General features: G+C 61.0%; 46 protein-coding genes and 6 pseudogenes. 23 read left to right on the top strand and 29 right to left on the bottom strand.

The window, feature by feature from the left end; all coding sequences use genetic code 11:
- Positions 1-305: 305 nt before the first annotated feature.
- The 5 genes and pseudogenes from FJ942_RS28970 to FJ942_RS27720 form a co-directional block, all read right to left on the bottom strand.
- A pseudogene (locus tag FJ942_RS28970) lies at positions 306-706 on the bottom strand (tyrosine-type recombinase/integrase); the annotation flags it as partial.
- A gap of 15 nt (positions 707-721) precedes the next feature.
- Positions 722-823: pseudogene (locus FJ942_RS29130) on the bottom strand (hypothetical protein); the annotation flags it as partial.
- Positions 798-872: a hypothetical protein gene (locus tag FJ942_RS29125; RefSeq protein ID WP_347439606.1), complete on the bottom strand. Its 75-nt coding sequence runs from the start codon at positions 870-872 to the stop codon at positions 798-800. The gene FJ942_RS29125 and the pseudogene FJ942_RS29130, both read right to left, overlap by 26 nt.
- 35 nt (positions 873-907) lie before the next feature.
- The gene (locus FJ942_RS29120) at positions 908-1,069 is read right to left on the bottom strand and encodes a multiubiquitin domain-containing protein (protein WP_246679088.1); all 162 of its coding nucleotides are present in this window, start codon (positions 1,067-1,069) and stop codon (positions 908-910) included.
- Positions 1,070-1,095: 26 nt separating this feature from the next.
- Positions 1,096-1,317, bottom strand: coding sequence for a DUF2188 domain-containing protein (locus FJ942_RS27720; protein ID WP_140495891.1), 222 nt, complete (start codon positions 1,315-1,317; stop codon positions 1,096-1,098).
- 25 nt (positions 1,318-1,342) lie between these two features.
- Between FJ942_RS27720 and FJ942_RS28965 the strand changes: the two are divergent.
- Positions 1,343-1,447, top strand: a pseudogene (locus tag FJ942_RS28965) (DUF488 family protein); the annotation flags it as partial.
- A gap of 332 nt (positions 1,448-1,779) precedes the next feature.
- Here FJ942_RS28965 and FJ942_RS27710 read toward each other — a convergent pair.
- The gene (locus FJ942_RS27710) at positions 1,780-2,349 is read right to left on the bottom strand and encodes an EF-hand domain-containing protein (protein WP_246679901.1); all 570 of its coding nucleotides are present in this window, start codon (positions 2,347-2,349) and stop codon (positions 1,780-1,782) included.
- A 542-nt stretch (positions 2,350-2,891) separates the two neighbouring features.
- On the opposite strand from FJ942_RS27710, the gene FJ942_RS27705 reads away from it, so the two are divergent.
- Complete coding sequence (locus FJ942_RS27705) at positions 2,892-3,218, top strand: low affinity iron permease family protein (RefSeq protein WP_140632143.1); 327 nt, start codon at positions 2,892-2,894, stop codon at positions 3,216-3,218.
- A 93-nt stretch (positions 3,219-3,311) separates the two neighbouring features.
- Positions 3,312-4,562, top strand: coding sequence for a phospholipase D-like domain-containing protein (locus tag FJ942_RS27700; protein ID WP_246679900.1), 1,251 nt, complete (start codon positions 3,312-3,314; stop codon positions 4,560-4,562).
- A gap of 562 nt (positions 4,563-5,124) precedes the next feature.
- Here FJ942_RS27700 and FJ942_RS27695 read toward each other — a convergent pair.
- Positions 5,125-5,620, bottom strand: a pseudogene (locus FJ942_RS27695) (DUF892 family protein).
- 217 nt (positions 5,621-5,837) lie between these two features.
- Between FJ942_RS27695 and FJ942_RS27690 the strand changes: the two are divergent.
- The 6 genes from FJ942_RS27690 (at position 5,838) to FJ942_RS27665 (ending at position 13,532) form a co-directional block, all read left to right on the top strand.
- Positions 5,838-8,279 (top strand): ATP-binding protein, encoded by a 2,442-nt coding sequence (locus tag FJ942_RS27690; RefSeq protein ID WP_140518215.1) that lies wholly within the window; start codon positions 5,838-5,840, stop codon positions 8,277-8,279.
- 5 nt (positions 8,280-8,284) lie between these two features.
- Positions 8,285-8,662: a response regulator gene (locus FJ942_RS27685; protein WP_140500731.1), complete on the top strand. Its 378-nt coding sequence runs from the start codon at positions 8,285-8,287 to the stop codon at positions 8,660-8,662.
- Between the two features lie 259 nt (positions 8,663-8,921).
- Complete coding sequence (locus FJ942_RS27680; protein WP_140500730.1) at positions 8,922-9,314, top strand: response regulator; 393 nt, start codon at positions 8,922-8,924, stop codon at positions 9,312-9,314.
- Positions 9,314-11,068 (top strand): YaiO family outer membrane beta-barrel protein, encoded by a 1,755-nt coding sequence (locus FJ942_RS27675; protein ID WP_140899577.1) that lies wholly within the window; start codon positions 9,314-9,316, stop codon positions 11,066-11,068. Before FJ942_RS27680 ends, FJ942_RS27675 begins: the two co-directional genes overlap by 1 nt.
- Positions 11,069-11,070: 2 nt before the next feature.
- Entirely contained in the window at positions 11,071-12,108 is a 1,038-nt protein-coding gene (locus FJ942_RS27670; RefSeq protein ID WP_140899575.1) for a HEAT repeat domain-containing protein, read from the top strand.
- Entirely contained in the window at positions 12,105-13,532 is a 1,428-nt protein-coding gene (locus FJ942_RS27665) for a glycosyltransferase family 2 protein (RefSeq protein WP_181165449.1), read from the top strand. Before FJ942_RS27670 ends, FJ942_RS27665 begins: the two co-directional genes overlap by 4 nt.
- Positions 13,533-13,547: 15 nt before the next feature.
- Here the strand turns inward: FJ942_RS27665 and FJ942_RS27660 are convergent, their stop codons facing one another.
- From FJ942_RS27660 to FJ942_RS27625, 8 genes are all read right to left on the bottom strand, one after another.
- A complete protein-coding gene (locus FJ942_RS27660) occupies positions 13,548-13,850 on the bottom strand; it encodes an Hpt domain-containing protein (protein ID WP_181165450.1) in 303 nt (100 codons plus the stop codon).
- A gap of 365 nt (positions 13,851-14,215) precedes the next feature.
- Entirely contained in the window at positions 14,216-15,169 is a 954-nt protein-coding gene (locus tag FJ942_RS27655) for a PleD family two-component system response regulator (protein ID WP_281405858.1), read from the bottom strand.
- A gap of 47 nt (positions 15,170-15,216) precedes the next feature.
- On the bottom strand, positions 15,217-16,254 hold the full coding sequence (locus FJ942_RS27650; protein WP_140500726.1) for a chemotaxis response regulator protein-glutamate methylesterase: 1,038 nt from the start codon (positions 16,252-16,254) through the stop codon (positions 15,217-15,219).
- 22 nt (positions 16,255-16,276) lie between these two features.
- Positions 16,277-18,544: a hybrid sensor histidine kinase/response regulator gene (locus FJ942_RS27645; RefSeq protein ID WP_140899573.1), complete on the bottom strand. Its 2,268-nt coding sequence runs from the start codon at positions 18,542-18,544 to the stop codon at positions 16,277-16,279.
- On the bottom strand, positions 18,541-19,245 hold the full coding sequence (locus FJ942_RS27640; RefSeq protein ID WP_140651005.1) for a chemotaxis protein CheW: 705 nt from the start codon (positions 19,243-19,245) through the stop codon (positions 18,541-18,543). The genes FJ942_RS27645 and FJ942_RS27640 overlap by 4 nt, the downstream gene beginning before the upstream one ends.
- On the bottom strand, positions 19,245-20,480 hold the full coding sequence (locus tag FJ942_RS27635) for a protein-glutamate O-methyltransferase CheR (protein WP_140525722.1): 1,236 nt from the start codon (positions 20,478-20,480) through the stop codon (positions 19,245-19,247). Before FJ942_RS27635 ends, FJ942_RS27640 begins: the two co-directional genes overlap by 1 nt.
- Entirely contained in the window at positions 20,480-20,944 is a 465-nt protein-coding gene (locus FJ942_RS27630) for a chemotaxis protein CheW (protein ID WP_140525723.1), read from the bottom strand. Before FJ942_RS27630 ends, FJ942_RS27635 begins: the two co-directional genes overlap by 1 nt.
- 23 nt (positions 20,945-20,967) lie before the next feature.
- On the bottom strand, positions 20,968-22,605 hold the full coding sequence (locus FJ942_RS27625) for a methyl-accepting chemotaxis protein (RefSeq protein WP_140525724.1): 1,638 nt from the start codon (positions 22,603-22,605) through the stop codon (positions 20,968-20,970).
- A 1,215-nt stretch (positions 22,606-23,820) separates the two neighbouring features.
- Between FJ942_RS27625 and FJ942_RS27620 the strand changes: the two genes are divergently transcribed.
- Positions 23,821-24,249: a hypothetical protein gene (locus tag FJ942_RS27620; RefSeq protein ID WP_224681964.1), complete on the top strand. Its 429-nt coding sequence runs from the start codon at positions 23,821-23,823 to the stop codon at positions 24,247-24,249.
- A gap of 266 nt (positions 24,250-24,515) precedes the next feature.
- Here the strand turns inward: FJ942_RS27620 and FJ942_RS27615 are convergent, their stop codons facing one another.
- The 5 genes from FJ942_RS27615 to FJ942_RS27595 are packed head-to-tail and all read right to left on the bottom strand — an operon-like array spanning position 24,516 to position 30,883.
- Entirely contained in the window at positions 24,516-25,454 is a 939-nt protein-coding gene (locus FJ942_RS27615) for an ABC transporter permease (RefSeq protein WP_140525725.1), read from the bottom strand.
- The gene (locus FJ942_RS27610) at positions 25,447-26,529 is read right to left on the bottom strand and encodes an ABC transporter permease (RefSeq protein ID WP_246679899.1); all 1,083 of its coding nucleotides are present in this window, start codon (positions 26,527-26,529) and stop codon (positions 25,447-25,449) included. The genes FJ942_RS27615 and FJ942_RS27610 overlap by 8 nt, the downstream gene beginning before the upstream one ends.
- A complete protein-coding gene (locus tag FJ942_RS27605; RefSeq protein ID WP_140763923.1) occupies positions 26,526-28,043 on the bottom strand; it encodes an ABC transporter ATP-binding protein in 1,518 nt (505 codons plus the stop codon). Before FJ942_RS27605 ends, FJ942_RS27610 begins: the two co-directional genes overlap by 4 nt.
- 29 nt (positions 28,044-28,072) lie before the next feature.
- Positions 28,073-29,086 carry a BMP family protein gene (locus tag FJ942_RS27600; RefSeq protein WP_140899571.1) on the bottom strand — a complete coding sequence of 338 codons (1,014 nt, stop codon included), beginning with the start codon at positions 29,084-29,086 and terminating at the stop codon, positions 28,073-28,075.
- Positions 29,087-29,101: 15 nt separating this feature from the next.
- Complete coding sequence (locus tag FJ942_RS27595; protein ID WP_140763917.1) at positions 29,102-30,883, bottom strand: adenine deaminase; 1,782 nt, start codon at positions 30,881-30,883, stop codon at positions 29,102-29,104.
- Between the two features lie 160 nt (positions 30,884-31,043).
- On the opposite strand from FJ942_RS27595, the gene FJ942_RS27590 reads away from it, so the two are divergent.
- Complete coding sequence (locus FJ942_RS27590; protein WP_140518202.1) at positions 31,044-32,018, top strand: LysR family transcriptional regulator; 975 nt, start codon at positions 31,044-31,046, stop codon at positions 32,016-32,018.
- Positions 32,015-33,814, top strand: coding sequence for an adenine deaminase (gene ade, locus FJ942_RS27585; RefSeq protein ID WP_140899569.1), 1,800 nt, complete (start codon positions 32,015-32,017; stop codon positions 33,812-33,814). Before FJ942_RS27590 ends, ade begins: the two co-directional genes overlap by 4 nt.
- Before the next feature lie 81 nt (positions 33,815-33,895).
- Here ade and FJ942_RS27580 read toward each other — a convergent pair whose 3' ends face one another.
- The 4 genes from FJ942_RS27580 to FJ942_RS27565 all read right to left on the bottom strand — a co-directional run bounded on the left by FJ942_RS27580 (position 33,896) and on the right by FJ942_RS27565 (position 38,834).
- Positions 33,896-34,612 (bottom strand): GntR family transcriptional regulator, encoded by a 717-nt coding sequence (locus FJ942_RS27580; RefSeq protein WP_140500714.1) that lies wholly within the window; start codon positions 34,610-34,612, stop codon positions 33,896-33,898.
- Between the two features lie 156 nt (positions 34,613-34,768).
- Positions 34,769-36,244: an amidohydrolase family protein gene (locus FJ942_RS27575; protein WP_140899567.1), complete on the bottom strand. Its 1,476-nt coding sequence runs from the start codon at positions 36,242-36,244 to the stop codon at positions 34,769-34,771.
- Positions 36,234-37,430: an amidohydrolase gene (locus FJ942_RS27570; RefSeq protein WP_140899564.1), complete on the bottom strand. Its 1,197-nt coding sequence runs from the start codon at positions 37,428-37,430 to the stop codon at positions 36,234-36,236. Before FJ942_RS27570 ends, FJ942_RS27575 begins: the two co-directional genes overlap by 11 nt.
- 33 nt (positions 37,431-37,463) lie before the next feature.
- Entirely contained in the window at positions 37,464-38,834 is a 1,371-nt protein-coding gene (locus FJ942_RS27565; RefSeq protein ID WP_140581949.1) for an amidohydrolase family protein, read from the bottom strand.
- Between the two features lie 159 nt (positions 38,835-38,993).
- On the opposite strand from FJ942_RS27565, the gene FJ942_RS27560 reads away from it, so the two are divergent.
- The 8 genes from FJ942_RS27560 to FJ942_RS27525 all read left to right on the top strand — a co-directional run bounded on the left by FJ942_RS27560 (position 38,994) and on the right by FJ942_RS27525 (position 48,499).
- Positions 38,994-40,565 carry an ABC transporter substrate-binding protein gene (locus FJ942_RS27560; RefSeq protein WP_140581946.1) on the top strand — a complete coding sequence of 524 codons (1,572 nt, stop codon included), beginning with the start codon at positions 38,994-38,996 and terminating at the stop codon, positions 40,563-40,565.
- A 160-nt stretch (positions 40,566-40,725) separates the two neighbouring features.
- A complete protein-coding gene (locus FJ942_RS27555; RefSeq protein WP_140500709.1) occupies positions 40,726-41,691 on the top strand; it encodes an ABC transporter permease in 966 nt (321 codons plus the stop codon).
- Positions 41,691-42,590: an ABC transporter permease gene (locus FJ942_RS27550; protein WP_140518197.1), complete on the top strand. Its 900-nt coding sequence runs from the start codon at positions 41,691-41,693 to the stop codon at positions 42,588-42,590. The genes FJ942_RS27555 and FJ942_RS27550 overlap by 1 nt, the downstream gene beginning before the upstream one ends.
- Positions 42,590-44,314 (top strand): ABC transporter ATP-binding protein, encoded by a 1,725-nt coding sequence (locus FJ942_RS27545; protein WP_140633787.1) that lies wholly within the window; start codon positions 42,590-42,592, stop codon positions 44,312-44,314. The genes FJ942_RS27550 and FJ942_RS27545 overlap by 1 nt, the downstream gene beginning before the upstream one ends.
- A complete protein-coding gene (locus FJ942_RS27540) occupies positions 44,314-45,756 on the top strand; it encodes an amidohydrolase family protein (protein ID WP_140518195.1) in 1,443 nt (480 codons plus the stop codon). Before FJ942_RS27545 ends, FJ942_RS27540 begins: the two co-directional genes overlap by 1 nt.
- A 45-nt stretch (positions 45,757-45,801) precedes the next feature.
- Positions 45,802-46,599, top strand: coding sequence for an aspartate/glutamate racemase family protein (locus FJ942_RS27535; protein ID WP_224655855.1), 798 nt, complete (start codon positions 45,802-45,804; stop codon positions 46,597-46,599).
- A gap of 5 nt (positions 46,600-46,604) precedes the next feature.
- The gene (locus FJ942_RS27530; RefSeq protein ID WP_140518194.1) at positions 46,605-47,267 is read left to right on the top strand and encodes an ankyrin repeat domain-containing protein; all 663 of its coding nucleotides are present in this window, start codon (positions 46,605-46,607) and stop codon (positions 47,265-47,267) included.
- A 17-nt stretch (positions 47,268-47,284) separates the two neighbouring features.
- The gene (locus tag FJ942_RS27525) at positions 47,285-48,499 is read left to right on the top strand and encodes a cyanate transporter (RefSeq protein ID WP_140518193.1); all 1,215 of its coding nucleotides are present in this window, start codon (positions 47,285-47,287) and stop codon (positions 48,497-48,499) included.
- Between the two features lie 307 nt (positions 48,500-48,806).
- Here FJ942_RS27525 and FJ942_RS28645 read toward each other — a convergent pair whose 3' ends face one another.
- The 3 genes from FJ942_RS28645 to FJ942_RS27515 form a co-directional block, all read right to left on the bottom strand.
- Entirely contained in the window at positions 48,807-48,950 is a 144-nt protein-coding gene (locus tag FJ942_RS28645; protein ID WP_181165452.1) for a hypothetical protein, read from the bottom strand.
- A gap of 50 nt (positions 48,951-49,000) precedes the next feature.
- A complete protein-coding gene (locus tag FJ942_RS27520) occupies positions 49,001-49,462 on the bottom strand; it encodes an Rrf2 family transcriptional regulator (RefSeq protein ID WP_140518192.1) in 462 nt (153 codons plus the stop codon).
- A gap of 61 nt (positions 49,463-49,523) precedes the next feature.
- Positions 49,524-49,988, bottom strand: coding sequence for a group III truncated hemoglobin (locus tag FJ942_RS27515; protein ID WP_140500702.1), 465 nt, complete (start codon positions 49,986-49,988; stop codon positions 49,524-49,526).
- Positions 49,989-50,314: 326 nt separating this feature from the next.
- Between FJ942_RS27515 and FJ942_RS27510 the strand changes: the two are divergent.
- From FJ942_RS27510 to FJ942_RS27500, 3 genes and pseudogenes are all read left to right on the top strand, one after another.
- Positions 50,315-50,524, top strand: a pseudogene (locus FJ942_RS27510) (transaldolase family protein); the annotation flags it as partial.
- Between the two features lie 256 nt (positions 50,525-50,780).
- Positions 50,781-52,316: an FAD-dependent oxidoreductase gene (locus tag FJ942_RS27505; protein ID WP_140763905.1), complete on the top strand. Its 1,536-nt coding sequence runs from the start codon at positions 50,781-50,783 to the stop codon at positions 52,314-52,316.
- A gap of 684 nt (positions 52,317-53,000) precedes the next feature.
- Positions 53,001-53,258 (top strand): hypothetical protein, encoded by a 258-nt coding sequence (locus FJ942_RS27500; protein WP_140633799.1) that lies wholly within the window; start codon positions 53,001-53,003, stop codon positions 53,256-53,258.
- A 217-nt stretch (positions 53,259-53,475) separates the two neighbouring features.
- Here the strand turns inward: FJ942_RS27500 and FJ942_RS27495 are convergent, their stop codons facing one another.
- Together FJ942_RS27495 and FJ942_RS27490 are read right to left on the bottom strand one after the other, a co-directional pair.
- A complete protein-coding gene (locus FJ942_RS27495) occupies positions 53,476-54,096 on the bottom strand; it encodes a Tim44/TimA family putative adaptor protein (protein ID WP_140633802.1) in 621 nt (206 codons plus the stop codon).
- A gap of 56 nt (positions 54,097-54,152) precedes the next feature.
- Positions 54,153-54,333, bottom strand: a pseudogene (locus tag FJ942_RS27490) (cytochrome c oxidase subunit I); the annotation flags it as partial.

Here is a 54,333-nt window from a genome sequence, read left to right as displayed (position 1 = left end):
GTCGCTCTTGATCGTCCTGCTTCAACTCCGGTCGAAGCAGTGCGCCGCTTAGGGCTCGGATTGTTCACGGTCGACTGGATAGCGCTGCCCATCAGCACGCCAAGGCCGGACAGTTCGTCAGCCGTTGTTTGCCACTGATTTAAGCCGCGTCGCGCTGAGCTGGATGCAAGGTCAGCTTTCCCTCCAGACCATATCGAGACGGTCAACCCGCTTTCGTGACGAATGCGGCCGCGCTCATAACGCTATCATCAAAATGCATGACTACCTTCTTTGTGGTTAGAACTGAGGCACCGCTTTCAGAGAAACTAGTCGTCTTTTTGGTCCTTTGGTTCGCCAGACCATACGAGAGAATACGAAGGAAAAGGTTTGGCGAACCAGCTACTAACGTATTGTTTTCCCGTAGAAAACGATGACCCTCCGGGCCCACCATTATCGTTATTTATAGTGCGTTAAATGGTGGTTCGCCACGAGGTTGGCCAACAGGTTCGCCAAGCAATGGTTTGCGCGTTACCAGCCTTACGACTCGGTCCATGCCCTGCACAGCCAAACGCACCTGCGACGCTTCCCGGGAATAGAGTTCGGCATGGTCGATATCGTCATGGCCGAGAACGTCCATCATCTGCCTGGTGGATGCTCCCGCCTCGGCGAGATAAACCCCGAGTGACTTCCTCAAACCGTGCAGTGTAAGGCCCTTCGGCAATCCGGCGAGAGCGAGGTACGGAACGTCCCGGACCACGAGGTGCAATGTGTCGACCCTCAGGGCGTAGCCCTTTTCAAGCAGTCGGCGGATGTCGTCGTTATGACTGGCCAGTTCGATTAACACTGAAGACCATTCCTTCCTTGACCTTCACGCTGCCACCCGGAGCCAGGATGCCTTCCGGCTTGTGACCGTCGCCGCGGGTGTAAGTTACCGAGTAGGTGATCTCGGGTGCTGCGGATAATCGGGATAAGCTAGTGTCACCACCTCGGCGTAGGTGATGGTGTCCTTCTTCGGGACCTCGTAGGGGCTGCCGTCAACAATGATGGTGACGGTCTTGTCCTTGCCCTTTTCGTTCTCCTGGGTCTGCATTTTAGGATATCCTTGTGTTGAAGCCGCTAACCGCGCGGCGGGAAGGGATCGTTGCCGTAAGAGTTCGAGTCGCGGATCTGCCCGTTGGGGCGATGGATCACCACCTCGCTGTGCTGGTTGATGGCGATGTCTCTTGCCGAGGCGACCGCACCGGCTTGGGTCGGATGAAGCGAAGTGGCGCGGTTATTGCCGGCGCCGAGCACCGCCCACTGACCGTCGCGAGGTACGACATGCTGATTTTTGCCCATGAAAGTCTCCGTTAAGGTTCGTTTGTCCGTCGGCAGGCAGCAGCGGTGCGCCATCATGTGCTCGGAAACGCTTTGGTGGCGCTGCCACAGGAGAATCGTCGCGAATTATCTGATCAGTCGTGGCGAGTCCGCGCCGCCGCGGCATCGGAGACGCGCAAGGTCGGGTGTGTGAGGCGGATGTTCGGCTTGCGCCGGGTTTTGTGCATTCCTGCATTTGAATAGACGTGCTTTGCCTGCACCAGCCGCCCATCAGGGTGCGGAACTGAGCCAATTCATGAAACCTTGCTGGAAGCGCCGAGGCACTTCGGCCTCTGGCACGTTCCACGAATTGAAGAGACGCTTGCCTGCTTCGGGTCACTGCACGAGCATGCTCGCATCGGTGTGGAGGTCCGATCGACCAGCCGGGCATACTACCAACCGATGCTAGGGATAGCGTCCAAAAAAGCGCCTAAGTTCGAAGTGCTACTGCATCTCTCCACTTCCGCGACTATGTGAGAAGGATTCAATCTCCTCCAAATCAATCCTGCCATCGCCGTTCTCGTCGACGACGTCAAATATCCTCCCGATCACATCCTGGATCTCGCTCTGCGAAAGTGCTCCATCGCCGTCGGCGTCCATTATCGCAAACATTATTTTCATCCTGGCCGCGTGCATCATGCGAGGCCCCATGCGATCAGGCTTTCGAGCTATCCTGTCCCCATCGTGCGACCCTTGCCCTATGTCCCGGTGCCAATCTTGCCGATGCGGAGGCCTTTCTTCGGGGCCGCGATCTCCCTGCAGCTTGTCCTGTAACATCTCGTCCACCATCTGCCGCATCATCTCACGCGTCTGGTCTTCTGTCTGTTTGTTAGGGCCTGGCAGTGGTGTGGATCCAGACTGCTGCGGCGGCGGCTTAAGCTCCGGTGTCCCACTCGTCTGGGCCAGCGCCGGCAAGCTTAACATGACCAAAGCAGCGGCAGCTGCCGTCGTCCCACATTGTACTTTCATCGGATTTTCCTTCCTTGAATGGCCATGCCAAACTTCGGCATTCACGGCCAAACTTGCTCCTCAGACTTTGGTTCCGGATGCAAGCTGCACAATAGAAGCTCAAATCGTGAGGTTCGGCAGCTGAAGTACGATGCAGCGATGTCGAGCGACAACATCTTCGGTCATTTGATGGGCCGCCTCGCTCACGGCTGCGGGGTACTCACCGTTTGGCGGGCGCCGACGACGCAAACCGCCGCCGAACTGGAAGCGATTGCATCTTCACACGGCTGGACGCCCGAACCCGTGTTGAGGAACTGTCGGCTTCGGAGACTGTCAGTGGCGCGGCCATCAGACGATTTCCAGACTGCCGACCTTCGCTTGGGTGAGACGCGTAAAGGCTATCGAACGCGCAATCGAGGAACACAAACCACGGTGATCGTTGCTGCCGAAATGGTGAGATAGAGAATGCTCGCAGGCTGCTCCTAAAAAGATGATCGAACGCCGCTTGGAATGGAACATGCGCTCCCACCACTGCTTGGCGCTCCGCCGGCATGCATTGTAGAGCTTGGCACAACGGGAACCTGCGTTGCAGTCGAAAGTTCTTGATGATGGCAACTCGCCCGATCACGAGCGTGCTCACCTCAATTGGCACGTTGACCTCTCGGCCGGCAGCATTCCTGGTGCTGCTGGCTTACGCGGCCCTTTGGCTATTTCTCGACAGGGCGAGTTTGAACTGGCACGGCGCGGCGACCCTGTTCACCTGGGCCATGACACTGTTCATTCAACGCGCAGAACATCGCGACACGCAGGCGATCCATGCCAAGCTGGATGAGATGTTGCGAACGAATAGCTCGGCATCGAACATCACCAGAATCGATGATGAGGAACCAGAGGAAATCGAAAAGCATCGCACTCGCAAACAGCAGGGCGATTGAGATGTGCCATGCGGACTCGCGGCGCTACGGGCGGGTGCGGACCCAGTGAGGTTTGGCGTAAACCGGGGAAGGCTGCTTAAGAGCCTCAAATACGTGGCCGTTGCCGTCATCGCCAGCCTGATCACTCTGCTGAGCATAAACTTGGCACCAGAGCCACGCATTTTGCGAACGCTTGTCCCGCACCGATTCGACGCGTCGGATCCCGAATTTGCAAGGAGCATGAGCAGTTATTCACAAGGACAGCTGTTCGATTCAAACGCGGTACAAACCCTTGTCAACGGAGATGAGATCTTCCCTTCAATGCTGCAGGCAATCCATGCGGCTCGGTCTACAATTGATTTCGAGACCTATATCTATTGGTCGGGGGTCGTCGGTTATGAGTTCGCGACCGCGTTGGCAACCAAAGCCCGGGAGGGTGTCGAGGTCCGTGTGCTCGTTGACTGGGTCGGCAGCCTGCCGTTCGATGAAGACCTGATCGAGATCATGACAAGCGCCGGCGTGCGGTTCCAGCGCTATAGACCTATTCATTGGTATACGTTGGATCGTGTAAACAACCGGACCCATCGCAAGCTGCTCATCGTTGACGGGCTGGTCGCGTTCACCGGCGGCGTCGGTATTGCCGACAACTGGCTCGGAAACGCCCGCAATCCAGATGAGTGGCGCGACACGCACTATCAAGTCAAAGGACCCGCAGTGTCTGCCTTCCAGGCGGCATTCGCGGAAAACTGGTTGGAGACGGCCGGCGAGACATTGCAAGGTGAGAAGTTCTACTCACCCTCCGAACCTGCGGGGTCGCTTAGCGCTCAGCTGATCCTGTCATCGCAGCCAAATGGCTCGGAGAACATGGAACTGATGATGCTGGCGGCGATCGCTGCCGCCAGGGATCATCTTCGCATCGGAATGGCCTATTTCGTGCCTGACGATATTGCCCTGCAGCAGATCTTGGACGCCAGGAAACGAGGGGTAGCAGTCGACGTGATCGTGCCCAACTGGCTCACAGACGTGCCCCTGGTCCGAAAGGGCTCGCGGTACTTCTGGGGCGACTTGCTCAAAGCTGGGGTCCGGATCTTCGAGTTCCAGCCAACGATGTATCATCCCAAACTCCTGATCGTCGACGACGTCTGGACGAGCTTTGGCTCTGCCAACCTGGACGAGCGCTCTTTGCGACTGAACGACGAAGCCACGCTGAATGTATACGGCCGGGATTTTGCCAAAACGCAGATCGACCTGTTCAGCCAGGATCTTGCGCGATCAAGGCAGATCAGTTTGGGCGAATGGGAAGCGCGCCCCCTGACCGAAAAAATATCGGACTGGCTGGCCAGCAGACTACACTCGCAACTCTAGAGCCTCTTGGTGGACGAGTCCCCGCAAACCGGCATCTGCGCCCGTCAAATGGCTAATATGGTGCGCCACGCGCAAGAATGGGAGCAACCCCGCAATAACACCGAGCGGATTGCTCAACACGCGCCCAGCAACTTCATCGGTCGATGCATCCCCACCTCGTCGGTCACGCGGCCCCTTTGCGATCATGACAGTGAGACCCGAAAGTGCTCTCAACGATGGTGTATTAAGGTCCGCGCATGGACGGCTGGAAGCCTGAGCGATCAGAGGCACCGGCATGTCTTAATGAGGACGAATACGCCCACTTGCGTAAGGCAGCGCCAAAAGCCCCGGGGCGATCCAGAAGCCGGGCTCAGCCATTGCGGCGAGATCTGACAGAAGTCGCTTCATGTTGCCCCACCCGTGCCCTGACGAATCCGCGGCCGATCATAAACTCGAGACAAGAGTCCGCTCTTGTGGGAGGAGAAGCGGGCTCTTAGCTGCGACCTAAGACCCAGCGGCCGGCGCAAGAGCCGCCCAGCGGACCCGATCGCCAGAAAAAAAGTCCGCCCGCGCCATTTGGGCGTCACCGTTTCGCGGCATCGCTGTCGGCCGCGGCGCGAGACAGGAACATCTGCGTCGTCTCGGCGAGGTGGCTCTTGAGCCAATCCGCCATCGCTTCCTCTTCGCGCAGATTCTGCTCACAGACACGCGCCACCTCGGCCTCCCCTTCGGCGTGGGCCGCGGCGATGAGCATCATGTAGGAGGCAATCTCCATATGCTCGAAAGTATAGCTGGCGAGCGACCCCTTCATCACCTCGTCGCCGGCGAACACGCCGCTGATCGACTGGCCATGGCGGTGAGCTTGCCACCTGCGTCTTTCATCGCGGAGGATCCCTCTCCGATCCGGTCAAGACAGCTTTTGAGGCGCGAGGCCTGCTGCCGCGCTGACGGATGCGGTCGCCGAGTTCCGGATAGCTTTCGAGGCGTGACAGTTGCCCGGAGAGCATCGTCTCGGCCTGCTCCTCCATGGCGTGAGCGTCTCTCAGCCACTGTATCAACCAGTCGCGCGATTGTGTCATGAAGCTCTCCCTTTGGGTTGCTCGCCCAAACCGCGAGCGGAGAGGATGGTTCCGCCCGGGCTATGGCAGGCTCGGCCAGAGGGCTGTCGACGCGCGGATTAACCACCGACGCGACTTCGAGCAGCGAGCCTCAACTGGCAGAGGGCCGGAGTCTGTAGCTTCTTTAGACCTCGGATAGGTTTTGGCGGTATCTATCGGGAAAAGGAGCGGGAAAGTCATGACCGAGTTCTGGCAGTCACTCCTCGCCAATCTTGCCCTGGTCTCCATCCTCGTAGTCGCCTGGGATCTTGTGGCGGACTTCACCGGGCGCCTGTCGACGCGGATGCAGTCGCTGGTTCTTGGTGTGGTCATGTGCATGGGCGCGATCATTTCCATGGCGACGGGCTTGTCCGTCTCCGGCTTCGTCGTCGATCTCCGCGCCGCCTTCATTGCGGCTGCCGCGTTCTTCGGTGGATGGCCGGCGATGTTCATCGCTACTGCCGGCTCCATTGCCTATCGCATCTATCTCGGTGGACAGGGCGCGAGCGTCGGTGTCGTGGGGATCCTCATCACCGCTATAGTCGGTATTGCGTGGCACCACATCGTTACTGCCCGGTCTCGCACCATGTTCGACATATTCGGACTCGGCGTGTCGGTAGCTTTCGCCGGGCTGATCACGCTCCTGATCATCCCCTCGCAAGTCGTTGCCGACCTGGTGCAGCAGAGCACACTCCCATCACTCGTGTTCCGCTTCCTCAGCACCGTCCTCATAAGCGTTCTGCTGGACCGGCAGCAGCGGCGGCGCGATCTTGCGATGTCCAACATGATCTACCGGGCCATGGTCCGCGAACTCCCGGATTGCCTGAACATTAAGGATGTCGACGGCCGGTTCATCGCCGCCAATCCCGCCACTGCCGAAATGATGCGCGCCGCTTCGGTCGAACAGCTTATCGGCAAGACGGATTTCGATTTCTACTCTAAGGACGTGGCCGAGCGCTTCCGGCAGGATGAGATGGGCGCTCTGGAAGCCGGGCAGACGCTGCGCATCGACCAGCCGGCGGTTTTCCCGGACGGCAGACAAGGCTGGCTCTACACGCTGAAGGCACCGTTCCGCGACGAGACCGGCAAGATCAGCGGCGTCATCACCTACAATCGCGACATCACCGAGCAAAAGCGAAATGCCCAGCTGAAGAACGATTTCATCTCGACGGTCAGCCACGAATTGCGCACCCCACTGACCTCCATCCGCGGCTCACTTGGTTTGATCGCGGCCGGCGTCGCCGGCGAACTGCCGCCCAAGGCCGCCAATCTCGTCAACATCGCCCACACCAACAGTGAAAGGCTGGTTCTTCTCATCAACGACATCCTTGATATGGAGAAGATCGAATCTGGCGTGATCACCTTCAAGATCAGGCAGATGGCTGTCCGCCCGGTCCTGGAACAGGCGATTGCCGCCAGCACCAACTACATGGCCGACAGCCGAATCAGGATCGTCTTGGTCGACGATGCCCCGCGCGCCGAAGCCAACATAGATCCGGATCGCCTGCATCAGGTGATGGCCAACCTGCTGTCGAATGCGATCAAGTTCTCGCACACTGATGGCATCGTCACGGTGAAACTCCATCGTCGTGCCCCCGATATGCTGCGCATCTCGGTCGTGGACCAGGGCGCTGGCATCCCCGAGGCGTTCCGCAGTCGCATATTCGGGAAGTTCGAGCAGGCGGACGCCTCCAGCACTCGCAAGATAGGCGGTACTGGCCTGGGCTTGAGCATCGTCAAGGCCATCACTGAAAAGCTGGGCGGCGGCATCTCCTTCGAAACCGAGGAAGGCAAGGGAACCTCGTTTCACATTGACCTCCCCGAAGCGCACAGGCAGACCGAGAAGCCGGTTTCGGTCGAGCGCCGGGCGCGCAAGCGCGATGGCCGCCTGCGTGTCCTCATCTGCGAGGACGAGCCTGACATTGCTGTGGTGATCGCAGCACTTCTCGATGCAGAAGGCTTTGCCAGCGACGTCGCGCCCGATATCGACACCGCCAAGGCGCTGCTGAGCTCGCGCGACTACGTGGCGCTGACGCTCGACATCAAGCTGGCGGGGGAATCCGGAATCAAGCTCTTCCACGACATACGGGCATCACCGGTGAATTCCGACATTGCGGTCATCGTCATCTCCGCCGTCGCCGACGAGGCCAGGCGCTCGCTGAACGGCAGCGCCGTCGGCATCGTCGACTGGCTGGAGAAGCCGGTGGATTCGAAACGGCTTCACGCCGCTCTTGCCAAGATCGTCGGCCGTAGGGTCGAGCCGAAGCCACAAATCCTGCATGTCGAAGACGATGAGGGCGTGCTTGCGGTGATGTCAGAAGGGCTGGGTTCGGGCGTCTCGATCACCTCGGCGAAGACACTAAAGCAGGCCCAGGAGGCGATCGCCCGCCATCGCTTCGACCTAGTCATCCTGGATATCGCGCTTCCCGACGGATCGGGCCTCGACCTCCTGACCGATCTGCCGCTCGAGACTGCGGTCATCGTGTTCTCGGCGGCGGAACTCGACCAGAAGCTCGGCGATCGGGTGCAGGCGATCATGACCAAGACCAGAGCGTCGGAAATCGATGTGGCAAAGTTGGTACGGAACATGTTGGTTTCGTCCCGCAATGGCACTCGGCCTGCCGCGCACGCCAAGGAGTGATGCTAATGCCCGCAAGGATCCTCTATGTAGACGACGAGGACGATATCCGCGAAATCGCCCAGATGTCGCTGGAGCTCGAGCCGGAATTCGAGGTGCGATCCTGTTCTTCGGGCATGCAGGCGCTGGCCGATGCCGCCGAATGGCGGCCCGACCTCATCCTGCTCGATGTGATGATGCCGGACTTGGACGGACCGGAGACGCTGAGGCGCCTGGCCGAGTCCCGGCCGACGGCGTCGATACCCGTGGTGTTCATCACCGCGCGCACCCAGACGCATGAGGTCGAACGCTATCTGGCTATGGGGGCGGTGGGGGTGATCGCCAAACCTTTCGACCCACTTGCGCTTGCCGGTGAAGTCAAAAGATTGCTTCTATCGCGCACCTGAGCCGACGTATGGCTTGGCCACCGAGCGCAGTTTGTCTGCACACTGTGCGATACCGTTCAGGGCTCCTATACCATGTCGCCTTATTCATCTACTGATTGTGCCGAGGTGCAGGCGCAGCGAATCAGGTTGTCTATAATCGCGTGGCATCGGCGGACGTCGATGAGAGAGTCGAGACGAATATTTCTGTCTGCATGGACCGCATTGGCGGATGTCGGTTCATGGGATCACTCCGGGGGGCGACGGAACCGGAGCAAGGCTGGTGAACGGAGCGAAGGCAAGAGTTCTGATTTGCGATGACGATCCCTTGTTGATCGAGCTGATGGAATTCAGGCTCAGGGCAAAGGGATATGAGGTCATCAAAGCAGTAGACGGGGCGGAAGCGCTCTCGAAGGCAGAGCATGAGGCGCCGGACATCATCGTGCTCGACGCGATGATGCCCAAGGCCGACGGCCTGGAGGTCCTTGCCCGCATCAAGGGCGATCCGGCTTTGTCCGAAACCCCGGTCGTCATGCTGACCGCCCGCAAGGGCGAAAGGGACATCGTCTCGGCCCTCGAAAAAGGAGCCGACGACTACCTTGTGAAGCCATTCATCCCCGAGGAGCTTCTGGCGCGGTTGGCGCGTCTGCTCGCGCGAAAGAGCGGGAAACGCTGATGCGGCGCTGCCGGTGCGCAGCCCTTGGCGCATGTCTGATCCTGGCGATCGCTGCGCCCCAGGGCCCGGTGCTGGCGCAGACGGTGGATGAACTTTACGAGTTCGGCGTCAAGGCCAGGCAAGCGCAGCATTTTGACGAGGCGGTGGAGTTTTTACGGCGCGCCCTTGCGCTTAAACCCGATAACGCCGACGCCTTGGTGCAACTCGGTTTTGCCGAACTCGGCCGCGACAATCTGTCGGCGGCGCGCGCCGCTTTTTCCAATGCCCTGTCCTTGGCCCCAACCTATCGGGACGCCAGCTTTGGCATGGCTGAGGTCGAGTTCCGCTCGGGCAATCTGGATGCCGCGCTTCCGCTAGCCGAAACGGCCCTGCGGGCCGAGCCCGGCAACGCTGACGCCGCCACGCTTATCGCCAATATCCAGAAGGCGAAGCAAGCCGCCAGCAGTGAGGTGAGACGGTCTCCCGCGGTTCCGGCGCCGACAAAGAAACCGACTAGCCGGCGGCCCGATCCCGTCGCCGGTCTGATGGAGCAGGGCAGACGCCTGCGAGCGGCGGGAAAGCTGCCCGAGGCGGAGAAAGTCTATCGCCGGGCACTGGGACTGGCGCCGAAGAACACCGACATCCTCGTCGCCCTTGGCCTGGTCGTCGGCTCCAGCCAAAGCTTCGACGAGGCGGGGCTTTTCTTCGACCGCGCGCTTGCGATCAAGCCGGGCCTTCTCGACGCGCGGCTCGGCAAGGTGCGCCTGGCGATCTGGCGGGGCGACGCGCCGAGCGCCCGCCGCTTGGTCGATGGCGTGCTGGCCTCAGTGCCAGGCAATGTCGAGGCGCTCGAGCTGGATGCGAGAGTGGCTTTGCTCGAGGCCGATTACACGCGGGCCGGGCAGTCGTTCCAGCGCGTGCTTGCGGCCGATCCGCGCAATGCCGAGGCGCTGGTCGGGCTCGGCGATGTGCGCCGCGCCGAGGGTAAAGAGGAGGACGCGCGGGATGCCTACAGCCAAGCGCTCGCCGTCGAGCCTGGCTCTTTCGATATCGAGCAAAGGCTGGCCGTGCCGCCGCCGCGCAAATGGCGGCTCGACCTCGGCAGCGAGGTGAGCGATCTCACCAGCGAGCTCGGCGACTGGACCGACAGTTCGGCAGGCCTTGCCTATGGGCTGTCGCCGCGCACCACGATTTCCGGTCGCACCCGGCTGGCCACACGCTTCGGCCGCACCGACGTCCAGATCGAAGGCCGTATCGACCAGGCCTTCTCGCCGGCGTTCTCTGCCTATGCTCTGGCGGCGGCGACGCCGGACGCTGATTTCCTCGCGCGCTATTCGATCGGCGCCGGGGCTTCGTGGCAGGTCATGGCGCCGGCAAAGGCGTTCGGCCCGCTTTCGCTCAACATCGACACCCGGTACGACAATTTCGCCGACACAAATGTCACCAGCATCTCGCCATGGGTGCAGACCTCTATCCTAGACGGCCGCCTGGGGCTTTCCGCCCGCTGGGTTCATGCGCAGGATGATATCGGCACGGGCGCAGACGGTTATGTGCTTCGCGTCGACCTTGCTGCGACACCGCACTTCAACGTATTCGGCGGTTATGCCGACGCTCCCGAAATCTCCGACGGCACGCTGGTGCCGACGCGCGCGGTCTTTGGTGGTGTTTCCTGGGACATCAGCGATCCGCTGACGTTGCGCGCCAGCATCGCGCATGAAGAACGACCGAGATTCGACCGGAATACATTCGGTCTCGGCCTGACCGCGCGGTTCTGACCATGTGGTACATCTGGGATCTCTCCATACTGCTCAGCGCTCTTTCGCTGGTGATCATGCTGTTCCTGATCGCGAGACGCGTCCTGCAGGAGCGCCGGAGCAAGGCTGCGGCCGACCAGCGGCGTCAGCTTCTGACTGCGCTGATCGCCTTCACCGAGAGCCGCGACCGCGAGGTGTTGAAAACGGCCATTCTTTCGGTGCCGGCTGGCGTGGCGATCAATACCGGCTTCGAGTTCATTTCGCTTTTGCGCGGCGAGGAGCACGACGATGTCCTTGCTGCTTTCAAGGAATGTGGCCTGCCGGCCCTTGTCGGCAGGCAACTGGAAAAGGGCAACGGCGCCGAACGCATCCATGCGGCCGAGATGCTGGCGGCGCTGCGCTCGGAAGGTGCGGTGGCAAGCCTGCTTTCCGCGCTCAACCACGACCGCTCGCGCGAGGTCAGGATCGCCGTCGCCATAGCGCTCTGCGATCTGAACAGCCTGCCGCCGCTCGGCATTGCGCTGCGCAAGATCGGCGTGGCCGGGCAGCGCTCGCGACGCCTGATCGAGCTGTTCAGGCGCTTTCCGCACGCGCGCCTGGAGGAACTGGCGGACCATGCTGCGCGCGCCGACGCCGTGCCCTTCATAAGGGCGGCCGCGATCGACGCATTGGCCCGCGCCGGCGGCTTCCGCTTCGCCGATCTCTTCGCCCGCTTGGCCGACGACGCCTCGCCCGAGGTTGCCGCGGCGGCACTGCGGGCGCTCGGCCTCACCGGAAATGCCGACGCGCCGGCGATCCTCTCGACCGCGATGACAAAAGGCGACTGGGAGGTGCGCAGCGCGGCCGCCGATGCCGCCGGCCGCCTCGGCCTCGCCGAACTTGGCCGGTCGCTATCCAAGCTGATGGGCGACGAGGTGTGGAACGTGCGCTATGCCGCCGCCAACGCGCTGCGCTCCTTCGGCCAGCCGGGAGAGCGGTTGCTGCGCCAGATTGCCGACAGCGAGGTCTCGCGCAGCCAGCGCACCGCCTCGCTCATTCTTGCCGAGGGACCAGCCGTATGATCGCCGACTGGAGCGACGAGATCGTTCTTGCCGCCACCATCTTGTCTTGGTTCATCATCGGGGCCGGGCTGGCGCAGACGACGATATACCTCCTGCAGCTCATCGTCGCCGGCTATGCATTGTCCAAGCGCCCACCGGTCGCGCGCTCGGCGCTGCTTTGGCACCGCTATGGCGATGTCGCGCCGCCGATCGCGCTATTGGTGCCCGCCTACAACGAGGCCTTGAACGTGGTCGAGAGCGTCCATTCCATGCTGGCGCTCGAATATCCCAATTTCGAGGTCATCGTCATCAACGACGGCTCGAAAGACGAGACCTTGCTGCGCCTCATCGAGGCGTTCAAGCTGGTAAAGTTCCATCGGCCCTATGAGGAGGCGCTCGCGCACAATCCGATCCGCGGCCTCTATTCGTCACCGATGACCGAGCGGCTGTTCGTCGTCGACAAGGAGAACGGCGGCAAGGCCGACGCCCAGAACGCCGGCATCAATGTCTGTCGCGCGCCGCTCTTTTGTGTCATCGACGGCGACTCTATCCTTGAGCCCGACGCGCTGATGCGTGCCGCCCAGCCATTCATCGACGACCCCGAGCGCACCATTGCCGTCGGCGGCACGATCCGCATCGCCAACGGCTCCAGGATCGAGGCAGGCAGGGTGCGCGAGGTCCGTCTGCCACGCCGTCTGTTGCCACTGCTCCAGGTGGTCGAATACCTGCGCGCCTTCCTGATGGCGCGGCTTGCCTGGAGCCGCATCAACACACTGATGCTGGTCTCCGGCGCTTTTGGCATGTTTCGCCGAGCCGAAGTGGTGGCGGTCGGCGGCTTCACCAAGGGTTCGATGGGCGAGGACCTCGACCTCGTCATCAAGCTGCACCGCTATATGCGGGATAAAAAGCGCAAATACCGCATCCAGTTCATTCCGGAGCCGGTGTGCTGGACCGAGGCGCCGGAATCGCTGAGCGTCCTTGCCCGGCAGCGCACGCGCTGGCAGCGCGGCTCGCTCGAATGCTTCTTCCGCTACCGCTCCATGCTCTTCAACCCGCGCTATGGCCGCGTCGGCTTTCTCGGCTTCGGCCACATCTTCATTGTCGACGTTCTGGGACCGGTGGCGGAGGTGCTGGGCTATATCCTCATCCCCGCCTTCTGGCTGCTCGGTGTCCTTTCGGCCGAATATCTTCTGGCCTTCACCTCGCTCATCTTCACCTATGGCGTCTGCGTGAGCGTATGCTCCCTCGTTCTCGAAGAGGCCGAGTTGCAGCGTTTTCCCCGCGCCAGGGACCTCGCGGTATTGACGGCGGTCGCCGTGATCGAGAATTTCGGCTACCGCCAGCTCAACAATTTCTGGCGCGTGAAGGGCTGGTGGCAATTTCTTCGGGCCGACCAGAGCTGGGGTGAGATGACCAGGACCGGCCTGGGCGGCGCGAAGAAGTGAGCCCCGTCTGCTGAGTCACTTCAGCGTCCGCTCGATCTCCGTGATAAGCGCATCGAGTGCGGCGTGCGAGGCCCCATCGTCCGCCTGCTCGATCAGCAATGTCTCCAACGCCGATGCCCGCGCGCTGATCTCCGCAAACCCGAATGTCCCCGCGGCCCCGGCGAGCGAGTGCGCGGTGGGAATCAGGGTGTCGTTGGAGCCCACTGACGGGCCTCTCTGACGCGCCGCCCTCAACTCCGCGAGTTGAGTGGCGCACCGAGCCAGGAAACGCTGTCGTAAGGGGGCGAAGGGATCATTCAGAATGGAAGGGGCCTCCATGGATGGCTTTAGAGGTATTCAAGCAGAAAACTCGGTGGAGTGGAACGAACTGCTTGCGGTCCACGCTCCTGTCAGAGCAGAACTGCGGCGCCCGCTTCAGCCAAATGCAATGGCGATGAGTTTTTGATGTCCAACCGCGGAATGAGCGAGCTGGTCGGCATAGACCTTCTTGAAGGCCGGCGAGCGGGGTGCATTCAACGTATTTTCAAATGTTTGGAGCCTGCTGCGGTATTCGGATAGGCCGACAGGTCGGCGGCCGCAGCACGTCCGCTATCATGCAATTGGTGAAAGTGTACCATCCTGCCGCCATGAGCTCACGACCGGCAATACGGCTTGCATGGCCCAACAGTTTGCCTAGCCACTCGTCAAGCGCGGGACATCTGAAGCGCAACACGATTTCGTCCTTCCGATTTGGCACGAAAAAGAGCCAGATCGGCGGCATTGACGAAATCCTTCGGCGTTTCGTTCTCGGTGGGCACCGCTGTTGCGACGCCAACGCTGATGGTCACGCGATCCGAGCCGTGGGGTATGTTCAGCTCCCGCACGCTCTGGACGAGCTGCTCTGCGATCGCACTGGATTGTTCCAGTAAAGTGTCGACCAGCACGATGACGAACTCTTCGCCTCCGTACCGCGCAGCGAGATCGGTGGAACGGCCGGAACCGCTCTGGATTACGCGGGCGATTTGCTTGAGCACCTCGTCGCCGGCCATATGGCCATAGGTATCATTGTATCGTTTGAAGTTGTCGGCATCGATCATCAACAGCGACAATGGGGATTGTGCGCGAAAAGCACGCTTCCATTCAGACGCCAGATATTCGTCAAAATAGCGCCTGTTGCCGAGGCCCGTCAGGCCATCGATCCGCGTCAGACGTTCAAGCTCGAGATTAGCACTGATCAGCTGTCGCTGGCTTTCCCTTAGCGCTCGGTATGCAGCTTCTCGCTGGACGTGATCCAGATAGGCCCGCGTGTGATATCGAACGCGTGCAATCAGCTCGATACGATCCGGAAGCTTTACGAGATAATCGTTCGCTCCCGCACCGAACGCTTCGCCCTTGGTGGCTGGGTCTTCCTTGCTCGACAGCACAATGACTGGGACCGCGCGTGTCGAAGCATGCTTCCGGTATTCTCGCACCAGATGCAGCCCATCGACCCCGGGCATGACGAGATCCTGCAGGATGACGGTTGGCTTTACCTCGTCGGCGACCGTGATCGCTCTCAATGGGTCGGTGCAGAAGTGTAACGAGATATCAGGCTCGCTGGCTAGAGCGCGCCTGACCGCCTCGCAAACCATGATCTGGTCATCGATGAGCAGAACCATGGATGAATAGTTATCTGCAAGTGGTGGGACCAGCTGTGGTTCTAGCGTCATCGGACGAACCCTTTCACCTGGAGCGCTGAAAGGGCTTCGATTATGCGTGAGCCGATCGCACTCAAAGGAAGAATATCAACAGCCGCGCCGACATCGGCGGCGGCCTTCGGCATGCCGTAGACGGCGCTGGTTGCTCTATCCTGCGCGATTGTGAGATGCCCCTTGTCGCGGAGCTGTCTCAACCCGTGCGCACCATCCCTGCCCATGCCTGTGAGCAGGACTCCAATCACCGAGCCAGGCCACCATTGCGCGGCACTTTCGAAGAACACATCTACGGACGGCCGATAAACGCTGTCCTCGGGGCTAGGCGTATAGCCAAGTTGCTGAGCTGACTTGAAAACCAGATGATCCGCGGAACTGGCAATGAGAACGGTGCCCGCTTGAGGACTATCGTTTTCCCGCGCTGGACGGATCGGGAGAGGCGTATGCTGGCCGAGCCAATCAGCAAGGCCTGGAACGAATTGGGCATCGAGATGCTGTACGAGCACGATGGCGGCGGCGAAATCAACGGGAAACGCGCTCAGGACTGCGGCAACGGCGGCCGGCCCGCCAGCAGAGGCACCGATTGCAATTAGCCGTCGAGCTGTCGGCTCAGCCGCACGGGACATCCTCCTTCTTGCCTTGCCCGGCGCATCGCCGATCAGCTTGCCGATCGTTGCTATCTTGTTGGTCAACAGCCGTGCGGATTGCGAGGACGCATCACCTTCGATGCCTACTGAGGGAATATCGACGGCGTCGAGCGCGCCATGCCCCATCGCTTCGTAGACGCCGGCGACGTTGGCTTCGATACTGGCTGTCACCAGCAAGATTGAACATGGGGTTTCCGCCATGATTCTGCGGGTCGCTTCCACCCCGTCCATCTCTGGCATCGCTAGATCCATGAGTATCAGATCCGGCAGATCACGTCTGCAGACCTCGACCGCCTCACGCCCATTGGTCGCAATCCATGCGACTTGGTGTTCGCCGGTCGACATGACCAGCCGGCGCAGAAGTTCAACCGCCATCGGCATGTCGTTGACTACGCCAATTCTCATTCGTTGGTCGCCAATTTCGATCTCATTCAGTCGCCTCGCCGATCATGTCCACGACGGCATGGATCAGCGCCTCGTCCTGAAAGGTACTCTTGGTCAGATAATAGTCGGCACCGGCGTCAAGCCCGCGCGAGCGGTCTTCTTCCCGATCCTTGTATGAAACGATCATGATGGGTGTGTTCCTGAGATGGACGTCCTTTCTGATCAGGCTCACCAGTTCGATACCATCCATGCGCGGCATGTCTATGTCAGTGACGACGAGATCAAAAGGACCAGATCGGACGGCATTCCACCCGTCCATACCGTCGACTGCCACTTCGACGTCATAACCGTGATTGCCCAGCATCTTGCGCTGGAGTTCGCGAACCGTGAGTGAATCGTCAATCACCAGCACGCGCTTGCGTCTGCTCGGTCCGGGACCGCCCGCGGCTCGCCGAAGGGCTCGAAATCCGCTGGACGACGCAAGCTTTTCCACCGATCGAACCAGATCATCGACGTCGAAGATCAGAACAGGCGAACCGTCCTCCATCAGGGCCGCTGCGCTGATGTCCTTGATCTTGGCAAACCGGGAATCGAGAGGTCTGATCACCAGTTCGCGTTCCCCGAGAAAACGGTCGACGATTACGCCGTAGGCGTCCCCCCGACCCGTTTCCACCACGACGACCGAGAGTTCCTCTGCTTCGGACGCAGACTCTCCTCGATCCAGCACCTCGCGCGCTGTCACCAACCCGATCTGTCGATCGTTCAAGCGAAAATGCGGGCGGCCCTGCAGGAGGTTGATCTCCACCCGCTGCAATTTCATTGTCTTGGAGATGGCAGCGAGTGGAAACGCATAGGGCTCCCCATCGACTTCGACGAGTAAGGTGCGCAGGACTGACAACGTCAGCGGCAGTTGCAGTTGAAACCGGGTTCCTCGACCAAATTCCGAGGAGACGCTCGTGATTCCGCGGACCTCCTTCGTCATCGCCTGCACTGCGTCGAGTCCCACGCCACGGCCGGAGACGTCGGACAGGCCAACTTTCATCGAAAAGCCGGGCAGAAAAAGGAATGCCAGCAATTCCGTTTCGCTGAGCGCGTCGGCGCTTTCCCTGGTTGCAAACTGCCGGGCGACGACAGTCTCGCGCAGCTTCGAGAGCTCGATCCCTCTGCCGTCGTCCACCACGGCTATTTGCAGCAGTCCGGCATTGTGCCTCGCTTCGAGCCTGATGAGTCCCTCTTCGGGTTTGCCGGTTGCGAGGCGCTCATCAGGCGGTTCAAGCCCATGGTCTACCGCGTTGCGCAGAAGATGCCCCAAGGGGGCATCCAGCTGCTCGAGGATATCGCGGTCGATGCCGGTCGAGCCGCCTACGATCTCCAGTCGCACCTGCTTGCCAAGTGTACGACCGAGGTCGCGGACCGTTCTTGCGTAGTGTCTCACCCCGTCTTCAAAAGGTCGCATCCGGCTCGCCAACGTCTCCTCGTACAATCGGTTGGCAAGATCGGTGGCTTTCCGATCGACTGAATCCAACTCATCGAGACGCTCCGCCAAGAAGGCTTGGCTCAACCGAAGCTTTCGCTGCGTTTCAACCAGCGCCTCCACCACAGCCGCATCTTTTGCGACCGGCAGCAGCACTGCATCGAGATTGTCGAACGCACTTGCGATGTCTGATTGAAGGCGCTTCAGCCGCAGCAGCCCGTCAGCGAATGGCCTGAGCCGCCGAGCTTCCATCAGCGACTCGCCGGCCAAACCGAGCAATCGGTTCAGGCTGTCTGCCGTCACCCGAACTATTCTATCTGAGCTGATGCTCCCTCGGGCTTGAGCTTTCGGCTCGACAAGGGGGTTCGCTGACGAGGTTGCCGCCGGCTCCTTTCGGCTATGCTCTGGGGTTGCGAAATCAGCTGCCGAATCTTGGGGTGCGGGCTCGGGGAGGGACAGTTCCTCGAACTTCGCCAGAAAGCTTTCGACTTCCGGGTTGACGCTCTCGTTCGATGATCCCGATGCGATCAATTTCAGAAGGTCAGAGCCTTGCAGAAGCGCATCTATATGCTCCTTGCGTACCCTCAGATGCCCACGTTGCGCGGCGACCAAGCAATCTTCCATTGCATTTGCAACTTTGACGGCGGGCGTCAGATCGATAATGCGGGCTGCTCCTTTCAGCGAATGCGCGGCCCGCATGCATTCTTCCAGGGCGTCGGTGGCGACAGGATCGCGTTCGAGCGCTAGAAGGCCGGAGGTCAAAGCCTGTGATTGCGTCTCCAGTTCGGCCTGGAAAAGGCTCAACATCGAAACCTGACTGAAGTCCTCATCTGTCATGCCATGCTCCGATCCATCATCGTGAGCAGTTGTCCCGGGTCGAGACAGCCAACAGCCCGTTCACGCCAGGGCAAAACGGCAACAGTAGCCGCCGACAGAGTCTTGCCGATCGTAGCTGGCACAGCGAGAGTGTCGCGTGCCCGGTAGCGATGTAAGCCGTGGACCTCATCAACCGTGAAAGCAACCCGCTTGTCCCGCTCGCCCACCACGACGAGGCGGCGAAATATCTTGGCTCGTCTGCCTTGTTCCTCCTCCTTGGGTTCGTCGATCCCGAGCAATTCAGCGAGCGACAGGCAAATCAGCAATTCGCCCCGGACATTGGCGATGCCGAGCACTGCACTATTCCTGCGGTGTGGAAGGGAATGAACGGGACGGGATTCAGCCACTTCATGAAAAATGCCAGCTGGAAGCGCCAGCCATTCGTGTCCCAACCGGAAGAGAACGGCCGTCTGTGGCGCTTCATCGTCCGCCGAAACGACCGCTGCACGACCAGCGCTATCGGGCCATTCGCCGCGATATGACGAGGGCGCCGCACGATCAAGGAGGCGCCGTGCAATCTTCCTGTAGGTCGGGCAATTCCGGCAGTGTAGATGCTGCTCCAGTTGGGGACAGGACTTGTCACCCCGAACGCCTATCCGCCGCCAGCAATCGTCGATTTCAATCTGCTCCACTGGCAGAGCGATCCTTGTCGAAGCCGGCATCAGGTGCCGCTCCTTTTCTGGACCCGGACCAGCCTGTCGGCCAGCGCCTCGGCGCCGCTGTGGTCGCCTTGCTTGCGAAGCAGCAAAGCCAGGTGGACCAGAGCCTCTCGATGATTTGGCGCGAGATAGAGTGCCTTGCGATAGCTTTGCGCGGCCTTGGATGCAGCGCCATCCGCATCCTGAACGAGGCCCAGCAGGTAGAAGATTTGCGCGGAAGGACCGAATTTCTCGAGATGGGCGAGGGCGACCTCCTGTGCCTCCTTTACCCGACCCGCATTGGCGATCCGTTCAACCGCGACTAGGCTTTCCGAGACCTGATCAACGGGCTTGGCCAGGGCCGGCGCACTGTTTTCCTTGCCGACGGTCAGTCGTGGCCGAAGAACGGGCTTGCTCTTGTTGAGCTTCGGGGTTGATGTCCGCACCGGGATAGCAGTTGTCGGCGCCGCGGCCTTGATGGGCTCCGATTCTAGGAAGGCAAAGGCCAAGGGCCATTCAGCGGAAATAAAGCCATGCAGCCTTGGAAGTGCTGCTTCCGCGGGACCGACCAGAAGAAGTCCGTCCGTGGCCAAGAGGTCTTTCAGGCGGGTCAATGCGCGATCCTGCAGTTCGCGATTGAAATAGATCAGCAAATTCCGACAGAGTACGATGTCGTAGACCTCTTGCCCAAAAATTGCGCGAGTACCGAATAGGTTGCCGACCCTGAAGCGAACCTGTTTCAGCACCGCAGCACTGGGCCGCAACCCACCCTCGACCGCTTCGAAATAGCGGTCCCTGAATTCGAGATAGCTGCCGCGAAAGGAATTGCGCCCGTAGACGGCACGTTCAGCCAGCGCGATATTGCGGGTACTGACGTCCACCGCATCGATGTTGAACTCGTGCGCCTCAAAGCCGGCATCGAACATGGCCATTGCGACCGAATAGGCCTCTTCACCGGTTGAACATGGCAGGCTCAAGACTTTTGTTGGCTGAGCACGCTTGTGCACGCGCGCATGCCGCGCCAACATCGTGAACGCTTCTCGGTCGCGAAAGAACCAAGTCTCCGGGATCACCACCGCATTGATCAACTCCTGAAGCTCCTGCGGGGAACCGGTCAAGTGTTCCCTATAGGCCTGAGGATTGGCAATCCGGCACGCTGCCATCCGGTCTCTGACCGCCTGACGGACCACTGTCGGGCCAACGCTGGCACTGTCCAGTCCAATGGTTTCCATCAGGAGCTTTTCTATTGCGCCGGTCATTAAACACCCATCACGGCCTGGCGGAGCAATGCGGTACGAATCTCTTCCGAAAGCAGCGCTTCCGCTTTGACCCACTGAATGATCTCCGTGCCATCCGAAGTCACCGGACCAAGATAAGACGGCGTTCCTGGCTCGAGGCCGAACGGCGCGAAGTCGGCAGGGTCTCGCTCGACCGTATCCGTCACCCGTTCCGCGACCAACCCAAGCAGGCGTTGCTCGCCATCTCGCGCCGGGTAGCGCGTAACAACGATCCGGGTGCTCAATAGGCGCTCCGATGGCCGGCCAAGCGCAAGAAGAGTAACATCGATGAGAGGGATGGGTATTCCGTTATAACTGACCAGACCGACCACACCGGTTGGCGCACCCGGCAGAACTTTCACATCGATATAGGGCAGCACCTCTTCAATTTGGTGGACATCGATCAAGTAGCGATCCGAACCCATACTGAAGGCGAGGAATAGCATTATCACCTCCTACTGCCGGCCCGCTATGCTCTCAGCTTGAACCTTGAAATGCTGCTTCGCATGCTACCTGAGACTTGATTGAGCTCGTCGATCGCGAGCGTCGATTGCTGAAGGGACTCGACTGTTTGCTGAGCTGCCTCGCTTAGCTGGGTTAGCGTGTCGCTTATCTGTCCCGCGCCGATCGCTTGTGCTTGCATGCCTTCATTGGCGACTTCGAAACGTGGCACCAACCCCTGGACCTGCTGGATGATGTCGAAGAGTTGCCCGCCGACCTGCTGGATTTCGTGCATGCCCCGGCGGACCTGCTCGGAAAACTTGTCCATGCCCATCACACCGGCAGCAACTGCCGACTGGATGTCTTTGACCATCTGCTCGATATCGTAAGTGGAGACGGCCGTCTGGTCCGCAAGCCTTCGGATCTCTGTCGCCACCACTGCAAAGCCCCGGCCATATTGGCCGGCCTTCTCAGCCTCGATGGAAGCGTTGAGCGACAACAGGTTCGTCTGATCGGCCACTTTGGTGATGGTCGTCACCACCTGATTGATGCTGCCAGCTTTCTCGCTGAGGATTGCGAGTTTGGAATTGATCGCACCCGCCGCGTCCATGACCTGCTGCATGGTTCCTTCCATACGGGTCAGCCCCTCTTGCCCTCCGCCCGCGACGGCAGCCGTTTGCTCGGCAACTGTCGAGACCTCGTTCATCGTGCGAACCAGCTCGTTTGAAGTGGCGGAAATTTCCTTGGCTGTCGCGCGGATCTCAGTCGTGGTCGCGGCGATTTCAGTCGCTGTTGCCTGCTGCTGCTTGGAGGTTGCAGCAATCTCAGTTATCGACGTGCCAACCTGTATGCTGGACCTTTGTACCTGACCAATGAGAGTTGTGAGATCGTCTGCCATTGCGTTGAAGCCGTCGGCAAGCACGCTGAATTCGTCCCGGCGCCTCAGATCGAGGCGTTCGCTGAAGTCGCCTTGCCGTATCATTTGAACTGCGTCGACCAAACGTGTGAGCGGAGCTGTGATAGCGCGGAACAGCTGGTAACCCAAAAGAAGGGCTAGTCCGAGGGCTATCAACAAGCCCACGCTCAAACCGACTTCCGCCGTGCTAACGATTGAGCTGATTCGCTGCGTCGCGCTGTTTGCCTCGCCTCTGTGATCCTCGAGCATGGCTTGCAGAGCGGACTGCAATTTCACAAAGATCGGCTCTACCGTGTTCTTGATGACCGGGCTTTCATTGGGAGTTTCACCTTTCGACAAGGCAGCTCGGCTCGTGTCCAGCACAGCAGTTTCCGCCAGCCGAAATTGGTTGGCGAGTTCTTTGACGACTGCGTAATTCTGCTTGTCGATGTCGGAGACGATCGTTGCTTCATACTCGTCCATCAACCGCCGCACTTGGTCGCGATTGGTCGCGATCGTGCTTTCAAGCGTGCTTTTATCCGACGGGTTGTCCTGGAGGGCATATTCCTGAAGCAGGCTATGTGCCTTCATCTGCCCCATCATGATCTCGGTGCTGTGATAGAGGTCTGGAAGGATGCCCTTCTCGACCTCAGTTGCCTCCCGCTCCGCCTGAAGAAACCAGGCGTACGCGATAACGGCGATCACGGACATAACCACCAGAACGGCAGCGAAACTGACGAGGATGCGGTGGCGTATTGTCAGACTCGTCATGGAACCGGTTCACCTATGGGGGCATCGAGGCCTGCGCGAAAAGCGCTCGTTCCGACGTTTCGAAAAGGTGCGTCGAAAAGCAGCAGTCTTATGCAGAATGGTTTCTTTTCCGTTCCATCGCTAATGATGGCGAAGCGGCTCGCCAGTCGGCGCCCCCAATAAGCGTGGTCAAAGGCATGTCTCGCCGTCGACATAGATAACCCCGACATCGGCTGGGGCGGCACGCACCGTCAAGTGGAGCGTGCATGAGCTGCTTGAGGCCAGGAGTTGAATGACTGCTTAGCCCGCTTGATGCCGAAAGCCGACCTCTCGCTTGCGTCCCCTAATTTCACCTTGAATCCAACGCAAAGTAAAAAAGGGCCGAGCTGAGACACATATGGTGTGCGCGACGAGCGGACTTTGCGCTGCCGCCCGAGAACCATCTTGGAACGAAGCCAAACGTTCTCTAATTGCAGATGCTGGTGACTTGGAAGGACGCGCACAACGGAAATCCAAGGAATTTTCGACGCACTCGCAACATCCAAGCATGAGCGGTGGAGAGAAGTTCTATACTCACCTGTTCGACCCGGGCCTGATGACCGTCCCATGCCGGGGTTGATCCATATGGCGTGGCGTCGCAGGCGCGAACCTTCAAATTTTCCGTGATAAAGAGAATGCTGGATTCAGTAGGCTGACAATTGTAGTGCCGAGAATAGATGAGGCCCGCAATCGCTTGAAGAAATTGGAGTGAAGCTGACCGCTGAACCGGAGGCTGACTGCGGAAGGATCGCTACGAGTTCATCTGCAAGGCGTGGGCGTCACAGCCGGAACGCTTCAGACTCAATCCGCTCCAGCAAATGCCGGGACCAAACATTTAGGCGATCAACCGGGGTGGGCAAGATGTGCCGCGTGCGCAGATATCAGGGCCCTGAATCTGCCGCTCAACAGGCACCTCGCCGCTGGCCAATCGCTCGCCGGTGGAAAACGCGGCCGCGCTGGCTGAGGAAAAACATCTTCGGCTGGGCCCGCCACTCTATGCCATGAAGCCTCCGGCAGGCTTGGACCGCGCGAAAAAGGCGGCGTCGCCCGGCTGGGTCTGTCACACTACACCACGACGGACGAGGTCGACCAAGCCATAGAGGCCGTTGCCCGGCTCGCGGTCCGACGGGGGCATTAAGTAGGCAAAAAGGGGGCCAGCTGTGGCTGCTGTGGATAATGGTCCTGGTGTCTTGCTGATTGGGCCAGCTAGCGCGCACTCTCACAGCTATGGTGGCAGAGCATGTCGAATTGGCCTTGTTTGAGCAGTCACTCGGCAACATCGAAGGCCTCAATCGACCGTTCTGTGATCGTGTGGCGGACGCTGCGGAAAAAACCGAAGGGTCGGTTCTGTTCGATGTCCGCGTTGACGGCGATACCTGGGTTCAGCGGATAGCTGCGATTGGTTATGGCGTGATAGGTACAGCCATAATCGTGATGGGGAAGAACGGACAACTTAGATGCGCATCGGTAGACGGGGATACCGCTCTTTTGGTGGCAGAATTGGCTGCCTGGAATGCGTCTCCGCTTGGTGAGCAAGCGAAGATTGATCAACGCGGAGCAGCCAACATCCTGCTGGCGACGCTCCGTAGTTCAGGTCACTTCGGCAGTGGTGGCTGGCGTTCCTGAGCGAGGCTTATGCAGCCTTCTGGCTAACCACCAGCGGGATAGTCGAGTTCCAACGATCCAGATTTCCAGGGGGGCAAATTGCTTGCCCTGTGACGTCCCGTGACTGACGGTCAGGTCTCCCTGCCTGGGCGGGTTGGGCTACAATACCGGCTCCGCCAAAGCGGTCGATCTTGCTGGAAGCTTGCTGCCGCGGTCACGGGTTGGGCCATGCCGCATAGCAGCTACGTACAGGCAGCCTTACAGCAGCAGAATGAAAACCGACCGCCCTATTCCCGCCTGTACGGCACGCCCAGCATAGCCGGTGCGCTGGTCCGCGAGCGACGGATCATCAACGCAACGATCGCCGCAACATAAGGCATCATCAACATATATTGGTAGGGGATGGCGATACCGACGCCCTGGATTTGCAATTGCAGCGCGTCGAGGAAGGAGAACACCAGAGCCGCCACGAAAACCGGGTAGGGGCGCCATAGGCCGGCGATGACGATGATGATGGCCAGCCAGCCGCGCCCGTTGGTCATGTCCGGCACGAAACGCGCCGCCTGGCCGACGGAGAGAAACGCGCCGGCAACGCCCGCCATCAGGCCGCCGAAGAGCACGGCGGCATATTGCACCGGCGCGACCTTTACCCCCTTAACATCGAGGGCCTTGGGATTGTCGCCGGCGCAGCGCACGATCAGTCCATAACGCGTCCGGAACAGGAAGAGCCATACCGCCGGCACCATCAGAAAGGCTATGTAGGTCAGCACCCGCTGGTCAAACAGGATGGGGCCCAGCACGGGAACATCGCTCAGCCCTGGCACCGGCACATCGGCGAAGAAAGGGATGGTCGGCGTCTTGCCGTCGCCAGCGAAAGCGGAACGCAACCAGTATGTGGAAAGGCCGGCGCCGAGCAGGTTGACGGCAAGACCGGTGACGATCTGCTCTACTTTCAGCGTGATCACCAGCACGGCAAAGACGAGAGCCATCAGCGCGCCGGTAAATCCGGCAGCGAGGACGCCCAGCCATAACGACCCGCTTTCATAGGCGGCGAGATAGCCGGTGAAGGCTCCCATCAGCATCATGCCCTCAAGACCCATATTGTAGACGCCGCTGCGCTCGGCGATGAGTTCGCCAAGTGCGGCGAGCAGGAGCGGGGTGCTGATGCGGATGGTGGCCGCCGCCACACTGACCAGGATTGAGGTTTGAAAGAGTGCGTCAAGCACGGCCGACCCTCCGCAGGCGGAAATTGCACGCTGCCCAGCCAGCTAGGAAGAACAAAAGCAGGATCGCCTGGATGGCGTATATCAGCGCCGAGGGCACGCCGGTCTTGATCTGCATGAGCGTAGCGCCGTTGAGCAACGCTCCGAACAGCACCGAGGCAACGACGACGCCAAGCGGATGCAATTGGCCGAGGATGGCCACGATGATGCCGCTGTAGCCGTAACCTGCTATTACGCCTGCCTTCAGGCGGTAATGGACGCCGTAGACTTCCGTGATCCCCGCGAGCCCCGCAAGCGCGCCGGAAACCAGAAGCACAACTATGACCAGCCTTCGAGTATTGGTGCCCTGTACATCGAGCGCGCGCATGTTGGACCCGGCAGCCTTGATCTCATAGCCCAGCGGTGTGCGCGTCAACAGCATGTGAACCAAGCCAGCCGCCACAATCGCCAGCAGGAAGCCGGAATGCAGGCGTGAACCGGAAAACAGCAACGGAAGCACCGAGCCCGGATCGACCTTCGGCGTCTGTTCGAAGAAGGCGCCCGCCTCGCTCCATGGGCCGCGCAGCAGCAGCAGCGAAAGGACATAGACGATGATGTAGTTGAGCATGACGGTCGAGATCACCTCATCGACCGAGAAGCGGGTCTTCAGCACGCCCGCAAGGCCGGCATAGAGTGCGCCGCCGACAATGCCACCGGCTATAACCACAGGAATTTGGATGAAAGGCGAAAAGCCGGTGAGATTGTGCTGCGCCCAATAAGCGAACATGGCGCCGGCAAAAACCTGGCCTTCGGCGCCAATGTTCCAGATACGCGCGCGGAAGGCGACACAGGCGGCAAGACCGGTGAAGATCAGGGGCGTTGCCTTGACCAGCGTTTCGCCGGCGGCACGCCACGAGCCAAAGCTGCCTTTCAGGAGAGCCGTGAAGGCGGCACCCGGGCTGGCGCCCGCGGCGGCGAAAAGCAGACTGCAAACCAAAACCGCCGCGATCGCCGCCAAAGCAAGTGCAACGATGCGCGCGGTCGGCCGCGGTTCCAGCCGGCGCTCGAGGCGCCACTCCACGAGGTTGAAATCGGTCACGCCGCAGCCTCGCTCCCATGGCCGGCCATCAGGCTGCCGATTTCGTCATAGGTGGTTTTTTCCGTATCGCGCACCGCAAGGACGCGGCCGCGAAACATCACACATATACGACTGCTGAGAGCGAAAAGATCCTCCAGTTCCTCGCTCGCAAGCAGGATGGCGCAGCCTTCGTCGCGCTTGTGCAGGAGTTGTCGGTAGACGAATTCGATGGCGCCGACATCGAGTCCGCGCGTCGGCTGGTTGCACAGCAGAAGCCGCTTCGCTTTGGCGAACTCGCGGGCGAGGATGACCTTCTGCGCGTTGCCGCCAGACAATTTGCGAGAGGGTGACGACGGCCCGGTTGCGGCAATCGAATAGGCAGCGATGACCATGCGCGCATTTGCGTCGAGCGCCGCGGTGTCGATAAATGGCCCATTGCGCCAGCGCGTTTGCCATTGTTGGCCGAGTACAAGATTCTCGCCGATATCGAGATCGGCAACGAGCCCGTCGCGGAAGCGGTCGCTGGGCACGTAGCCAATGCCTTTCGCAGCAATCGTCGCCGGTGAGTACGCCTGCAGAGTTTCGCCATCGAGCAAGACCGTGCCGCCGTCGGGCGCGGCGAGGCCTGCGAGGCACTCGAACAGCTCATCTTGGCCATTCCCGGAAACGCCGGCGATGCCGACGATCTCGCCGGCTGCGATGTCGAGCGATGCGTTGTCCAGCACGGGCCTTCCATCGCGCAGGTGCGTGAGCCCACGCACCGAAAGCACCGTCTCGCCGGTCGCTTTCGCATCTGCGGCGCGCGCCGGCGCCGCAACGGAGCGGCCGACCATCATGGTGGTGAGTTGGTCGCGGCTGACGTTCGAGGTTACGACCGTTCCGACCAGTCTGCCCTTGCGAAGCACGCTGACCCGGTCGGATTGCATCACTTCCGACATCTTATGGCTGATCAGCACGACCGACAGATCTTCACTGGTGAGCCGCCGCACGATCGCAAACAGGCGGCGCGATTCCTCGGGCGTCAGCACCGCCGTCGGTTCGTCGAGGATAAGCAGTCTGGCGCCAGTGTAGAGCGCCTTGACGATCTCGACCCATTGCTGTTCGCCGACGGAAAGGTCGCCGACGTGCCGGTGTGAGTTGAGCGAGATGCCGTAGGTGGAGCAGATCGTCTCGATCCTGGACAGAGCCTCAGCCCGGCCCAGCCGCCAGCCGGAGCCCGTGCCTACCGCCACATTCTCCAGCACAGTGAAGCTGGGCACCAAGACGAAATGCTGGTGCACCATGCCGATGCCGGCGCGGATGGCTTCGCCCGGCGAGCCTAGCTGGACGGTCTTGCCGTCCACCCGAATTTCGCCGGCGTCTGGCTGGTAGAGCCCGTAGAGGCAGGACGACAGTGTCGACTTGCCTGCGCCATTCTCCCCCAACAAGCAATGCAATTCGCCGGGCATGACGTCGAGCGAGACGTCGTCATTGGCGGCAAGCGCAGCGAAACGCTTCGTCAGGTGCCGAACCGACAGGCGCGGTATCTTGCTCATCTCGGATCGGCCCGGCACCACCTCCGGCGTCAGTCCGATTTCGGCTCGTTCACATTGAGCTCGATTTTCTTCTTGCCGCCCTGGATGGCCTTGGCCGTTTCAGCCGCAAGCGCCTTTACGTCATCGGGCATTTTGGCTTCCCAGGCAGGATTGAGGATGAGGTCGCCCGAACCCTGCTGCCAGCTGAACCACCTTGGTTCCTTCGGCGCGTCGAATTTGGCGTTCATGGTCTTTGCCTTCCACCATTCATCGATGATCCAGTTAATGTGCGGATCCCATTTGACGATGGTGGAGGCGACGATCGACTTCGGCGCCACTTCCGACATGTCCACATAATTGCCGAAGCAGCCTATGCCGCGCTCCTCGCAAACCTCGAAGGCGCCCGACATCTGGTAGATCATGTCCGCGCCGGCGGCGATCTGCGCCGAGGTCGCCTCGTTCGATTTAGCCGGATCGAACCAGGACTGGATGAAGGTGATCTTCTGTTTCACCTTTGGGTTCGCTTCCTTGGCGCCGGTGAAGAAGGCATTGATCTGATCGTTGGTATCTTCGGCCGGGAAGGTGGAGATGGCGCCGATGACATTCGACTTCGTGAGTTTGCCGGCCAGTTGCCCCATCACGTAGGCAGGCTCGTGCGCGTGGACGAATATCCAATAGGCATTGCCGCCGAGTCCGCGATTGCCCGAACCGCTCATGACGAACATCGTATCGGGGAATTCGTCCTTCAGCTTCTCGATCGCATCTGCATAGGCGGTGTCGCCGAACAAGATGTCGTAGTCGCCGGTCTCGGCATAGGTGCGGAACACCTGCTCGGCATTGTCGTAAACGTTCTCGGTATAATTGACCTCGATGTCGAGGCCGTGGGGCTTGGCGGCGATGATCCGGTCCATGGAACTCACGAAGGATGATTCCCACGGTGCTTCCTTGCCCGCCGAAAGAATGCCGGCGATCCTGAGCTTGGTCGGCTCTTCGGCTTGTACGCGGCCGCCCCACAGCCACGTTGCGGCCACGAGCGAAACAGCGACAACAAGGTTTTTCAGCATGGTTCCCTCCCTTTTCTAGCGTTCCCAGTCATGAAGCCGGCTTAACGGATCGACCACCGTCAGGTTTATGCAATCGATCAGGCCGAGATCGGTTATCGCGAAATCGGGTATCGCGGTGATCTGCAGCACGAACATGTACATGAAAGGCCATGGCAGCCTACAGCCGAGCGCGCGCGCGGCCGCGTCGAGATCCTGCTCTTTCTTCGCCATCTCTGGAGGATCAATGTCCGATACGATTCCGCCGATCGGCAGGGGCAGGAATGACACGATCCGACCGCCGTCCGCCACCGCCTGGCCGCCATTGTTCTCGATAATGTGGTTGATTGCCAACGACATGTCGTGGGGATTGGTGCCCACACAAACGATGTTGTTATCATCAGGCGCCGTCGAAGTGGCGAGTGCGCCGGAGCGCAGTCCGAAGCCTGAAGCGAACGCGACCGGCCGATGGGAAGTGCGGCCGTAGCGTTCGACGACGGTGAGATACTGCACGTCCTGTGATGGATCCGCGTCTATATAGCCGTCGCGGACCGGGAGCACGACATCACGTCGCGTGCGTACGAATATTCTCTCGGGCGTAACGGCGATCGCCAGCACGGCCGCCTTGTCGCCCGCTCCGGGCGCGCGCACCAATAGGTCTTTCTGTGAAACCGGCGCTACCTTGAATGTGTTGGTGACAACGGCGCTGCGGGCAGGCGGCGCAAGATCGTCCACGAGCTTGCCGTCGCGGGCGGCCAGCTTGCCCTTCGCGATGACACCTGAGACATGGAAGTCCGCGATATCCTTGACCAGCAGGATATCGGCGGCGAGCCCGGGCGAGATCGAGCCGACCTTCTGGCCGATGCGCAGCGCCTCGGCGCCGTTGATGGTCGCCATCTGGATGGCGGTGAGCGGCGGAACTCCCATCGCGACCGCCATGCGGATCATGTTGTCGAGGTGGCCACGGGCCAGGATATCCGAGGCGACCACGTCATCGGTGCAGAAGCTGACCCGGCTCGTCGCGGCTATTCCCATCTCGGTGACCATCCGCAGGTTCTCTTCGAGAAAATGGGAGATCGAAGATTCGCGAATGACGACATGCATGCCTTTGCGCAGCTTCTCCAGCATCTCGTCCGCCGTGTAGCTCTCGTGGTCGGAGCGCACTCCGGCCTGCAGGTAGCTGTTCAATCGATTGCCGCGACACATCGGCGAGCAGCCGAGGATCGGCAGACGGCTCTTTTCGGCGATCTCGACCGCCTGCAGAACGTGCTCATCCATCGTGTCGACGAACTCGCGCACCGTCTCCCATATGCCGACGCATTCCGGCCAGGAATGGGTGGCGCGGTGATCGTCCGGTCCGAAATAATAGCCGACGTTGGAGCGAGGCAGTGTGTAGGGCGTCTTGCATGGTGCGCCCCAGAAGATCTTGAGAGGGGTTGCCTTGGCCTCGTCGAGGAATTCGCGGGCGCCTTCCAGGCCGGACACCACGAGGATCTGGTCGAGGCCCGACACAATCGAAGTGGTGCCGAGCGGCACCACCGCCTTGGCGAAGCTAGTTACCGACATCTTGGAACATTCAACGTGGAGGTGGCCGTCTATCAGGCCAGGGCAGAGGAAATAACCAGTAGCATCGATCATCTCGGTCTCGGGGCCGCGGTACTCCGAGACGTCTCCGACAGCGACGATGCGATCCTTGTAGACGGCGACGTCGGCCGGATAGATCTCACCCGAAGCGACGTTGACTAGTGTGCCGCCGGTGACGATGAGAGTCGATTTATGCTCGGCGCGACCAGCACGGATGAATTCGCGTATGTCGGACAAATTCATCTCCGCTCGTGTGGCCTCGCTCGGGCTTGGGACCAAGCTTGTCTGCGCCAAAAATCCCACCTTGCGCGCTCTGATCCTGTCGTATTAGGGTCGTCCATGCAAATGGCAGTTTCTGGCTAGTTCTGGACGCACCGTTCAAATTCTTGGACGATTGATGGATTTTGAAGCGATCGATTATTTTATCAAAGTGGCGGAGGCGCAGTCGCTCTCGCACGCCGCGAAACTGTATGGACTGCCCAAGTCTAGCCTCAGTCACAAAGTGCGCGCGTTGGAGGATTCGCTCGGTGTCGCACTGTTTGTGCGCGACGGTCGGGAATTGCATTTGAGCGATGCCGGGGCCGAGTTCCTCGACCATGCGCAACGCATCAAGGAAAGTTGCGAAGGAGCCAAGGCGGCGATCGCCGAGGCGGGCCACGATATCGCCGGCACGCTGACGATCGGCTCGACCGGCGAGTTCGGCACTTCCTTCACCTCGGAACTGCTGTTCGCCTTCCGCCAACAGTATCCGCAGGTGAATGTCGACGTGATCTTCCTTTCGCTCGGCTATTTCCTGGCGCCCGAAAAGCACCAGCCTTTCGACGGCATATTCCACTGGGGCGAGCCGGCGAACTCAGACTACATCGCTCGCAAGCTCGGGGAGGCTTCCTTCTGTCTCTACGCCAGCCCGCGCTACATTGAGCAATTCGGGGAACCGTCGACGCCCGCAGACTTGGCGGGCCATGGGGCCGTCGCCTTCCGCCGCCCGAGCGGCGTGCAATCCTGGCATCTCGAGCGCGGCGCGGAAACGGTCGACTTCATGCCGACCGCGCAGTGCATGGCGAACGACTACTGGATGCTGAAATACTTCGCCGTAGCCGGCGAGGGTATCGTCTATCTGCCAGCCTTCTTCACCGAGATCGAGTGCAAGAACGGCGATCTGGTGCCGGTGCTCCCGCAATGGCGCTCGCCACTGGTTCCAATCAATCTGCTCTACATGCGACGCCGGTATGTGTCGCGTAAGTTCGCCGTTTTCCTTGATTTCTGCCTGGACTATTACCGCCAGCGCGCCGCTTACAGTTCGCCAAGATATTGCGTCGAGGTCGTGCGGCCCTTTGCGGGCGCGCGCGCCGGGGGAGAAAACAACAGATGATCCAGAGCTGGTTCGAATGCGCGCCGCAGTTGGTTGATGTCGCCATGGGACGCACGCCGGCCGACATGGTGGTCCGGAACGTGCGCTGGGTGAATGTCCATTCGGGCGAGATCATCCCCGCGACGGACATTGCCATCGCGGTCGGCCGCTTCGCCTTCGTCGGCCCGAATTCCGACCATGCCGTGGGCCCCGAGACGCAGATTATCGACGGAGAGGGCCGCTACGCGCTGCCGGGGCTGTGCGATGCGCATATGCATGTCGAGAGCGGCATGGTCACCGTTACCGAGTTCGCGCGTGCGGTCATCCCGCATGGCACCACCTCGATGTTCATCGACCCGCACGAGATCGCCAACGTCCTGGGCATGCCGGGCGTCAAGCTGATGCACGACGAGGCTGCCGGACTGCCGATCAATGTGTTCGTGCAAATGCCGAGCTGCGTGCCGAGCGCTCCGGGCCTCGAGAACGCGGGTGCCAGCCTCGGTCCCACCGACGTGCGTGAGGCGATGTCGTGGCCGAACATCGTCGGCCTCGGCGAGATGATGAACTTTCCTGGGGTGGTCGCCGGAAATGGCGACATGCTGGCCGAGATCGCTGCCACTCAGGCGGCAGGCAAGACGGTGGGCGGCCACTATGCCTCGAAGGATCTCGGTCTGCCCTTCCATGCCTATGTCGCCGCCGGTCCGTCCGACGATCACGAAGGCACCAGCCTGGCGGACTGCGTTGCGCGGGTGCGCCAGGGCATGCGCGCCATGTTACGGCTTGGCTCCGCCTGGTACGACGTCGCCGCGCAGATCAAGGCGCTGACCGAGCTCAGCCTGGACTCGCGCAATTTCGTGCTGTGTACCGACGACAGCCATTCCGGCACACTAGTCAATGACGGCCATATGAACCGCGTTGTGCGCCATGCCATCGCCCAGGGATTAAAGCCGATCACCGCGATTCAGATGGCCACCCTGAATACTGCTCAGCATTTCGGCATGGAGCGTGAGCTTGGCTCGATAACGCCCGGGCGGCGCGCCGACCTGGTTTTGACCTCCGATCTCACCGAACTCCCGGTCGAAACCGTCATCGCACGCGGCTGTGTGGTGTCGAACGACGGCAAGCTCGTCGCCGACATCACGCCCTACGACTATCCCGCCTCGACCAAGAACACGGTTCGCTTGGGCAAGAAGCTCTCAGCGGCGGACTTCGACATCGTGGCGCCCGAGGGTGCGAACCAGGTCATGGCGCGGGTCATCGGCGTGCTCGAGAACCAGGCACCGACCCGTGCCCTGGAGGCTTCGCTCGGCGCCTTGAATGGTATCGTTCAGATGGATCGGACCGGTGACGTCTGCCAGATCGCGCTGGTGGAACGGCATCACGGCACGGGAAAGGTCATCAACGCGTTCGTTTCCGGCTTCGGTTATGATAAACCATGCGCCATCGCCAGCACCGTCGCCCATGACAGTCATCACATGATCGTGGTGGGTACCGACAAGGACGACATGGCGCTGGCGGCGAATCGGCTGGGACAGGTCGGCGGCGGCGTCGTGCTGTTCAGCGAAGGACGCGAACTTGCGCTTGTCAAGCTGCCGATCGCCGGACTGATGTCTGACCAGCGCGCCGAAATCGTGGCAGAAGAAGCCAATGGCCTGATCGCGGCGATGCTTGCCTGCGGATGCGCCCTCAATAATGCCTATATGCAGCACTCTCTGCTGGCGCTTGTCGTCATCCCGGAATTGCGCATCTCCGACATCGGACTGATCGATGTGTTGAAGTTCCAGCCGACCGAAGTGCTGGTCGCCACGACCGCATGAGGAGGCGGATTTAACCTGACATCACCTTCGTCCTGATCATTTTCGGGTCACTCCTCGTCTCTTCGGCATTCATCCAATAAATCATAGCCCTTCCTCCCGCGCATAGGCGGCAAGAAGGTCCGGAAAGTCATTTTCGGGTTTCGCTTTCAGCAGTGCACGTGTGGTGATTGCATCAATATGATGATCCATCAAGGCAGCAGCCTTGTTCCGGTCGGCCGCGGCCAGGGCGGCAATGATCTCGTGATGCTCGGATACGGCACAGTCGGACGAATGCGGCCGCCCGTAGAGCGACAGGATGAGCGATGAACGCGAAACGAGTTCCGTGACATAGCGCAGCAACAGTTCGTTTCCGGTGAGCGAGGCAAGCAGCACATGAAATTCGCCGGCCAACTGAATCGACGACGCGGCATTGTTGGCTTTGGCCATCTCTTCCGCGTCGACATGAGCTTCGAGCTGTTTGATCTTTTGCGGCGTCAGCTTGCCGATCAGCGTGTCGACCACCAGCGCTTCAAGCGCCCGCCGCACCTCGAATATATTGTGGCCTTCCTCCAGGCTCGGCTGCGCGACGCAGGCGCCCTTGTGCGGGCGCAATTCGACCAGGCCTTCGCCGTTCAGCCTTGCCAGCGCCTGCCTGACAATGGTGCGGCTGACGCCCAGCCGCTCGCCGATCGAATCCTCAGGCAGCTTTGTTCCCGCGGTCAGCGCCTGGTCGAGTATGACGCGCTTCAACGTGCGATAGACCGCGTCGGACTTGGATACGGCGGATTTCGGATTTTTATTGCGAATGTTGATTGTCATGACCGATCCTGAAAATTCATATCCAAGCACACAAGAAGAAAAGCATCCGCAAAGCCGGAGTTTAGAGATGCAAACGGCCCGGCGTCGAGGGCCAATGCCGTCGGCTCGCGTGCCATCAAGGTTTATTCCAATCGTTGTGTGTCGTTTCTGGAGCCCTCATGCCATGAACATCCGATAGCTGGGAGGGAAAATCTCGGCGACCGTCGGATGTCGCCAGGTGCGTTGCGGATAACGCTGGACAAGCCGTTCAAACTGGGCCTGTGCGCGCTGGTGGGCTGCATCGAGATCGAAACCCGGAATGGTTCGGGCGCTCATCACGGTGCGCCCGTCAATGATGACCGTGTGCACATCGCGTCCGCTTGCGGACGTCGTCAGGCAGGCGATCGGATCGAGGACCTGTCCCAGATGGTTGCCGGACAGGTCGAACACGACGATGTCGGCGGCTGCTCCCGCCTGCAAACGTCCCAGGTCCGACCGGCCGAGCGCGTCGGCGCCGCCAATCGTTGCCGCGTCATAGAGATCGGCTGATTTCGGCGTCTCCAGATTGCCCGCCATGACGCGGCCGAGCATCAGGCCGACCTGCATGTTCTGCACCATGTCGGGTGGCCAGGTGTCCGTGCCCATGCCGATGCGCAGACCCTGGCCGCGAAGGCGGGCGAAATTGTCGAGCGCCGCGCCATGCCGCGCCATCACCAGCGGGCAATGCACCAATGTGGCACCCGAACCGGCGATGATTTCGAGATCATCGCCGTCGGCGTGGGTGCCATGCGGCAACAACGCTCTTTCGCTGAGAAAGCCGATGTCCTGGAGCCAGCGGGCGGATGTCGTGCCGAACCGGCGACGCACTGTCTCGATCTCGAATGAAGACTGGCAGCAATGCAGACGGACCGGCACGCCGAGGTCTCGCGCGGCATTGGCGGTCCTGCGCAACAGGTCGGCGGTCCAGAACTCGACACGGTCCGGTGCAAGCATGGTTCGCACCAATCCGCCGAAGCGTCCTTCGTGCTCCAGGCAAAAGGCAACGGCATCGTCCAGACCCTCCGCGCCGCGCTCTTCGTCCACCTCGACGACGATGCCGCCATCCGCTTCGATGACGGAATGGCCGGCGCGAAAGGCAGGCCCGAGATAGACGCGAAGGCCCAACTCTGCGGCGCTTTCGGCGGCGGATGCGAATTCGTCCGATGTCTCGTTCCATGCACGATAAAACAGCGATGCGATCGGCAATGCAGTAGTGATGCCGTTGCGGATGAGTTGCGCGAAGGCATAGTGTTTTTGAAACGCCAGCTCCTCGCGCGCCAGCATTTCGAGCGGCCCGGCTTCCACATAGTCGCGCGGCCAGACGCGGCCCTTCTTCCAGCCGGGTTGATGATCGAGGCCGAGCACGCCCGTATCCAGGTCCGAAAGCGCATCCAGATCGATGAAACCCGGGCCGATCAGCGCCCTGCCATGATCGATCCGCCGCTTTACAGGCCCGCCGTAGCGATGGCCGACGAAGACGATCCTGCCGTTCTCATGGACGACCTCGCCATTCTCCAGAAGGACATGGCGCCCGTCCCGGTGGCCGACAACCCATCGCGCGGTGAGCAGGACAGGTCCGTCGTCACGCTGGTTCGTCCGACGACTATGCGACATCGGGCAGATCTCCGGCCAGCGCACCGTCACGCACGAGCACGCGGCCGCCGCGGATGACCGTGCGCTTGCGTGGGGTCAGGGCCACGGCTTCCGCCAGGGTCCGCGCGCAAACCAGCACGACATCGCCGTGGCAACCGGGCGAAAGCCCATAATCCGTCAGGCCGATACCTTGCGCGCCGCCAAAGGTGCAAACGCGCGCCGTCTCTTCCAGATCGGCATCGTTGGTCATGCCGTTGCGCTGCGCAAGATATTTGGCCCGCTCCAGCATGTCGCCATTGCCCCATGGCTCCCAGGTGCCCTGGATGCCGTCGGAACCGGATGCCACGACGAGGCCGGACTGGCGCATCATGCGCAGCGGAACCGCCGGCGCGGATGGGCTGCCGACCGTCATGACGGCGATGTCTTCAGCCGCCAGCGCGTCGATCAACGTGTGCTGCCTATGCGTGTCCAGCATGCCGAGACAATAGGCATGGCTCACCATGACGCGGCCCTGAAGGGAGAGCGCCTTGGTCCGTTCGACGATCAGCTCAAGGCAGAAGCCGCCCAATTCTCCCGGTTCGTGCAGATGAATGTCGACCGGCTTGCCGTATCGATCCGCGAGCGCGAAGATTGCGTCCAGGTGGCGAACCGGATCCCGCTCGATCGTTGCCGGGTCGATGCCGCCGACAATATCGGCCCCCGCCTTCAATGCGTCCTCCATCAGCGCCTGCGTGCCTTCGCGTCCCAGCATGCCGCTTTGCGGGAAGGCGACGACCTGCACGTCGACCAATCCCTTGAAGGCTTCGCGCGTTGCAACGACACCCTCGATGTTGGTAATGCCGATTTCCGTATCCACATCGACATGGCTGCGGATATGCGTCACGCCGAAAGCCAGCGTCTGCACGATCTGACGCGCCGATTGCCTGCGCGCATCGATGCCGAGTTCCCGCTTGGCCTTCCTGTCGGCCAGGATCCTGTCGTTGCGCGTGGGTCCCACACGGTTCTGAAACCAGTCCATGCCGACAAGCGTCTTATCGAGATGCGTGTGCGCCTCGACCAGGCCGGGCAGGGCAACCTGTCCAAGCCCGTCGATTTCATGCGCCGCTTTCCCGCTGGTTGCGTGCGCGAACCGACCGTCGCGAATGTAGAGGTCCGTGACAGCGCCGCCCAAGGGCCTGACATTGCGAATGAGAAGGTCTTCGGTCATCTGGGTCTCCCTGTTTGCGCCCCGGAACTCGGCCTATGCCAGCCCGGCGCGTTTCATCATCAGATGGAAGGCTCCTTCGGCGCGATCCAGAATGGCGTCTTCATCGTGATCGACGAGGCGGCGTCCGCGCATGAGGACACGCCCGTCGACGATCGTCGTGTCAACATCCGCGCCGTTGGCGAAGCGTGCCAGCCGCTGCGCGGGGTGTGCCGGCGGCCACAGATGCGGCTGGCGCATGTTGACCAGGATGATGTCGGCGCGCTTGCCCGGGTCCAGCGAGCCGATTTCGTTCTCCATCGACAGGGCACGCGCGCCCTCGATGGTCGCCATCTCCAGCAATTGCATCGGCGGCAGGACCGCATCGTTCCTGAAGTGCCGGGCATGATAGCGGTGCGCCTGGAACATGTTGCGGAACATGTCGAAAGAGCGATCGGGCGCCGCCGCGTCGGTGCCGAGCGACACGGTGACACCCCTTTCCATCAGTTCCGTCGCCGGACAACGGCCCGAGACCGACATCAGAGCACTTGGATTATGCGCCACCTTGGCGTGGCTGCGTTTCAGCGCGGCGATGTCTGCCTCGGTCAGTTCGATGCAGTGCGCCAGCAGCGAATGCTCGTCGAACAGATCGAGCCGTTCCGCATTGGCGGCGATGGAACCGTCGCGATGGCCATCCTGGATGAACAGCACGTTTTTTGCGCGAGCAAGGTCGCGAGCATTGCGGGACAGATTGTATACCGTTTGTTCGTCAAGTTCGCGCCGAGTGAACACCGGGAGAGAGACCGCAATCCGCACCCGGCCATCGCGACCAGCCCAATCATCGATGATTTCCGCGCACACTGCCAACTGGGTTTCCGGCGAAATGGTGATTTCGACAGACGGAACGTATGCGTGGTCCCGATAGACATGGGACGAGGTCGGCCGGTTCGGCCCGACGGCGAGTATCTCGCGCACTCCCATTTCGGCGATGGCGGCAAGATGTGCCCGTGCTGCCCCCGGCGCCTCGGTGCGCATGATGTCCGGCCCGCCGCCAAACAGCAGGGCAGCGGTGGTCGTTCCGCATTTTATGCGCTCAAGGGCCGACAATGTGGCCTCGGCTGCCCAGAATTCCGTATCCGACGCCTCTGCATAGATACGCCCCGCGATAGTCATCCAGGCTTCGGAATCGTCTCCCAGGCCTTTGGTCAGCATGTGACCCGCATGCGCGTGCGTGTCGACGAGACCCGGCATGACAACCATTCCCGAAGCATCGATGCGCGCCACCTTCTGATCTGTGGCGGGGGCCGCGCCGTCGCCGGCGGTGACGATCCGGCCATCCTCCACCAGGACATGACCCCTCGAGAAAATCCGGCGCCCCGCATCCATGGTGACGATGACACCGTTTTCTATCAGCAAGGCCTGGGTCATTCGGAATCCCTTTTCGGAACGGTCACTTGAGCGGTTTTGCACATGAGAAACGAAATCGAACATGCCTGCCTTGATATTGTGCACAATGTGTGTACGATATCAATAGGGATAAATGGTATCCAATATATCGGAAACTTCGTATACAAATGGGAGAAGAGAATGAGAAAATGCGTTAGGGTCCTGCTCGCCGGACTTGCGATGGTGATGTCGGTGACAGCGCCTTCGCTTGCACAGACACTGCGCTGGTCATCGGCCGGCGACGTCATTTCGTACGATCCGAATGCCCAGGTCGACAGTTTTACCCAGAGCGTCCAGAACATGGTGTTCGACGGGCTGGTGCGCCGCAACAAGGAAATGGCTATCGAGCCTGCGCTTGCGACCTCCTGGGAGATCGTCTCGCCGACGCGCTGGCGCTTCAAGCTGCGGCAGGGCGTCAAGTTCCACGAAGGTCAACCCTTCAATGCCGATGATGTCGTCGCCACCATCCAACGTCAGATCGATCCCGGCGCGCGCAACCGAGAAAACCTCTCCGCCGTAACCGGCGTCGAGAAGGTTGACGACTACACGGTCGACCTGATCCTGCGCGGACCCTATCCGCTGCTCCTGAACGATCTCGTCGCCATCTACATGATGAGCAAGCCATGGATGGAGGAGCACAATGCCCTCAAGCCCGGCAATGCCTCAACGGGGGTCGTCACCTACGCCAGCAATCATGCCAATGGCACCGGCGCGTTCAAGCTGGTCAGCTACGAGCCGGACTCGCGCTCGGTCTTCGCCGTCAACAAGGAATGGTGGGACAAGCCGCAGCACAATCTGACGGGGGTGGAATTCCGCCCGATCGCTTCGAACGCCACGCGCGTCGCGGCGCTGCTTTCGGGCGAACTCGACATGATCGCGCCGGTCCCGTTGCAGGACATCGACCGGGTCGCCAACACCGCCGGCCTGAAGGTTGTCGAGAACCCGTCGCTGCGCGAGATCTTTCTCGGCTTCAGCTTCCGGCCGGAGCTTCATGCAGCGCCCGGCAAGCCCAATCCGCTGCTGAACGTGAAAGTGCGCCAGGCGCTTTGGCACGCGGTCGACCTGAACACGATCCAGAAGCGTTTGATGCGCGGAAAGTCGCGCACCTCCGGCACGCTGGTCGCGCCACAGGTCACCGGCTACGATCAGTCGATCGACGTACCGCTGGACTATGATGTCGCGAAGGCGAAATCCATGCTGGCGGAAGCCGGCTATCCCGACGGCTTCAAGGTTGGACTGGCCTGTTCCAACGACCGCTACATCGCCGACGAACAGATCTGCCTGGCAATCGCGTCGATGTGGGCCAAGATCGGCGTCGAGGCCGACGTGCACGTCGAAAGCAAGACGACCTATTTCCCTCGAATGGATAAGGGCGATCTCGATATCTATATGCTCGGGTGGGCCTCGCTACCGCCGATGGATGGCTACAGCGTGCTGCAAGCCTTGCTGGCGACCAATGACGGCAATTATGGCGGCAGCAACCCCAACGGGCTTTCCAACGCCAAGATCGACGAATTGGCCCGTTCGGCATCGACCGAACTCGACGAGGCCAAGCGGGTGGATATGCTGAAGGCGGCCTTCAAGATCACGCATGATGAGGCCCTCTATCTGCCGCTGCACCAGCAGCCGGTCGCCTGGGCGATGAGCGACAAGGTCGACATGCCGCAATTCCCCGACGAGTATGTGCGTCCCTGGTTCGCGCATATGAACTAGGAAAACGCGCCGGTAAGGCGTGCCCGCGCTTGCGAGGGAGCTTTCGCGGACACGCCTGACTCCGTTGGAGTGCCTGCTATCCGTGGTGGATCGCGAGCTGCTCCAGCGGTGGCGCAAGCCCCGCCTGTCTCGATCCGCGCTTCTTGAAAGGTTTTTCCTGATGATCCGGATTCTATCGGTGCGGCTGTTGCAGGCCATCCTCGTGATGGTTGCCGTAACCGCCATCGCCTTCATCATGTTCCGTTTCGTCGGCGATCCGGTCGCCACGATGGTGCGCGAAGGCGCGAGCCAGGCTGAGAAGGATGCCTTGCGCGTCGCTCTCGGACTCGACAGGCCACTTTTCGTACAGTTTCTCGAATTCGTCGGGCGCGCGCTTCATGGCGACCTCGGCACCAGCTTTCGCTACCAGGAGCCTGTCGTCAGCCTGCTGTTGACCAGGCTTCCCGCAACGCTGGAACTGGTCGTGGTCGCGACCCTCCTGTCGCTGTTCATCGGCATCCCGACGGGGGTTCTCTGCGCCCTGAAGCCGAACGGCTTTCTGTCGCGGCTGATCCAGTCGCTGACCCTCGTCGGGATATCCATGCCGACATTCGTCACCGGCCTGCTGCTCATCCTGATCTTCGCCGTCAGTCTGCGCTGGCTGCCGTCCTCGGGGCGTGGCGAGCTTGTCGATCTCGGCTTCTGGAAGACAGGCTTCCTGACGGCCTCCGGCCTCAAATCGCTGATCCTGCCTTCGATCACACTGGCGCTGTTCCAGTTGACGCTGATCATGCGCCTCGTGCGCTCCGAGATGATCGACGTGCTCTCTTCGGACTATGTCCGCTTCGCCTTCGCGCGCGGTCTGCCCCGCCGCTACATCTACGGCCGTCTGGCGCTGCGCAATGCCTTGATGCCGGTCGTGACCGTCACCGGGCTGCAGATCGGACAACTCATCGCCTTCGCCATTGTCACCGAAACCGTCTTTCAGTGGCCGGGCATGGGGCTGCTTTTCACCAACGCCGTCGGCTATCCGGACATCCCCGTCCTCGCGGCCTATCTGCTGTTCGTCGGCTTCCTGTTCGTCGTGATCAACATGGTCGTCGACATGCTCTACGCATTGATCGATCCGCGGCTGAGGACAAAATGATGGCAACGCAGGTATCTCTGTCGCGCAGGCTTCCTCCCATCTCGGTCATGATCGCTGGCTTGATCCTGGTGACCATGCTGGTGCTGGTGATCTTCGCTCCGTTGATCGCACCCATCGATCCGCGCGATGTCTCCTCATATTCGCTGATCGACATGGAAATCCCGCCCGTGTTCATGGACGGTGGCGATCCGCGCTTCCTGCTGGGCACCGACAATCAGGGACGCGATCTGGTCTCGGTCATCCTCTTCGGCCTGCGCATATCGATGCTGATCGGCGCCGGGGCGGTATTGTTGGCCGCTGCCATAGGCGTCACACTGGGATCGATAGCCGGCTATTTCGGCGGTATCATCGACAGCATCGTGATGCGGATCGCCGATGTTCTGGTGAGCTTTCCGACGATCCTCGTCGCGCTTCTGATCAGCGGCATAGCCCGCGCGCAATTGAGCGCCGATACGGTCTCGAGCTGGGCACCGGTCATCCTGATCTTCGCGATCGCCGTCAACGAATGGGTGCAATATGCCCGCACCGTGCGGGCCTCCAGCATGGTGGAAATTTCCCGCGACTATGTACGAGCCGCCAAGGTCATCGGTCTTCCGTCCCGCCGCATCATGATGCGGCACATCCTGCCCAACGTGATGAGCTCCGTCATGGTGATCGCCACCATCAATCTGGCGGGCGCGATCCTGACCGAGGCGACCCTGTCGTTCCTCGGCGCCGGCATGCCGGCCACCTATCCCTCGCTCGGCACGCTGATCCGCATCGGCAACGAGTTCCTGTTCTCTGGCCTGTGGTGGATCGCCGTTATGCCCGCCGTCGTGCTGGTCGTCCTGGTTCTGGCAGTCAACATAATCGGCGATTACCTGCGCGATCGCTTCAACCCCAAACTGATGGCGAACTGATGGAAAACACAACGCCACACGCACTCGACATCAGGAATCTGCGGGTCGAATATCCGCTTGCCAACGGCAGCATTCTCGCTGCCGTCGATGACATCGACCTGACGATCCGGCCCGGCGAGATACATGCACTGGTGGGAGAATCCGGTGCGGGAAAAACCACCGTCGGCAATGCGCTGATGGGCTTGTTGCAGGCTCCCGGCAGGATTGCTTCCGGCACCATCACCATAGCGGGCAAGCCGATCGACATCCGAACCGGCCGCACCAAGGGGATCATTCCAGGCCGTGACGTCGGCGCGATCTTTCAGGATCCGATGACAAGCCTGAACCCGCTTTTCACCGTGGAAAGCCAGTTGTGCGAAGGCATGCTGGCGCATCTGAAGATCGGGCGCCGCGAAGCCAGGGCCCGCGCGCTCGAATTGATGAGAGCCGTCGGCATTCCCGAGCCGGAACGCCGGCTGGGCAACTATCCGCATCAATTGTCGGGCGGCCAACGCCAGCGTGTCGTCATCGCCACCGCACTTGCCTGCGACCCAAGGCTGATCGTCGCCGACGAGCCGACGACGGCGCTCGACGTGTCGGTGCAAGCGCAAATCCTCAAGTTGATCCGCGAACTTGCCGATGATCGCCGCGTCGGCGTCCTGCTGGTTACCCACAATATGGGCGTGGTTGCGGAAATTGCCGACCGGGTCACGATCATGCAGAACGGTTGCGTGGTCGAGAGTGGATTGACACGCGATGTGCTGACGGCGCCCAAGGCGCCTTACGCGCGCACGCTGATCGCCGCCGTTCCGCCGATCGACATTCGCCTTGACCGTCTGCCGGTCCCAAGCGAGGAAACGAAGACGACACTGGAGGCGCGCGAAGCCGTGCGCTCCAAGAACACCGGCACCGCTGCGGGGCGCAACGGCGAAGCCGCGCTGACTGTACGCAATCTTTGCGTGGAATACGGCCAGCGCTCGTTCATCCCGGGCCGCAAGGCATCGGTCTTCAAGGCCGTGAAGGACGTCTCCTTCGAGGTGCGCCGCGGCGAAATCTTCGGGCTTGTCGGCGAGTCCGGTTGCGGCAAGACCACGGTCGCGAACACCATTGCCGGTCTCGTGGCGCAGAGTTCGGGAACCATAGATTTTCAGGGCACGGCATTGGCTGCCCATCGCGACAAGACCGTGCGCCAGTCACTCCAGATGGTGTTCCAGGACCCGTATTCGGCCCTCAATCCAAGGCTGCGGATCAATTCGGCGATCGCGGAGCCAATCCTGTTCTACAAGCTTGCCTCCAGCGCGGCGGAAGCGCGGTTGGACGCCGAGACATTGCTCGAGGCGGTGGGCCTGCCGGCGCAGGCCGGCTCTCGGTTTGCCCATGCCTTTTCAGGCGGCCAGCGCCAGCGCATCGCGATTGCAAGGGCGCTCGGCCCTCGGCCATCGCTGCTGATCTGCGACGAGCCGACATCGGCGCTCGACGTGTCGGTGCAGGCGCAAATTCTCAACCTGTTGAAGGACCTACGAGATCTTGCCGGGCTGTCGATGCTGTTCATCAGCCACGACCTCGCGGTGATACGGCAGATGTGCGACCGGGTCGCCGTGATGAAAGGCGGCGAGATCGTCGAACTCGCGGATACCGAAACATTGTTCTCCGCGCCCACTCACGAATACACGCGCGAACTCCTGCGCCTCGCGCCTTCGCTCGACCGCATCCTTTGCAGCGAAAAAAGAGAAGCGAGCCTGTGATGGCAGACATTCTGATCAGAAACGGCACCGTCATCGCTGTCGATCCCGATCGGCGGATCATTCCCGATGGCGCCGTAGCCATCGAGGGAGACCGCATCGTGGCCGTCGGCGCTTCGCAAGACGTGGCGCGGGACCATCCGGCGCGCGAGACGATCGACGCCCGCGGCATGGCCGTCATGCCAGGCTTCGTCGACAGCCACGCCCATGCCGGGCACGGGCTGATCAAGACGATGGGCGGCGGCCGCAGCGACCTCTGGTACAGGGCATGCCAAGGTGCCTATACGGTGGGTTCGACGCCGGAATTCTGGCATGCGGAGGCGCAGCTTGCCGCGCTGGAACGCCTGCGTTTCGGCGTGACGACCGGCGTGTCCTTGCTTGGCGGCGGCGATTCGGTCATGCGCACCGACGATCCGGCCTATGGCAACGCCCATATGGAAGGCGTGCTTGGCATCGGCACGCGCTCAGTGGTCGCCGTCGGCACCACGCGCCCGCCGCACCCCCTGACTTATGCACGTTGGAAGGGCGCCAGCCGTACCGATTATCCGGTGTCGTTCGACCAGCAGCTTGCCACCTCGCAAAAGCTGGCCGACCGCTGGCACGGCACCCACGAGGATCGTCTGCATCTCGCCCTGCTGACGCCGACCATGCATCAGGAACATCTCGATGGTCCCGGGGCAGGGGACGCCATCGCGCAATCGCGCAAGGTCAGGCAGATCGCCGAACAGCGCGGCCTGATCTTCACCCAGGATGGTCATACCAAGGGCAGCGTGAAGATCGCCGGGGAGATCGGCATTCTGGGGCCGCGCACACTGCTGTCGCATGCGACCGCCCTGACTGACGAAGAAATAGCGATCTGCGCCGAAACCGGCACGAGCATCGTGCACAATCCGAGCGCCGTGGCCGCCATTCTCGCGCGCTGCCCGGTCACGGAACTTCTCGACGCTGGCGTCGTGGTGGCCATCGGCTCCGATGCGACCGCGCCGGACCGCTCCGCGGACATGTTCCGTCACATGCAGCAATGCATGCACTATCATCGCACTCATTTCCACGATCCGAGCTGGCTTCCGCCGGGCAAGGCCCTGGAGATGTGCACCATCGACGGCGCGCGTGTCCTGGGCCTCGACCATCAGGTCGGATCGCTGGAGCCCGGCAAGAAGGCCGACGTCATTCTTGTCGACCTGCGGCGCCCGCATCTCTACCCGGCCAACATGCCGGAATTCCGTGTCACCTATTTTGCCAACGGCAACGACGTCCACACCGTGCTGGTCGGCGGACGCGTGCTGTTGCGAGACCGCAAGCCGGTTCATATCGATCAGGATGCCGTGCTCGATGCCGCGCAGCGGGAGACGGAACTGATGATCGAGCGGCTGGGCCTGCGCGATCTGCTCAGGACCCCGGACCGGTTCTGGCGGCACAGCCGCGACACGGATCTGATCGAATAGGCTTCAATATCGAGACAGTCCCATCAGCGATGCGGAACGGCAGCGATGCACGTTCCATCGGACGGCGGCTATAGGAATTTTCGCATGGTACGCATCGGCATCATCAATCCCAATTCGACCGTGTCGATGACGGGATCCATCGCCGTCGCGGCGCGGCTAACCGCGCAGGCCGGCACCGAAATCATCGCAATGCAGAACGACAGCGGCCCGGCTTCCATCGAAGGCCCGATCGATGGCGCGAAGGCGGTCCCGGGTCTTCTCGACCGGATCGAACGGGCCGAGCGCAGTGACGCCGTGGAGGTCTATATCATCGCCTGCTTCGACGACACCGGGCTCGACGCCGCGCGGATGCTGACGCGCAAGCCCGTTATCGGCATAGGCGAGGCCGCCGCCCGCGTCGCCAGCATCGTGGCGAGGCGCTTCACGGTGATTACCACCTTGCCGGTTTCCGTTCCTATTCTCGAGGACAATCTGGTTCGCTACGGCCTTTCGCCATTCGCCACCGTGCGGGCGAGCGGCATTCCCGTCCTGGCGCTGGAAGCGAATGGCGAGGCAGCCTTGTCGATCATCAGCGAAGAAATCCAGGAGGCGCTGCGGGTCGATCGCGCCGACGCCATCGTGCTTGGCTGCGCCGGTATGTCGGATATGGCGCGGCGACTGGCCAGCCTTCACGGTGTCCCGGTCGTCGAAGGGGTGTCGGCGGCTGTCAGGCTCGCGGAATTGCTCGTCGGCCTGGAACTTCATCCCAGGCAGGATGCTTTCGCCACCTCTCGGCGGAGCATGACGGCTTCGCTCGCCGCAGCAACCCGCTCGGCTTCCACGCACAGCGTGTCGGGGGGCTGATGCCGATGGTCAAGCGCAGACTTTTGCTGGGCGTCATCGTCGCCTGCATTCCATTGATAGCGTTGGGGCAGAACATGAATGAGACAAGGCTTCACTCGGCTGCGGCAAATGACGATGTCTCCATGATCAAGATGCTTGTTTCCGAGGGGGCCCGGATCGACGCGCGCGACGAGAACGGCCGCACGGCTCTTCTCGTCGCGACCCACGGCAACAAGGTCAGCGCTGCCAGGACTCTCATCGAGGCTGGCGCGGACGTCAACGCCAAGGACGATATCCAGGATAGTCCATATCTCTACGCCGGCGCACGCGGGCATCTCGAAATCCTGAAGATGACGCTTGCGCACGGCGCCGACCTCAAGAGCACCAATCGCTATGGCGGCACCGCGCTCATTCCGGCCGCCGAACGCGGACATGTCGAGACCGTCGGCGCGCTGATCGATGCCGGTGTCGATGTCGATCACGTCAACAAGCTCGGCTGGACCGCGTTGCTGGAGGCCATCATCCTCGGCGATGGCGGGCAGCGTCATGTCGAGATCGTGAGGCGGCTGATCGAGGCCGGCGCCAACGTCAATCTCGCCGACAAGGACGGGGCGACACCGCTGCGGCACGCGCGCAGGAACGGCTATGCGCAGATGATAACCCTGCTGGTGCAAGCGGGCGCCAGATGAACAGCGCGAAAATGTCGATGACCGCGCAACCTGTAACCGACAGGCAATGGACCCTGCTTGCCCTCGTCGTGCTAATCGGGATCAACCTGCGTCCCTTCCTGACGGCCCCGGGACCGATATTGGCTGATATCGTGGCCGACACCGGGATGGGCTATGGCAGCCTGGCCATGCTGACGCTGTTGCCGATGCTGCTGATGGGCCTCGGTGCGTTCGTTGCACCGGGCATCCAGGCGGCCGTCGGAACGCGCCGGGGCCTGCTCGCGGCGCTAATGGTGCTGACAGCGGGCTCGCTGCTCAGGCTTGTCGTGCCCGGCGGCCTGTCGTTGATCCTGACGGCGGCACTTTGCGGGGCGGGGGTGGCCTTCATCCAGGCCGCGTTTCCGGGGATCATCAAGGCAAAGTTCCCGACCAGCACACCCGCCGTGACCGGCCTCTATTCCTGCATGATCATGGGCGGTGGGGCGCTTGGCGCACGTCTGGCGCCCCTGCTCGTCAACAACGGATACGACTGGCGGGCAGCCCTTGCCTGGCTCGCGGCTCCCGCCGCCATCGCGCTGTGCGCCGCATTCCGCGTTCTGTCCGACGCCAAGGCTTCAAGACCCGATCGCGCCTTGACTGGCTTTCTGCTTCGCCGTCCACGGACCTGGGTCCTGATGGCGGCCTTCGGCCTGGTCAACTCCGGTTATTCATCTATGGTCGCCTGGCTTGCGCCCTACTACCAGGCGCAAGGATGGAGCAGTGCCGCCAGCGGCAATCTTGTGGCCGTGATGGCCATTTGCCAGGCGGCTTCGGCCCTGGTGCTGCCTGTCCTGGCGCGCCGGGGCATCGACCGCCGTCCCTGGCTCTGGCTGACCCTGCTGTTGCAGGCTGCGGGCTTTGCCGGACTTGCGGTTTTTCCCGCACTGTCGCCCGTTCTGTGGGTGGGGATATGCGGGGCCGGTCTTGGCGGAAGCTTCTCGCTTGCAATCGTCACGGCGCTCGATCATCTGCCGCGCCCGGAGCAGGCGGGCGCGCTGGCTGCGCTGATGCAGGGCGGCGGTTTTCTGATCGCCGCGCTTGGTCCATTCGCCACCGCGCTCCTGCATGGCTGGAGCGGGAGCTTCAGCAGCGGATGGATCATGCATCTCGGCTGCGTGACCGTCACAGCGTTTCTCTATCTGCACTTCAACCCAAAACGGTACGCCGACGTCATGAGGGGCTCGGAACAAGAGCAGTGCGAAATGGTAGTTTAACGAAGCGGAATGCAAGTTCTGAACTCAATGACGACGTACGTCTCCGCGGGGTGAGCAGCAGGCGCTTGCGCCGCATCTCGGCCGTGGAGATCGGCTCTGCCGGATCATCGGGGCCGGGCTGGCGCAGACGACGATATACCTCCTGCAGCTCATCGTCGCCGGCTATGCGCTGTCCAAGCGCCCGCCGGTCGCGCGCTCTGTACTTCCCCTCCTCGGCCGACAGTTCTCCATCCGCCAAATCGCAATTGGGGTTGCAGGCGCCCAGACAACAGCCGGGCCGATAAAGTCACACGCCATCGTTGCGAAACTACACAAACATCATCACGATGATCGCTCCGATAACTATCAGGACAAGCCCACCGATAAGCATCGGCAGCAGAGTGTTGTCCGGGTCGATATCAGAATCAATGTCCTTTGTGACCTGTTGATCATTCTTCTTTGGTTCAGCCATGGCCCATCTCACATCCGAGCAAAAACAGCGCGCGTCGAAGCCGCGCAACATTATACGGTCTTGCGTGTCGCCCCGGTGCGAACGGGTGGTATCTGACCGCCGAGGAAGTCTTCGGGCATCAGTGTGATGTCGGCGAGCGTGTAGCGGTCAAGGACGTTCAGGAAGGAGGCTGTCGCTTCGTCAAACATGCCTGAAAGCTTGCAGGAGGCGGTTAGCACACACCGGTTTCCGGTCGCGAAACATTCGACCAGCGCGAAATCCGGCTCGGTTAACCGCACGACATCGCCAATCCGGATCATCTCAGGCCGGCGCCCGAGAATGAGACCACCGGAACGGCCGCGGATTGCCTTCATATAGCCGCCACGGGTCAGGGTGTTGGCGACCTTGTTCAGATGCGTCTTCGACACGTTGAAGGTGCGGGCAACCTCCTCGATCGTTATAAGCCGGCTACCGGCGGCGGCAGTGTACATCAGCATCCGCAATGCATAATCCGAAAAGCTGGTCAGCCGCATGAATCACGGCTTCCTGTCGATCGCTGTGCATTGTAGGAACCACTCACAAACCGGTCGTGCATCACAAGTCTCTCTCGACGATAGGTTCGATGCCGATCGTGGTCTCGCCGCGGTTGAAGGCGATCGCGAGACGGAAACTGTGAGCAATTCGCAGCGCGCGATCCATAAAAAGCGTCGCCACCTCGGCCGGGCAAATGCGACGCACCGTTGTCCGAAACAATATTAGCCAGCGACGGAAATGCGCCGCGCCGAGGCCAGCTATGACCAGGTGCGGCGGCAGTGGCCTGCCGTCGTATCGGGATGTCCGAAGTAGAGTAGCGGACCAGAAGTCACACATCTTCGCCAGATGCTGCGGCCATTTATCTGGCTCGATCCGATCGTGGAAAATGGGACCGAGAAGGTCATCACGGCGAATTTCGTCATAAAACCCGTGGACTACACCGCGGATCATTGCCTCGTCGAGTATGTTGGGCAATGGCACGCCGTCGACCACGATTGTTCTCTTGCTTCGACCGTTCGCGGTCATTCCGAAGCTCCTGTTTTCTCCGATGCAAGCTGGCTGAAGCCTTGGTTCGCTCTTCGATGTGATCCTCTATATAAGATATATTATCAATCTATCTTATTGCGTGGCAAGACGCCGTGATGCCGCACCAGAAATGGGTCTGTCCGACCAAGCGGCGAATGACGAGCCCTTAATCCTAGGCATTTCCGAACTGCCTGGACATCACCCCAGGCCCGAGGCCGGAAGTATCTAAATTGGCGGGGAATTCCCGATGTGGCTCAGTTTCGAGAGTCGCCAACGCCTCATCAGATGACCGTGCCAGCCGGAGTCGCTCCCGAACCTGAAGTGCGATCTACGACAACGGCAAATCCTTCACGACGGAAATCCTGGCGTCCTCAATTCGCACTCCACTCCATGTCAAACAGGCGGCGATCGCAGGCGCGGATGTCGCGACCGTACCACCAGCGATACTCAGAAACCTCGCCAGACATCCACTCACCGACAAGGGCCTCAAGTCGTTTCTTGCCGACTGGGGAAAGACTGGGCAGGCGATCTTGTAGTTGTGCGCAGTGGAATCGCGGAGGGAAAGCCATCATGAAAACTGCACTCAACTATCGATTAAATTCGTTTGCATGATGTCCGCGAGAGCGGGAGACTGCGGTCTGAGCCACTCAGCCCAGTACATGACGCAGTCGGAATGTCGGCGCGGATAATGCTGAGAATCTGAAGGCGCACTAGCCAGGCAGAAGGTACCCCGAAGCAGTGTGCCGCTTCGCCGCACGAGCGGTTTTGACACGGATCGCCAAGGACGAGAATATGGCTGAAGCTGATACCAAATCAAACGGACCGGATCTGGTCCAGGGGATCGCGCTGTCCGACCTTCTCGATGGCGGAAAGCTTGTCGGCCATTGCGGCGACGAGCAGGTGTTGCTGGTGCGCCGCGGGGCCGAGATCTTCGCCATCGGCGCGACATGCACACATTACGGCGGGCCGCTCGGTGACGGTCTTGTGGTGTCGGATTCCATTCGATGTCCGTGGCACCACGCTTGCTTCGATCTGCGCACAGGCGAAGCCTTGCGAGCGCCTGCCTTCAATCCACTCGCTTGCTGGTCGGTGGAACAGCGCGATGGGCGGATATTCGTGGGCGAGAAACTCAAACGGACGGCGCCGAAGCCGCGCGGCGGAAGCGCGGGCGGGGTCCCCGAGAAAGTCGTCATTGTCGGCGGCGGCGCGGCCGGTTTCGCGGCGGCCGAAATGCTGCGGCGAGAGCAGTACCAGGGCAGCATCGTCATGATCAGCGACGACCATGCGCCGCCCGTCGACCGGCCGAATCTCTCCAAGGACTACCTCGCAGGGAAGGCCCCGGAGGATTGGATTCCGCTGCGCGGCCAGAAATTCTATTCAAAAAACAACATCGACCTGCGTCTCGATACGAAGGCCGTCGATATCGACCTGCGTTCTCGCGAGGTCATTCTGGCTGATGGAAGCAGGAGTCCTTACGATAGACTGCTACTTGCCACGGGGGCCGAACCGGTGCGCCTCTCCATCCCCGGCGCGGATCAGCCACATGTTCACACGCTGCGCTCGTTTGCAGATTGCAAGGTGATCATCGAGCGAGCCACGACTGCGCGCCGCGCCATTGTGCTTGGCGCCAGTTTCATTGGCTTGGAAGTTGCCGCAGCGCTGCGCGCGCGCAATATCGACGTTCATGTCGTGGCGCCGGATAAACGACCCATGGAACGGGTCCTCGGTCCGCAAATGGGTGACTTCATCCGCGCACTCCATGAGGAACATGGAGTCGTGTTCCATCTCGAGGACACCGCGAGCAGCATCGACGGCAACAAAGTGAAACTAAGCAGTGGCAACATGTTGACGGCGGATTTCGTCGTCGCCGGCGTCGGCGTGCGTCCGCGGACCGGGCTTGCCGAAAGGGCGGGGCTCACTCTTGACCGCGGCGTCGCCGTAAATGCCTTTCTGGAGACGAGCGCACCGGACATATTCGCGGCCGGCGACATTGCGCGGTGGCCGGATCCTCACACTGGCGAGAACATTCGGGTCGAGCATTGGGTGGTTGCAGAGAGGCAGGGGCAAACCGCGGCCCTGAACATGCTCGGCCATCGCGAGAAATTCGCGGCCGTGCCGTTCTTCTGGAGCCAGCACTACGACGTTCCCATCAACTATGTCGGCCATGCCGGGCAATGGGACGAGATTGCTGTCGATGGAGACATCGGTGCCAGGGACTGCCTGCTGCGCTTCAAGCGCGAAGGGCGCACGCTGGCTGTCGCTTCGATCTTCCGTGACATCGAAAGTCTAGGGGCGGAGATGGAAATGGAGCGCCAAATGGCAAGGTAGCAAGCGCTCTTGGGCACCGCGATCCATAGACAGTGCAACCCGTATGGCGCAGCGGTGCGTCGCTGTGACTGAAAGGAGTTCGACTTATGTCCACAATGCAACAGGAACCGAGCACCACCAACGGATTGGACGCCGTTCATTCAAAGATCGTCAAGTTCGCTACCGGTGTGGCCAGGGAAGCGTCCGATGAGGCGCCGACCTCGGTCGAAATCTTTTCGGACAGGGGCCGCTGGTACTGCAGGGTCCGTCGCGGCGATGAAAAGACTCGGCCAATGGGTCCTTATTCCAAACAACAGGCTGAGCGGATCCAAGAGGCTCGGAGACTGTTGATTGCCAAAAGAGGCACCGTTCGGATCATGTTCGAGTAGGGAGGACATTCACGATCACGTCGGCCGGCGTACTTCTCACCACAACCATCGTTCCGTTCATCATCGACTTTTTTGAAACTGTGCAGGTAGACCTCCGGCATTGAGGGTTGTCGCGTTGTGAAGCCGCGTTGCGCGGCAGGGTGTCTGTTGACGTTTTCCCCTTGGCCAAGCCGGCATCGTTGCAGCGTCGCCCGAGGGCGCCTCTTCTGGCAATTTTCATCGTTCCACCCACCTGGTAGCCTGATCCTCCAGGCAGGACGGCCTGTCTTCGTCGCCTCGACCAACCAGGAAATTTCCGCAACAAGGTTCTTGTCGGATGGAGGATACGCGTGAAGCGAAGCGTCCGGTTACCGATGCCATGCCATTTTTGCAAATGGCTCAGGGGGTTGGTGCAATCACGATCGAGGATGCCGCGACCGATGAAACCTGGAACAGCCTGAACAATATCGTCGCCTTCCTTTCGAGCCACGGCGTAAGGGCGAAGGCTGACGTGTTTCCGGAAAGATCTGATGGTGGATCAATCGCTGATGTGGCCGATGCGATGCATGCGGATCTGACCATATCCGGCGCCTGAGGCCACAGCAGGTTCAGGGAGTGGATCTTTGGCGGTGCTACCCGCTCGCGGCTTGAGAATGATCGACTGAACCGGTCATGCCGATTTGATCGTGATACACAAGTCGTGGATGCACATTGTCAAAAGCTGGAAATTCTGCGCGGCTTGAGCGCTCCGGGTTGACCGCCCATCTATAGTGACAAGGCTGTCAGGCAGGCATCGGGTGAGTATGCACTCGTTACTCGCCTTCCGTGGCGATCAACATCCAATTGCGCTTTGTTGACTGGGTGTCACAGGCGAACGTCCACGTATCGATCACCTCAACGATCTGCTGGGGATCGCCGGCGACGATTGCATCGTTGGCCGAGCGTGTAACGCTGACCACGTCGGAAACGAAGCGAACGGCAATCTCAGCGGTGCTATTCTCCGCAAGAGCGTCGACGACCTTTGCTTCCTTCGTGCCAATGAAGGTGAGTTGCAGCATCTCCCCCCGATCCCGGCGGCCGGCAATCGCTCGTCCGAAGATATCGAGCACTTCCGGCCCGACGAGACGCTTCAACGTTGGGATGTCGCTGTCCGCATACGCGCGCAGGATAGCTTCATAAGCCATATTGGCACCGGTCAGAAACGCGGCAAGGTCGAAAGTTGGGTCGATCTCTCGGATCGCATCCAAGCGTGTGTCCGTATAGGATATATCGTCGATACTGCCGGTTCGCTGCTCTCTCGGCGCATCGTCCTGCTTGGCCTTGTCGTTGCCCGAGCGCGGCAGAGTTTGGCCCCAACTGCCCAGCAATGCCCAATAAAACGCTATGATCGCCACGAGCAGGATCTGGTTGTTTGGATCTGTGGTTTCGTTCATGACGGTTCTCCCGACAGAATGTCGAAACAGGCGCCGGTTCGGAACCGGAGCGAACACTAGGCAATGCGCGGCAGCTTCTCCCATTGATGGAAGGGCGGCGGCGATGGCAGCTGCCATTCCAGCGTCGTCGCCCCTTCGCCCCAAGGATTGGCGCTTGCCTGGCGTCTTCGGCTGAAGGCCTCGGCAACCGCGATGAAGAAGACGACAAGCCCGGCCGTTGAGATGTAGGAACCGATC

Source organism: Mesorhizobium sp. B2-4-2, assembly GCF_006442845.1.
Lineage (GTDB): Bacteria > Pseudomonadota > Alphaproteobacteria > Rhizobiales > Rhizobiaceae > Mesorhizobium.
Note: the sequence above shows the minus strand (reverse complement) of the source record. Positions and strands in the feature narration are given on the sequence as shown.

Excerpts from the sequence above, each read along its gene's own strand:
- FJ942_RS29120 (WP_246679088.1), bottom strand. The coding sequence starts at position 1,069 with ATGCAGACCCAGGAGAACGAAAAGGGCAAGGACAAGACCGTCACCATC.
- FJ942_RS27720 (WP_140495891.1), bottom strand. The coding sequence starts at position 1,317 with ATGGGCAAAAATCAGCATGTCGTACCTCGCGACGGTCAGTGGGCGGTG.
- FJ942_RS27705 (WP_140632143.1), top strand. The coding sequence starts at position 2,892 with ATGGCAACTCGCCCGATCACGAGCGTGCTCACCTCAATTGGCACGTTG.
- FJ942_RS27690 (WP_140518215.1), top strand. The coding sequence starts at position 5,838 with ATGACCGAGTTCTGGCAGTCACTCCTCGCCAATCTTGCCCTGGTCTCC.
- FJ942_RS27685 (WP_140500731.1), top strand. The coding sequence starts at position 8,285 with ATGCCCGCAAGGATCCTCTATGTAGACGACGAGGACGATATCCGCGAA.
- FJ942_RS27675 (WP_140899577.1), top strand. The coding sequence starts at position 9,314 with ATGCGGCGCTGCCGGTGCGCAGCCCTTGGCGCATGTCTGATCCTGGCG.
- FJ942_RS27670 (WP_140899575.1), top strand. The coding sequence starts at position 11,071 with ATGTGGTACATCTGGGATCTCTCCATACTGCTCAGCGCTCTTTCGCTG.
- FJ942_RS27665 (WP_181165449.1), top strand. The coding sequence starts at position 12,105 with ATGATCGCCGACTGGAGCGACGAGATCGTTCTTGCCGCCACCATCTTG.
- FJ942_RS27660 (WP_181165450.1), bottom strand. The coding sequence starts at position 13,850 with ATGGAGGCCCCTTCCATTCTGAATGATCCCTTCGCCCCCTTACGACAG.
- FJ942_RS27655 (WP_281405858.1), bottom strand. The coding sequence starts at position 15,169 with ATGGTTCTGCTCATCGATGACCAGATCATGGTTTGCGAGGCGGTCAGG.
- FJ942_RS27650 (WP_140500726.1), bottom strand. The coding sequence starts at position 16,254 with ATGAGAATTGGCGTAGTCAACGACATGCCGATGGCGGTTGAACTTCTG.
- FJ942_RS27645 (WP_140899573.1), bottom strand. The coding sequence starts at position 18,544 with ATGACAGATGAGGACTTCAGTCAGGTTTCGATGTTGAGCCTTTTCCAG.
- FJ942_RS27640 (WP_140651005.1), bottom strand. The coding sequence starts at position 19,245 with ATGCCGGCTTCGACAAGGATCGCTCTGCCAGTGGAGCAGATTGAAATC.
- FJ942_RS27635 (WP_140525722.1), bottom strand. The coding sequence starts at position 20,480 with ATGACCGGCGCAATAGAAAAGCTCCTGATGGAAACCATTGGACTGGAC.
- FJ942_RS27630 (WP_140525723.1), bottom strand. The coding sequence starts at position 20,944 with ATGCTATTCCTCGCCTTCAGTATGGGTTCGGATCGCTACTTGATCGAT.
- FJ942_RS27625 (WP_140525724.1), bottom strand. The coding sequence starts at position 22,605 with ATGACGAGTCTGACAATACGCCACCGCATCCTCGTCAGTTTCGCTGCC.
- FJ942_RS27605 (WP_140763923.1), bottom strand. The coding sequence starts at position 28,043 with ATGAGCAAGATACCGCGCCTGTCGGTTCGGCACCTGACGAAGCGTTTC.
- FJ942_RS27600 (WP_140899571.1), bottom strand. The coding sequence starts at position 29,086 with ATGCTGAAAAACCTTGTTGTCGCTGTTTCGCTCGTGGCCGCAACGTGG.
- FJ942_RS27590 (WP_140518202.1), top strand. The coding sequence starts at position 31,044 with ATGGATTTTGAAGCGATCGATTATTTTATCAAAGTGGCGGAGGCGCAG.
- ade (WP_140899569.1), top strand. The coding sequence starts at position 32,015 with ATGATCCAGAGCTGGTTCGAATGCGCGCCGCAGTTGGTTGATGTCGCC.
- FJ942_RS27580 (WP_140500714.1), bottom strand. The coding sequence starts at position 34,612 with ATGACAATCAACATTCGCAATAAAAATCCGAAATCCGCCGTATCCAAG.
- FJ942_RS27575 (WP_140899567.1), bottom strand. The coding sequence starts at position 36,244 with ATGTCGCATAGTCGTCGGACGAACCAGCGTGACGACGGACCTGTCCTG.
- FJ942_RS27570 (WP_140899564.1), bottom strand. The coding sequence starts at position 37,430 with ATGACCGAAGACCTTCTCATTCGCAATGTCAGGCCCTTGGGCGGCGCT.
- FJ942_RS27565 (WP_140581949.1), bottom strand. The coding sequence starts at position 38,834 with ATGACCCAGGCCTTGCTGATAGAAAACGGTGTCATCGTCACCATGGAT.
- FJ942_RS27560 (WP_140581946.1), top strand. The coding sequence starts at position 38,994 with ATGAGAAAATGCGTTAGGGTCCTGCTCGCCGGACTTGCGATGGTGATG.
- FJ942_RS27555 (WP_140500709.1), top strand. The coding sequence starts at position 40,726 with ATGATCCGGATTCTATCGGTGCGGCTGTTGCAGGCCATCCTCGTGATG.
- FJ942_RS27550 (WP_140518197.1), top strand. The coding sequence starts at position 41,691 with ATGGCAACGCAGGTATCTCTGTCGCGCAGGCTTCCTCCCATCTCGGTC.
- FJ942_RS27545 (WP_140633787.1), top strand. The coding sequence starts at position 42,590 with ATGGAAAACACAACGCCACACGCACTCGACATCAGGAATCTGCGGGTC.
- FJ942_RS27540 (WP_140518195.1), top strand. The coding sequence starts at position 44,314 with ATGGCAGACATTCTGATCAGAAACGGCACCGTCATCGCTGTCGATCCC.
- FJ942_RS27535 (WP_224655855.1), top strand. The coding sequence starts at position 45,802 with ATGCACGTTCCATCGGACGGCGGCTATAGGAATTTTCGCATGGTACGC.
- FJ942_RS27530 (WP_140518194.1), top strand. The coding sequence starts at position 46,605 with ATGGTCAAGCGCAGACTTTTGCTGGGCGTCATCGTCGCCTGCATTCCA.
- FJ942_RS27525 (WP_140518193.1), top strand. The coding sequence starts at position 47,285 with ATGACCGCGCAACCTGTAACCGACAGGCAATGGACCCTGCTTGCCCTC.
- FJ942_RS28645 (WP_181165452.1), bottom strand. The coding sequence starts at position 48,950 with ATGGCTGAACCAAAGAAGAATGATCAACAGGTCACAAAGGACATTGAT.
- FJ942_RS27520 (WP_140518192.1), bottom strand. The coding sequence starts at position 49,462 with ATGCGGCTGACCAGCTTTTCGGATTATGCATTGCGGATGCTGATGTAC.
- FJ942_RS27515 (WP_140500702.1), bottom strand. The coding sequence starts at position 49,988 with ATGACCGCGAACGGTCGAAGCAAGAGAACAATCGTGGTCGACGGCGTG.
- FJ942_RS27505 (WP_140763905.1), top strand. The coding sequence starts at position 50,781 with ATGGCTGAAGCTGATACCAAATCAAACGGACCGGATCTGGTCCAGGGG.
- FJ942_RS27500 (WP_140633799.1), top strand. The coding sequence starts at position 53,001 with ATGGAGGATACGCGTGAAGCGAAGCGTCCGGTTACCGATGCCATGCCA.
- FJ942_RS27495 (WP_140633802.1), bottom strand. The coding sequence starts at position 54,096 with ATGAACGAAACCACAGATCCAAACAACCAGATCCTGCTCGTGGCGATC.